Source organism: Palleronia abyssalis (assembly GCF_900302445.1).
Taxonomy (GTDB): domain Bacteria; phylum Pseudomonadota; class Alphaproteobacteria; order Rhodobacterales; family Rhodobacteraceae; genus Palleronia; species Palleronia abyssalis.
The window spans coordinates 1-55197 of sequence record NZ_ONZF01000012.1 but is presented as its reverse complement, the minus strand read 5'-3'; the positions used below and the strand labels follow the sequence as shown (position 1 = coordinate 55197).

At 64.7% G+C, this 55197-nt stretch carries 55 protein-coding genes and 5 pseudogenes; 39 read left to right on the top strand and 21 right to left on the bottom strand.

Annotated features, from left to right (window positions below; genetic code table 11):
• Positions 1 to 13: 13 nt before the first annotated feature.
• The 5 genes from PAA8504_RS18485 to PAA8504_RS18465 all read right to left on the bottom strand — a co-directional run bounded on the left by PAA8504_RS18485 (position 14) and on the right by PAA8504_RS18465 (position 6715).
• Positions 14 to 754: a squalene/phytoene synthase family protein gene (locus tag PAA8504_RS18485; protein ID WP_245897691.1), complete on the bottom strand. Its 741-nt coding sequence runs from the start codon at positions 752 to 754 to the stop codon at positions 14 to 16.
• A 133-nt stretch (positions 755 to 887) separates the two neighbouring features.
• A complete protein-coding gene (cimA, locus tag PAA8504_RS18480; RefSeq protein ID WP_108895623.1) occupies positions 888 to 2501 on the bottom strand; it encodes a citramalate synthase in 1614 nt (537 codons plus the stop codon).
• Positions 2498 to 3868: a cysteine--tRNA ligase gene (cysS, locus tag PAA8504_RS18475; RefSeq protein ID WP_108895622.1), complete on the bottom strand. Its 1371-nt coding sequence runs from the start codon at positions 3866 to 3868 to the stop codon at positions 2498 to 2500. The genes cimA and cysS overlap by 4 nt, the downstream gene beginning before the upstream one ends.
• 120 nt (positions 3869 to 3988) lie before the next feature.
• Positions 3989 to 4699 carry an outer membrane protein gene (locus PAA8504_RS18470; RefSeq protein ID WP_108895675.1) on the bottom strand — a complete coding sequence of 237 codons (711 nt, stop codon included), beginning with the start codon at positions 4697 to 4699 and terminating at the stop codon, positions 3989 to 3991.
• 204 nt (positions 4700 to 4903) lie between these two features.
• Complete coding sequence (locus PAA8504_RS18465; RefSeq protein WP_108895674.1) at positions 4904 to 6715, bottom strand: ABC-F family ATP-binding cassette domain-containing protein; 1812 nt, start codon at positions 6713 to 6715, stop codon at positions 4904 to 4906.
• Positions 6716 to 6773: 58 nt separating this feature from the next.
• Between PAA8504_RS18465 and PAA8504_RS18460 the strand changes: the two genes are divergently transcribed.
• Positions 6774 to 7076 (top strand): ATP-dependent Clp protease adaptor ClpS, encoded by a 303-nt coding sequence (locus tag PAA8504_RS18460; RefSeq protein WP_108895621.1) that lies wholly within the window; start codon positions 6774 to 6776, stop codon positions 7074 to 7076.
• A gap of 45 nt (positions 7077 to 7121) precedes the next feature.
• Here PAA8504_RS18460 and PAA8504_RS18455 read toward each other — a convergent pair whose 3' ends face one another.
• Positions 7122 to 7853, bottom strand: a complete 732-nt coding sequence (locus tag PAA8504_RS18455; protein WP_108895620.1) for a GNAT family N-acetyltransferase — start codon at positions 7851 to 7853, stop codon at positions 7122 to 7124.
• A gap of 103 nt (positions 7854 to 7956) precedes the next feature.
• Between PAA8504_RS18455 and msrB the strand changes: the two genes are divergently transcribed.
• A complete protein-coding gene (gene msrB / locus PAA8504_RS18450) occupies positions 7957 to 8349 on the top strand; it encodes a peptide-methionine (R)-S-oxide reductase MsrB (protein WP_108895619.1) in 393 nt (130 codons plus the stop codon).
• Here msrB and PAA8504_RS18445 read toward each other — a convergent pair.
• Positions 8346 to 8804 carry an outer membrane protein assembly factor BamE gene (locus PAA8504_RS18445; RefSeq protein ID WP_181375868.1) on the bottom strand — a complete coding sequence of 153 codons (459 nt, stop codon included), beginning with the start codon at positions 8802 to 8804 and terminating at the stop codon, positions 8346 to 8348. The genes msrB and PAA8504_RS18445 overlap by 4 nt on opposite strands.
• Positions 8805 to 8877: 73 nt before the next feature.
• On the opposite strand from PAA8504_RS18445, the gene PAA8504_RS18440 reads away from it, so the two are divergent.
• The 4 genes from PAA8504_RS18440 to PAA8504_RS18425 all read left to right on the top strand — a co-directional run bounded on the left by PAA8504_RS18440 (position 8878) and on the right by PAA8504_RS18425 (position 12825).
• Complete coding sequence (locus tag PAA8504_RS18440) at positions 8878 to 9411, top strand: YceD family protein (protein WP_245897690.1); 534 nt, start codon at positions 8878 to 8880, stop codon at positions 9409 to 9411.
• A 119-nt stretch (positions 9412 to 9530) separates the two neighbouring features.
• Positions 9531 to 10790: a UbiA family prenyltransferase gene (locus tag PAA8504_RS18435; protein ID WP_245897689.1), complete on the top strand. Its 1260-nt coding sequence runs from the start codon at positions 9531 to 9533 to the stop codon at positions 10788 to 10790.
• The gene (locus PAA8504_RS18430; protein WP_108895616.1) at positions 10787 to 12094 is read left to right on the top strand and encodes an FAD-binding oxidoreductase; all 1308 of its coding nucleotides are present in this window, start codon (positions 10787 to 10789) and stop codon (positions 12092 to 12094) included. Before PAA8504_RS18435 ends, PAA8504_RS18430 begins: the two co-directional genes overlap by 4 nt.
• Complete coding sequence (locus PAA8504_RS18425; protein WP_108895615.1) at positions 12091 to 12825, top strand: SDR family oxidoreductase; 735 nt, start codon at positions 12091 to 12093, stop codon at positions 12823 to 12825. The genes PAA8504_RS18430 and PAA8504_RS18425 overlap by 4 nt, the downstream gene beginning before the upstream one ends.
• A 4-nt stretch (positions 12826 to 12829) precedes the next feature.
• Here the strand turns inward: PAA8504_RS18425 and galE are convergent, their stop codons facing one another.
• Positions 12830 to 13852 carry a UDP-glucose 4-epimerase GalE gene (galE, locus tag PAA8504_RS18420; protein ID WP_306419544.1) on the bottom strand — a complete coding sequence of 341 codons (1023 nt, stop codon included), beginning with the start codon at positions 13850 to 13852 and terminating at the stop codon, positions 12830 to 12832.
• A gap of 116 nt (positions 13853 to 13968) precedes the next feature.
• Positions 13969 to 14973, bottom strand: a complete 1005-nt coding sequence (locus tag PAA8504_RS18415; RefSeq protein WP_108895613.1) for an SDR family NAD(P)-dependent oxidoreductase — start codon at positions 14971 to 14973, stop codon at positions 13969 to 13971.
• Between the two features lie 211 nt (positions 14974 to 15184).
• Between PAA8504_RS18415 and PAA8504_RS18410 the strand changes: the two genes are divergently transcribed.
• The 5 genes from PAA8504_RS18410 to PAA8504_RS18390 are packed head-to-tail and all read left to right on the top strand — an operon-like array spanning position 15185 to position 20695.
• Entirely contained in the window at positions 15185 to 16801 is a 1617-nt protein-coding gene (locus PAA8504_RS18410) for a peptide ABC transporter substrate-binding protein (protein WP_108895612.1), read from the top strand.
• A gap of 58 nt (positions 16802 to 16859) precedes the next feature.
• Positions 16860 to 17783, top strand: a complete 924-nt coding sequence (gene oppB, locus PAA8504_RS18405; RefSeq protein WP_108895611.1) for an oligopeptide ABC transporter permease OppB — start codon at positions 16860 to 16862, stop codon at positions 17781 to 17783.
• Between the two features lie 10 nt (positions 17784 to 17793).
• The gene (locus PAA8504_RS18400) at positions 17794 to 18714 is read left to right on the top strand and encodes an ABC transporter permease subunit (RefSeq protein WP_108895610.1); all 921 of its coding nucleotides are present in this window, start codon (positions 17794 to 17796) and stop codon (positions 18712 to 18714) included.
• Positions 18714 to 19694: an oligopeptide/dipeptide ABC transporter ATP-binding protein gene (locus PAA8504_RS18395; protein ID WP_108895609.1), complete on the top strand. Its 981-nt coding sequence runs from the start codon at positions 18714 to 18716 to the stop codon at positions 19692 to 19694. Before PAA8504_RS18400 ends, PAA8504_RS18395 begins: the two co-directional genes overlap by 1 nt.
• A complete protein-coding gene (locus PAA8504_RS18390) occupies positions 19691 to 20695 on the top strand; it encodes an oligopeptide/dipeptide ABC transporter ATP-binding protein (protein ID WP_108895608.1) in 1005 nt (334 codons plus the stop codon). The genes PAA8504_RS18395 and PAA8504_RS18390 overlap by 4 nt, the downstream gene beginning before the upstream one ends.
• Positions 20696 to 20785: 90 nt before the next feature.
• Here the strand turns inward: PAA8504_RS18390 and PAA8504_RS18385 are convergent, their stop codons facing one another.
• A complete protein-coding gene (locus PAA8504_RS18385; protein WP_108895607.1) occupies positions 20786 to 22669 on the bottom strand; it encodes a propionyl-CoA synthetase in 1884 nt (627 codons plus the stop codon).
• Positions 22670 to 22793: 124 nt separating this feature from the next.
• Between PAA8504_RS18385 and PAA8504_RS18380 the strand changes: the two genes are divergently transcribed.
• On the top strand, positions 22794 to 23663 hold the full coding sequence (locus tag PAA8504_RS18380) for a cation diffusion facilitator family transporter (RefSeq protein WP_108895606.1): 870 nt from the start codon (positions 22794 to 22796) through the stop codon (positions 23661 to 23663).
• 109 nt (positions 23664 to 23772) lie between these two features.
• On the opposite strand, the gene PAA8504_RS18375 is transcribed toward PAA8504_RS18380, so the two are convergent.
• The gene (locus tag PAA8504_RS18375) at positions 23773 to 24696 is read right to left on the bottom strand and encodes a manganese-dependent inorganic pyrophosphatase (RefSeq protein ID WP_108895605.1); all 924 of its coding nucleotides are present in this window, start codon (positions 24694 to 24696) and stop codon (positions 23773 to 23775) included.
• Between the two features lie 97 nt (positions 24697 to 24793).
• On the opposite strand from PAA8504_RS18375, the gene PAA8504_RS18370 reads away from it, so the two are divergent.
• The 6 genes from PAA8504_RS18370 (at position 24794) to PAA8504_RS18345 (ending at position 29643) form a co-directional block, all read left to right on the top strand.
• The gene (locus PAA8504_RS18370; RefSeq protein WP_108895604.1) at positions 24794 to 25435 is read left to right on the top strand and encodes a DUF2161 domain-containing phosphodiesterase; all 642 of its coding nucleotides are present in this window, start codon (positions 24794 to 24796) and stop codon (positions 25433 to 25435) included.
• Positions 25436 to 25554: 119 nt separating this feature from the next.
• Positions 25555 to 25842 carry a co-chaperone GroES gene (groES, locus tag PAA8504_RS18365; protein ID WP_108895603.1) on the top strand — a complete coding sequence of 96 codons (288 nt, stop codon included), beginning with the start codon at positions 25555 to 25557 and terminating at the stop codon, positions 25840 to 25842.
• Between the two features lie 51 nt (positions 25843 to 25893).
• On the top strand, positions 25894 to 27537 hold the full coding sequence (groL, locus tag PAA8504_RS18360; RefSeq protein ID WP_108895602.1) for a chaperonin GroEL: 1644 nt from the start codon (positions 25894 to 25896) through the stop codon (positions 27535 to 27537).
• A 529-nt stretch (positions 27538 to 28066) separates the two neighbouring features.
• Positions 28067 to 28378 carry a hypothetical protein gene (locus PAA8504_RS18355; protein ID WP_108895601.1) on the top strand — a complete coding sequence of 104 codons (312 nt, stop codon included), beginning with the start codon at positions 28067 to 28069 and terminating at the stop codon, positions 28376 to 28378.
• A 44-nt stretch (positions 28379 to 28422) separates the two neighbouring features.
• Positions 28423 to 28890 (top strand): GNAT family N-acetyltransferase, encoded by a 468-nt coding sequence (locus PAA8504_RS18350; protein WP_108895600.1) that lies wholly within the window; start codon positions 28423 to 28425, stop codon positions 28888 to 28890.
• Positions 28891 to 28953: 63 nt separating this feature from the next.
• Positions 28954 to 29643: an alpha/beta fold hydrolase gene (locus tag PAA8504_RS18345; RefSeq protein ID WP_108895599.1), complete on the top strand. Its 690-nt coding sequence runs from the start codon at positions 28954 to 28956 to the stop codon at positions 29641 to 29643.
• Here PAA8504_RS18345 and PAA8504_RS18340 read toward each other — a convergent pair.
• The 3 genes from PAA8504_RS18340 to PAA8504_RS18330 are packed head-to-tail and all read right to left on the bottom strand — an operon-like array spanning position 29633 to position 31427.
• Entirely contained in the window at positions 29633 to 30700 is a 1068-nt protein-coding gene (locus PAA8504_RS18340) for a 5-(carboxyamino)imidazole ribonucleotide synthase (protein ID WP_108895598.1), read from the bottom strand. The genes PAA8504_RS18345 and PAA8504_RS18340 overlap by 11 nt on opposite strands.
• Positions 30693 to 31166 (bottom strand): 5-(carboxyamino)imidazole ribonucleotide mutase, encoded by a 474-nt coding sequence (gene purE, locus PAA8504_RS18335; RefSeq protein WP_181375870.1) that lies wholly within the window; start codon positions 31164 to 31166, stop codon positions 30693 to 30695. The genes PAA8504_RS18340 and purE overlap by 8 nt, the downstream gene beginning before the upstream one ends.
• 60 nt (positions 31167 to 31226) lie before the next feature.
• Positions 31227 to 31427, bottom strand: coding sequence for a YdcH family protein (locus tag PAA8504_RS18330; protein ID WP_108895597.1), 201 nt, complete (start codon positions 31425 to 31427; stop codon positions 31227 to 31229).
• Between the two features lie 171 nt (positions 31428 to 31598).
• On the opposite strand from PAA8504_RS18330, the gene PAA8504_RS18325 reads away from it, so the two are divergent.
• The 3 genes and pseudogenes from PAA8504_RS18325 (at position 31599) to PAA8504_RS18315 (ending at position 33042) form a co-directional block, all read left to right on the top strand.
• Positions 31599 to 32024, top strand: a complete 426-nt coding sequence (locus PAA8504_RS18325) for an Hsp20 family protein (protein WP_108895596.1) — start codon at positions 31599 to 31601, stop codon at positions 32022 to 32024.
• On the top strand, positions 32021 to 32248 hold the full coding sequence (locus PAA8504_RS18320) for a DUF1150 family protein (RefSeq protein ID WP_108895595.1): 228 nt from the start codon (positions 32021 to 32023) through the stop codon (positions 32246 to 32248). The genes PAA8504_RS18325 and PAA8504_RS18320 overlap by 4 nt, the downstream gene beginning before the upstream one ends.
• A gap of 164 nt (positions 32249 to 32412) precedes the next feature.
• Positions 32413 to 33042, top strand: a pseudogene (locus PAA8504_RS18315) (LysE family translocator).
• A gap of 54 nt (positions 33043 to 33096) precedes the next feature.
• On the opposite strand, the gene PAA8504_RS18310 reads toward PAA8504_RS18315, so the two are convergent.
• Positions 33097 to 33702 (bottom strand): exopolysaccharide biosynthesis protein, encoded by a 606-nt coding sequence (locus tag PAA8504_RS18310; protein WP_108895594.1) that lies wholly within the window; start codon positions 33700 to 33702, stop codon positions 33097 to 33099.
• Between the two features lie 114 nt (positions 33703 to 33816).
• Between PAA8504_RS18310 and PAA8504_RS18305 the strand changes: the two genes are divergently transcribed.
• From PAA8504_RS18305 to PAA8504_RS18285, 5 genes are all read left to right on the top strand, one after another.
• Complete coding sequence (locus PAA8504_RS18305; protein WP_108895593.1) at positions 33817 to 34695, top strand: TIGR01459 family HAD-type hydrolase; 879 nt, start codon at positions 33817 to 33819, stop codon at positions 34693 to 34695.
• A 103-nt stretch (positions 34696 to 34798) separates the two neighbouring features.
• Positions 34799 to 35242, top strand: a complete 444-nt coding sequence (locus PAA8504_RS18300) for a MaoC family dehydratase (RefSeq protein WP_108895592.1) — start codon at positions 34799 to 34801, stop codon at positions 35240 to 35242.
• Between the two features lie 39 nt (positions 35243 to 35281).
• A complete protein-coding gene (locus PAA8504_RS18295; protein WP_108895591.1) occupies positions 35282 to 36214 on the top strand; it encodes a bifunctional riboflavin kinase/FAD synthetase in 933 nt (310 codons plus the stop codon).
• Positions 36211 to 36684 (top strand): YcgN family cysteine cluster protein, encoded by a 474-nt coding sequence (locus tag PAA8504_RS18290; RefSeq protein ID WP_108895590.1) that lies wholly within the window; start codon positions 36211 to 36213, stop codon positions 36682 to 36684. Before PAA8504_RS18295 ends, PAA8504_RS18290 begins: the two co-directional genes overlap by 4 nt.
• Positions 36684 to 37721, top strand: a complete 1038-nt coding sequence (locus PAA8504_RS18285) for a threonine aldolase family protein (protein ID WP_108895589.1) — start codon at positions 36684 to 36686, stop codon at positions 37719 to 37721. The genes PAA8504_RS18290 and PAA8504_RS18285 overlap by 1 nt, the downstream gene beginning before the upstream one ends.
• Positions 37722 to 37725: 4 nt before the next feature.
• On the opposite strand, the gene PAA8504_RS18280 is transcribed toward PAA8504_RS18285, so the two are convergent.
• A complete protein-coding gene (locus tag PAA8504_RS18280) occupies positions 37726 to 38532 on the bottom strand; it encodes an alpha/beta fold hydrolase (protein ID WP_108895588.1) in 807 nt (268 codons plus the stop codon).
• Entirely contained in the window at positions 38525 to 39127 is a 603-nt protein-coding gene (locus PAA8504_RS18275) for a 2-hydroxychromene-2-carboxylate isomerase (RefSeq protein WP_108895587.1), read from the bottom strand. Before PAA8504_RS18275 ends, PAA8504_RS18280 begins: the two co-directional genes overlap by 8 nt.
• 100 nt (positions 39128 to 39227) lie before the next feature.
• Between PAA8504_RS18275 and PAA8504_RS18270 the strand changes: the two genes are divergently transcribed.
• Positions 39228 to 40247 (top strand): ribose-phosphate pyrophosphokinase, encoded by a 1020-nt coding sequence (locus PAA8504_RS18270; RefSeq protein ID WP_108895586.1) that lies wholly within the window; start codon positions 39228 to 39230, stop codon positions 40245 to 40247.
• A 73-nt stretch (positions 40248 to 40320) separates the two neighbouring features.
• Here PAA8504_RS18270 and dctP read toward each other — a convergent pair whose 3' ends face one another.
• The 3 genes from dctP to PAA8504_RS18255 are packed head-to-tail and all read right to left on the bottom strand — an operon-like array spanning position 40321 to position 43264.
• Positions 40321 to 41412, bottom strand: a complete 1092-nt coding sequence (gene dctP / locus PAA8504_RS18265) for a TRAP transporter substrate-binding protein DctP (protein WP_108895585.1) — start codon at positions 41410 to 41412, stop codon at positions 40321 to 40323.
• Between the two features lie 29 nt (positions 41413 to 41441).
• Positions 41442 to 42737, bottom strand: a complete 1296-nt coding sequence (locus PAA8504_RS18260) for a TRAP transporter large permease (RefSeq protein WP_108895671.1) — start codon at positions 42735 to 42737, stop codon at positions 41442 to 41444.
• 32 nt (positions 42738 to 42769) lie between these two features.
• Positions 42770 to 43264, bottom strand: a complete 495-nt coding sequence (locus PAA8504_RS18255; RefSeq protein WP_108895584.1) for a TRAP transporter small permease subunit — start codon at positions 43262 to 43264, stop codon at positions 42770 to 42772.
• 429 nt (positions 43265 to 43693) lie between these two features.
• Here PAA8504_RS18255 and PAA8504_RS18250 point away from each other — a divergent pair, with 429 nt between their 5' ends.
• The 11 genes and pseudogenes from PAA8504_RS18250 to PAA8504_RS22830 all read left to right on the top strand — a co-directional run.
• The gene (locus tag PAA8504_RS18250) at positions 43694 to 44029 is read left to right on the top strand and encodes an NADH-quinone oxidoreductase subunit A (protein WP_108895670.1); all 336 of its coding nucleotides are present in this window, start codon (positions 43694 to 43696) and stop codon (positions 44027 to 44029) included.
• Positions 44020 to 44931 carry a hypothetical protein gene (locus PAA8504_RS18245; protein WP_108895583.1) on the top strand — a complete coding sequence of 304 codons (912 nt, stop codon included), beginning with the start codon at positions 44020 to 44022 and terminating at the stop codon, positions 44929 to 44931. Before PAA8504_RS18250 ends, PAA8504_RS18245 begins: the two co-directional genes overlap by 10 nt.
• Entirely contained in the window at positions 44928 to 45788 is an 861-nt protein-coding gene (locus PAA8504_RS18240; protein WP_108895582.1) for a complex I subunit 1 family protein, read from the top strand. The genes PAA8504_RS18245 and PAA8504_RS18240 overlap by 4 nt, the downstream gene beginning before the upstream one ends.
• Positions 45785 to 46390, top strand: a complete 606-nt coding sequence (locus PAA8504_RS18235; RefSeq protein WP_219928951.1) for an NADH-quinone oxidoreductase subunit J family protein — start codon at positions 45785 to 45787, stop codon at positions 46388 to 46390. Before PAA8504_RS18240 ends, PAA8504_RS18235 begins: the two co-directional genes overlap by 4 nt.
• A 1-nt stretch (position 46391) precedes the next feature.
• Positions 46392 to 46697, top strand: a complete 306-nt coding sequence (gene nuoK, locus PAA8504_RS18230) for an NADH-quinone oxidoreductase subunit NuoK (RefSeq protein WP_108895581.1) — start codon at positions 46392 to 46394, stop codon at positions 46695 to 46697.
• A gap of 8 nt (positions 46698 to 46705) precedes the next feature.
• Positions 46706 to 48625 carry an NADH-quinone oxidoreductase subunit 5 family protein gene (locus PAA8504_RS18225; RefSeq protein ID WP_219928950.1) on the top strand — a complete coding sequence of 640 codons (1920 nt, stop codon included), beginning with the start codon at positions 46706 to 46708 and terminating at the stop codon, positions 48623 to 48625.
• A gap of 4 nt (positions 48626 to 48629) precedes the next feature.
• Positions 48630 to 50102, top strand: coding sequence for a complex I subunit 4 family protein (locus tag PAA8504_RS18220; protein ID WP_108895579.1), 1473 nt, complete (start codon positions 48630 to 48632; stop codon positions 50100 to 50102).
• Between the two features lies 1 nt (position 50103).
• Positions 50104 to 51495, top strand: coding sequence for an NADH-quinone oxidoreductase subunit N (locus PAA8504_RS18215; RefSeq protein WP_108895578.1), 1392 nt, complete (start codon positions 50104 to 50106; stop codon positions 51493 to 51495).
• A gap of 1158 nt (positions 51496 to 52653) precedes the next feature.
• A pseudogene (locus PAA8504_RS18210) lies at positions 52654 to 53051 on the top strand (transposase); the annotation flags it as partial.
• Between the two features lie 42 nt (positions 53052 to 53093).
• Positions 53094 to 54063, top strand: a pseudogene (locus tag PAA8504_RS22590) (Mu transposase domain-containing protein); the annotation flags it as partial.
• Positions 54053 to 54259 (top strand): annotated as a pseudogene (locus PAA8504_RS22830) (hypothetical protein); the annotation flags it as partial. The pseudogenes PAA8504_RS22590 and PAA8504_RS22830, both read left to right, overlap by 11 nt.
• A gap of 49 nt (positions 54260 to 54308) precedes the next feature.
• On the opposite strand, the gene PAA8504_RS18195 reads toward PAA8504_RS22830, so the two are convergent.
• Complete coding sequence (locus tag PAA8504_RS18195; protein ID WP_181375867.1) at positions 54309 to 54809, bottom strand: IS110 family transposase; 501 nt, start codon at positions 54807 to 54809, stop codon at positions 54309 to 54311.
• A gap of 191 nt (positions 54810 to 55000) precedes the next feature.
• Here PAA8504_RS18195 and PAA8504_RS18190 point away from each other — a divergent pair.
• Positions 55001 to 55197 (top strand): annotated as a pseudogene (locus tag PAA8504_RS18190) (transposase); the annotation flags it as partial.

The following is a 55197-nucleotide window of genomic DNA, read 5'->3' as shown; positions in this document are numbered from 1 at the left end:
TGGCAATATAGGTTCAGCGTCCCAGCGCGGCCATGCGCATCAGGCGCAAACGGCGCAAAGCTGGGGCGCGGGTCAGGGTGCCGTCCCGAACGCGGGACGGATCCTTCAGGGCGGCCGACAGGACCGGGCGGGCCTCCCACGCGGCGAGGGCGGCGGGGTGGGCGGCACGGCTGACCCGGGACAGGCGGTCGAGGCCCATGCGGGCAAGGTCGCGGATCTCGGATTCTCCCTCGTTCATAAGGGGTTGCAGGCCGCGCGCCGTCAGGTCGGGGACCGAGGTGAACCACCCCGCAAGCCCGCCTGCGAAGCCGGTGCCGCGCACGGCATCCTCGTCCGTCGCGCCCAGGGCGCGGGCGGCGGTCCACATCAGCGCGCCGGCGATCGCCTCGATATGCGCGACAAGCTGCTCGGTCGAAGTGAAGGGTTCGCGCGAGATCTCCCACCGGCGGGCGACAACGGCGGCGTCGAGCAGGTTTGCCCCTTCGGAATCAAGGGCTTGAGCCAACGGCTCGACCACCTCGTGGCGGCGCGGGGGCATGCCTTCGGCGATCTCGGACAGGGCGTCGCGCCACCATTGCAGGCGGATCTCGGCGATCATCGGTTCGGCCGTGACCCACGGGGCCCGGGCGGCTTCGACGTTCAGCGCATAGATCGGGAACAGGACCATGCGGGCCGCGGGGGGGGCGGCCATGGCCGCAAGGAAGCGGTCCGGATCGCCCGCGCGGACGATCTCGGCACAGGCATTGACGCTCAAAACCCGTCCCGCAAACGCCGGACATCCGTCGGACCCGCGCCGGACAAGGGCCGGGCCTGCGCCGGGTGGTTGCCGGTCACGTGCCGGACAAGCGCCGGACAAACGCCGGGTAGGATGCCGGACAGCGGCACGGTCACGCCGGCACCGCGTCGCGGATCAGTTTCCAGTTCACCGCGTCGACCAGCGCCTCGAACGAGGCCTCGATTATGTTGGCCGAGACGCCGACGCTGGACCAGTTGCGGCCCTGCCCGTCGGCCGACTTCATGATGACCTTGGTGACCGCCTCGGTCCCCTGCCCCGAGATGCGGACCCGGAAATCGACAAGGTGCATGTCGGCCATGGCGTCGGCATAGGGCACCAGCGCGGCCTTCAGCGCGCGGTGCAGCGCGTCGACCGGACCGCTGTCCTTGCCGAGGATCTGGCCACCGAAGGCGTGGCTGAGTTCCACACGCTCGCCGATGCGGACCTGGAGGCTGGCCTCGGACGAGTGATCGACTCCGCCCGTACCCGCGCGGTGGGCGATGATGGCGCGATACCAGTCGACGACGAAGAACCCGGGAAGCTGGCCCAAGACGCGGCGGGCGATCAGCTCGAAGCTGGCCTGCGCCTCGTCGAACGAATAGCCGGCGTCTTCCCATTCCTTGATCTCTTGCAGGATCTGCGACAGACGGGGATCGCCCATTTCGACCTTTAGTCCCATGTCCAGAAGCCGGGCGCGCAGGTTCGACTGCCCGGCCTGATTCGACATGGGGATGACGCGGCGGTTGCCGACGGCCGAAGGGGCGATGTGTTCGTAGGTCGCCGGGTCCTTGGCTATGGCCGAGGCGTGCAGGCCCGCCTTGTGCGCGAAGGCGGAACTGCCGACGTAAGGGGCGTTCGGGCGCGGCACGCGGTTCAGCAGATCGTCCAGCCGGTTCGACACGCGGGTCAGCGATTGCAGCCCCGCTTCATCTACGCCGATGTCGAAGCGGGAGGCATAGGGCTCCTTCAGCGCAAGCGTCGGAATGATCGAGACGAGGTCGGCATTGCCGCAGCGTTCGCCCAGGCCGTTCAGGGTGCCCTGAATCTGGCGCACCCCGGCCTCGACCGCGGCCAGCGATCCGGCGACGGCCATGGAGGTGTCGTCATGGGTGTGGATGCCGAGACGGTCGCCGGGGATGCCACTGGCGATGACCTCCGAGACGATGTCGGCGATGCGGCCGGGCAGCGTGCCGCCGTTGGTGTCGCACAGCACGATCCAGCGCGCGCCCGCGTCGAATGCGGCATGCAGGCAGGACAGAGCATAGTCGCGGTCCGAGGCATAGCCGTCGAAGAAATGTTCCGCATCGAACAGCGCCTCGCGCCCCTCGGCGACGATATGGGACAGCGAGGCGTGGATGTTCTCGAGGTTCTCGTCGTTCGTGATGCCCAGCGCGGTGGCGACGTGGTAATCATGGGTCTTGCCGACGAGACAGACGGACGGGGTTCGCGCGTTCAGAACGGCGGCCAGAACGTCGTCATTCGCGGCGGAGCGACCCGCGCGCTTGGTCATGCCGAAGGCGGTCATGGTGGCACGGGTGGGGGCGACGGTGTCGAAGAACGCGCTGTCCGTGGGGTTGGCACCGGGCCAGCCGCCTTCGATGTAATCGACGCCCAGCGTGTCGAGCATGGCGGTGATGGTCTTCTTTTCTTCGACCGAGAATTGCACCCCTTGGGTCTGCTGCCCGTCGCGCAAGGTGGTGTCGTAGAGATAGAGGCGTTCGGTCACGACAGGGCCTTCAGTTTCTCCGCGTCGAACCCTGCGGCCGGGGTCAAAGCCACGGCATTGCGGGACATGCGGACCTCGACCCCTGCATCGGCCAGGGCGGCCTTCATCGCGTCCACCTGTGAGAAATCCTTGGTTTCCATCGCCTCGGCGCGCGCCTGCGCCAGGCGGGTTTCCAGCGCGGACAGGTCCACGGCAGCGGCCCAGTCGCCGATGCCTTCAGTCAGTAGGCCGGTCAGGCGGGCCGAGGCCAGAAGGTCGCCGGACGGTGCTTCGCCCGTCTCGACCATGGCGGCGATGCGATGCAGCCGCGCGATGGCCCCGGCGGTGTTGAGATCGTCGGACAGCGCATCGACAACCTGCGGATCCGGCGTGCCGGGCGTCGCATCCGCTGTTAGGGCGTGCCACTTGCGCAAGCTGACCTCGGCGGTGCGGACCTTCTCCTCGGTCCAGTCCATGGGTTTGCGATAGTGGGTCGACAGCAGGACGAAGCGCATGACCTCGCCCGGCGTGTCCTCGTCCAGGCGGTCGCGCACGGTGAAGAAATTGCCCAGCGATTTGGACATCTTGCGCCCCTCGACCTGCAACATCTCGTTATGCAGCCAATAGCGGGCCATGGGCGCGCCGTCATGGGTGCAGGCGGATTGGGCGATCTCGTTCTCGTGGTGGGGGAACATCAGGTCGCCGCCGCCGCCGTGGATGTCGAAGGTGCGGCCCAGAAGCGCCTCGGACATCGCCGAGCATTCGATGTGCCAGCCGGGGCGGCCGCGGCCCCAAGGGCTGTCCCAGCCGGGCGTGCCGGCGTCCGAGGGCTTCCACAGCACGAAATCCATCGGGTCGCGCTTGTAGGGCGCAACTTCGACCCGAGCGCCGGCGATCATGTCGTCGACGGACCGGCCCGAGAGCTTGCCGTAGTCCGTATAGGTGTCGACGGAAAACAGGACGTGGCCGTCGGCCGCATAGGCGTGACCAGCGTCGATCAGGCCCCGGATCATCGCGATCATGGGGTCGATATAAGCGGTGGCGCGGGGCTGCTGGTCGGGGGGCAAGCAGCCGAGGGCGGCCATGTCATCCTCGTACCAGCGGGTCGTCTCGGCGGTGATGTCGGTGATGGACCGGCCGCTTTCTGCGGCGCGCGCGTTGATCTTGTCGTCCACGTCCGTGATGTTTCGCACGTAGGTCACGTGGTCCGCGCCATAGGTGTGGCGCAACAGACGATAGAGCGTGTCGAAGACCACGGCCGAGCGTGCGTTCCCCATATGCGCGCGGTCGTAGACGGTGGGACCGCAGACATACATCCGCACGTTTTCCGGGTCGAGCGGAACGAAATCCTGCTTTTCGCGGGCGGCGGAGTTGGTCAGGCGGATCATCGGTCTGTTCCCGTGCGGCTGGCGACGGGGGTGTCGCAAGATCGCAGGGTCAAGGCAAGGGCGGACACGAAAAAGGGGCCGGTCGGACCGGCCCCTCATCACGTTCAGATCCGTGTGGGATCAGAACTGGTAGGCCACGCGGGCCTGAACCGTGGTCGCGTCGAAGTCGGCGCCGGTGTCGTCGAAGTCGTTCCACTCGTGGTAGAGAACTTCGCCGCCGACGGTGACGTTCGGGGCAACCTTATAGTCCACACCAGCACCCAGCACGTAGCCGGTGTCGCTGTAGTCTTCGTCGAAGATTTCGGCTTCGGCATAGGCCGCACCGACCACACCGTAGATCAGCGTGTTGCCCGCGTCGTAACCGGCGCGCAGCTTCAGGCGGTGGATCTGATCGAAGGACGCGCCGCCGTCATCGGTGTCGCCATCGTCGTCGAAGTCGACGTTCAGGTCGTCGCCGAAGAAGTCGTCGTCGTCGAAGTCGAGGTTCGCCGCGTTCAGGTCGAGTTCGCCGCCCAGAACGAAGTTGCCGAAGTCGTACTGGTAACCGGCGAACGCGCCGCCGATGACGCCGTCACCGTCGATGTCGAAGTTGATGAGATCGTCTTCATCGTCATCGTCGTCGTCGTCATCAAGGTCGGCGAAGACGTCGCCGTCGACATTCACGCCGCCATAGCCGAGCGAGAGACCGGCATAACCACCGGTCCAGTCGTTCGACATGACGACGGGCGCGGGGGTCATAACCATGGGCTCGACCGGTGCCGGGGTGACGCCGCCGGCATAGGCGGAACCGGCGAACAGGGCGCCAACTGCGGCTGTAGTGATGAACTTCATGTTCTGCTCCATTTAACTCTTACGATGTCCTTGCGCTGATGCGCATTCAACTGTCCCGGACACCTGCACGATAGACGCCCTATGACCGGTCGAGTTCCATGCACCTGTAACGGGATGACCGGCGAGTGCGATAAAAAAAACACGGTCTAGGCGGGGATTTGCCGTATTTCTGTGGGTGAAGTTCCAGTCCTCAAGAGGACGTGATCAGCTTTGCGACTTTTCCTCTAGGATCAGCCATTCGTCTTCGGCTGCGGAGAGCTTGGTCTGCCGGTCCGACAGCGCCTCGGTCGCCTTTTTGAACTTCACGGGCTCTCGGGTGAAGAGATCCGAATCAGCGAGAAGTTGTTCGAGCTTCTCGATTTCGCCTTCAAGGCGCGCGATCTCGTCCGGAAGAGTCTTCAGGCGATGCGACTCGGTAAAGCTGAGTTTTTTCGACGGCGCAGGCGCGGCGGGCGCGGCTGCCTTGGGCTTGGGGGCGGGCTTCTGCGGATCGGTCATGCCCCGGTCGTCAGGTTTCTGGTCCAGATAGTCGGACCAGCCGCCGGCATAGGCCATCGCACGGCCTTCCCCCTCGAACGCGACGGTCTGCGTCGCCACCCGGTCGAGGAAATCGCGGTCGTGGCTGACCAGAAGGACGGTGCCGTCGTAGTCAGACAAGAGGTCCTGAAGAAGGTCCAGCGTTTCGATGTCCAGATCGTTGGTTGGCTCGTCCAGGACCAGAAGGTTCGAGGGCTTGGCCATCAGTCGCGCAAGCAGCAGCCGCGCCTTTTCGCCCCCCGAAAGGGACCGGACCGGCGCGCGGGCCTGCGCTTCGGAGAAGAGGAAGTCCTTGAGGTAGCCCACGACATGGCGGGGCGTGCCGCGCACCATCACCTGGTCGGCCGCGCCGCCCACGCGCATTTCGGGCGTGCCGGTCAGGCTATCCCAAAGCGACATCTCGGGGTCAAGCTGCGCCCGGGCCTGGTCGAAGACGGCGATTTCGAGGTTGGTGCCGTGCTTCACGCGACCCTCGTCGGGCTCGATCTCGCCCGTGAGCATCTTCAGCAAAGTGGTCTTGCCGACGCCGTTGGGCCCGACGAAGGCCACACGGTCGCCGCGCCCGATCTTGATCGAGAACGGGCGCAGGATGGTACGGTCGCCGTAGGATTTCGCGATATCCTCGGCCTCGATCACCTTCTTGCCGGACTGCTGGCCGCTTTCCAGGTCCATCGCCGCCGTGCCTTGACGGCGCACCATGTTCGAGCGCGTCTCGCGCAGGTCCTGAAGCGCGCGGACCCGGCCCTGGTTGCGCTTGCGCCGGGCGCTGATGCCTTCCACGGCCCAGCGCGCCTCGGCCTTGATCTTGCGGTCGAGCTTGTGGCGGTGGATGTCCTCGTCCTCCCACACCTTGTCGCGCCAGTCCTCGAAATTCTCGAACCCCTTTTCCTGCCGGCGGACGGCGCCGCGGTCGATCCAGAGGGTCGCTTTCGTGAGATTACGCAGGAAAGCCCGGTCGTGGCTGATGAGGACGAAGCCCGAGCGGGTCGATTTCAGCTGATCCTCGAGCCAGGCGATGGCGCGGATATCGAGGTGGTTCGTCGGCTCGTCCAGCAGCATCAGTTCGGGCGCCTCGGCCAGAAGCTTGGCCAGCGCCGCGCGGCGCCGTTCGCCGCCCGAGGCCTTCGACGGCTCGGTCGCGGGGTCGAAGGTCAGGTCGTCGGCGACCATTTCAACCTTGTAGGCCTCGGCCGGGTCCAGCGTGGAGGTCGCGAAATCGCCCAATGTGGCGAAGCCTTCCATGGTCGGCTCCTGCTCCATGTAGCCGGTGGTGGTGCCGGGCGAGAGGACCCGATCGCCGCGATCAGGCTCGATCAGTCCGGCCATGACCTTCATCAGGGTGGATTTACCCGACCCGTTGCGCCCAACAAGCGCGACTCGGTCGCCTGGCTGGACCACGAGGTCGAGCTCGGAAAAGACGGGATCGCCCCCAAACGTGAGGGAAATGTCGGAAAGCTGGAGGAGGGGTGCGCGTGCCATGTGCGCGAGGTAGACGCAGCGGGCGGTCCCATCAAGGGCGCGCGCTATATCCCCGGCCATGTCCGAGACGGAAACCATCAAGCGCCCCGAGGAAAAGGCCAAGCCCAAGCGCCCGCCGCTGTACAAGGTGATCTTGCTGAACGACGACTTCACGCCGCGCGATTTCGTGACGAAGGTGCTTCAGGGGGTGTTCCGGATGAGCGAGGGCGAAGCGCTGGGCGTCATGCTGACCGCGCATCAGCTAGGTGCGTCGGTGGTGGCGGTCTTCACCCGCGAGATTGCCGAGGAGAAGAGCGCGCAGGCCAACCGGATGGGGCAGGACGAGGGTTATCCCCTGACCTTCACCACCGAGAAGGAATAAGGAGCTGTCCGTCGATCCCGGGCGGAGAGTTTCGGACCGAAAATCTCAGCCGGCGACCGCGCGCAGAAGACGTTGGCGCGCGGGCGGGATCGCCCCGATCTCGACCCCGGTGAAGACGTGCATCGTGTCCATCTCCCTATCCACCACGGCATGATCCGACACCCACCCGCCCATCGTGAGATAGGTGCGCAGAAGCGGAGGCATCGCGGCCATGGCGCGCTTTGGGTCCAGCGGGCGGCGCAGCGCGCGCGCCAGGTCGACGACCCGCGGCGCCTTGACGCGCGGCAGCCACCGGGGCGGGGCGACGTGGCGCTGGTGCAAAAGCGCGAAGGCATCGGCGTGGCGCTGGGCGTCCGTACCCTGGAACGAGGCGCAGCCGAATAGCATCTCGACCCCTTCGTCATCGACGATCCGGGTCAGCGCGCCCCAGGCGACGCGCAGGACATCGGCGTTTTTCGCATTTGGATGGATGCAGAAGCGCCCAAGCTCGACCATCGGACCCTGAAAGCCGGTCAGGTTCTCAAGCTCGTAATAGCGTGCAGAGTAGGAGCGGGCGACCTCCGACCCGTCGCGCAGTGGGAGAAGGCGGAAGGTGCAGACGGCCTCGCCCGTTGCCGCGTCCTCGACCAGCATATGGCGGCACCGGTCGTCGTATTCGTCGAAGCCATGCGTGCCGTCCGCGGGAAAGACCTGCGCGCGAAGAGACAGGCACCGGCGGAGTGCCCCCGGCGTGGCCGCCTCGACGGCCCTGTAGCGGCCCTTGGCCAGAACGGTCACGTCGCGCCCCACCCTTCCATGATGTTCACTGGTGCTTACATTCACTGCCAAAGCAATAGCGGAACCACTGCGACGGTTCCGTGACACCCCGATCGAGGTAACGATGAACAAGATTCAGAAATCTGACGAGGAATGGCGCGCCGAGCTGTCGCCCGAGGCCTACAAGGTGACCCGCAAGCACGGGACCGAGCGGGCGGGCACGCATGAGGATTTCCCCGACGGCCCCGGCACGTTCAACTGCGTGTGCTGCGGCACGCCGGTCTTCGACAAGGACCACAAGTTCGAAAGCGGCACCGGCTGGCCCTCGTTCTACGAGCCGTTCTCGGAAGAGAACGTCGAGACCAAGGAGGATCGCAGCTTCTTCATGCGGCGCACGGAAGTTCATTGCGCGAAGTGCGAGGCGCATCTGGGCCACGTCTTCCCCGACGGGCCGAAGCCCACCGGGTTGCGGTACTGCATCAACGGCGTGGCGCTGGACTTCCGGCCGAAAGATTAATCGCCCAGGAAGTCGGCCGGGTTGAAGTTACCGATGTTGCGGAAGAGCTGACGCAGGAAGCTGATGCCTTGCGTGTTCGTCGACGTCACGCGGCGGGAGATCGGAACAACCCGGCCGTCTTCCAGCCCGAAGCGTTCGATGTTCGCGATGGTGCCGGCATCGTTGTAGGTGATCGCGACGACTTCGCGGTCCACCTCTTCCTTGGCCTGGTAGCCATAGCGGCGAAACCGGCTTTGCACGTAGTACCAGGCTTCTGCGCCCATCACGCCGGTCGCTGTGGGTCGACCTACGGCGCTGGCAACTTCGGTGCGGCTGTCGACGCCGACCTGAAGCTCGTTCAGCAGATCGTCGGGGGGCACATAGCCGTGGTTTTCGTAGACGGCGGAACAGGCGGCGAGGAAAAGCGCCAAGGATAGACCCGTCGCATTCCGCAGGACTGACTTCATCGCGATCATTTCGGTCCCTTGCCCCATGTGCCTTCGGCTGACTACATCGAATATCGCCCAACGTTCAAGAATGGAGACCCGGATGCCAGACAGCGACACGAAGATCCGCCTGACCGGCGCCCGCGAGCGGACCCCGCGCAGCTTCGACCTGCGTCCCGATGCCCAGACCTGCTCCCTTCTGGCCCAGGAGTTGGACCTGACCGCCTTGCGCAAGCTGCGCCTGGCCGGGGAACTGCGCCCGACGGGCACCCGGGACTGGGAGCTGGAGGCGACGCTGGGCGCGACGATCGTTCAACCTTGCGGCGTCACGCTAGAGCCTGTGACGACCCGCGTGGACGAGTCGGTGGACCGACGGTATCTTGCCGCCTACGACGAGGAACTGGCCGCCGAGCAGGAGATGCCCGACGAGACCGCGGACGAACCCTTGCCCTCGGTGCTGGATCTGATGGCGCTTCTGACCGAAGAGTTGATCCTGGCGATCCCACCCTATCCCCGCGCTGAAGGAACCGCACCGGTGGAGGCCGAAAGCCTGCCGAAAGGGGCCGAACCCATCCGGGACGACGACCTCAAACCCTTCGCGGGGCTGAAGGATGCCCTGGACAAGGGGCAGAACTGAACGGCGCAGTCGATCTGTGCCGGATCAGGGACAATCACCTGATATTGGGCGAGTCATGTCCAAATTTTGAACACATTCCCGTGGCGTGATGGAGGGAGACAGGAAAGGACCCTTTTTCCGTGAACGTGCCGCTTCGACAGTCCGACACCCGCCAGACGCTTCTGGTCGATCTCGACACGCTGCTACGGACCGAACTGAGGTTCGAGCTGTTCTGGGCTGGCATGGCGAAGGACTGGAAAGGCACCCTGGCGGCCATGCGTCGCGGCGGGAGAGAGCCGCGTCATATCGACGTCGACACGCTTCCCTTCGACGAGGCCGTGCTCCACCGCCTGCATCGGGCCCGGGAAGACGGATGGTACGTTGTCCTCACCGGCGCAGACCGCAGGCTGGCCCTGCGCATCGCGGCGCATCTCGACCTGTTCGACGAGATTCGCGGTCCCGGCACCTTGCCCGCCACCTTCGGCACTGATGCCATCTTGCAGGAACGGACGGCGGACCCGGTTACGCCCGGGTCGTACCTCATGGCGCTGAGGCCCCATCAATGGGCAAAGAACCTTCTGTGTTTCGTGCCGCTGCTGGCAGCCCAGGATTTTTGGCCCGGCACGGTTCTGGCCGCGTGTCTGGCATTTCTGGCCTTCAGCCTGATGGCATCCGCCGTCTACTGCCTGAACGATCTTCTGGATCTGGCGGCCGACCGGGCCCATCCACGAAAGAAGTTTCGGCCCTTCGCGTCCGGCGCCGTTCCGCTGCGCCACGGAAGCTGGATGGCGGCCGGCCTGTTTGCAGGCTCGGCCGTGCTGGCCCTTCTGCTGGGACCGGGCTTTCTGGCGCTTCTTTTGGCCTATGCCGTTCTGACGACGGCCTATTCGCTGTATATCAAACGGGAGGTCGTCGTGGATATCTGCACGCTTGCCGGTCTTTACACGCTGCGGATCGTGGCGGGGGCCGTGGCGACGGGCATTCCGATGTCGGTCTGGCTTCTGGCATTCTCGATCTTCATCTTCTTCTCGCTCGCAGCTGTGAAACGCCAGGCCGAGCTGGTGGATCTTGCGAACAGGAACGGGCTGGCGACCGCGGGGCGTGGGTATCGCGCGGACGACCTGTCGATCGTGTCGATGATCGCGCTGTCCTCGGGGTTCGTGGCGGTACTGGTGCTGGCGTTGTATCTCGATAGTCCCGAGGTGCTGGAACTCTATGGCAATCCCGCGCCGCTTTGGGGGATTTGCGGGGTCCTTCTGTTCTGGGTCACCCGCATGGTGATGAAGGCGCATCGCGGCCAGATGCATGACGACCCGCTGGTCTATGCGATCCGCGACGGCGCAAGCGGGCTGTGCCTGGCGGCGGTGATCGGGTTCGCGCTGGGCGGGGTGCTGACGTGACCCTGACCGGGTGGGGACGGTACGCGCGCTATCCGGCCCCGCTGTCGCAACCGGCGCCGGGCGATCTGGCTTCCGCGCTTGCGGGGGGTCCCGTGATCGCGCGGGGGGCGGGGCGATCCTATGGAGATGCCGCGATCTCGCTCCGGCGGACAGTGGGAACCGGGCGATTGAACCGCATGATCGCGTTCGACGAGGCCGAGGGGCTTCTGGTCGCCGAATCCGGCGTCACGCTGGGCGAGATCGTCGAGGTCTTCCTTCCGCGCGGCTGGTTTCCCATGGTAACCCCCGGAACCAAGACCGTCACGCTAGGCGGGGCGATCGCATCGGACGTGCACGGCAAGAACCACCATCGCGACGGGGCCTTCCGCGCCTCGGTCGCGTGGTTCGACCTTTTGGGCCCCGACGGGACAACGCAGAGATGCTCGGGCCAGGAGAACGCGGAGCTGTTCGATTGGACGCTGGGCGGCATGGGCCTGACGGGGATCGTCACGCGCGCCGCCATCCGCCTGCGCCGGGTCGAGAGCGGGTGGATCCGCCAGACCACCCTGCCCTGCGCCGATCTGGACGCCGTCATGCGGGCCTTCGACACCCATGCCAGCGCGACGTATTCGGTGGCGTGGATCGACTGCCTTGCACGCGGGCCCCACCGGGGGCGGGCGCTGCTGATGCTGGGGGAACACGCGGGCCGCGCCGAGATCGGGGCGCGCGCGCCGTTCCCGCCAGCCCGCCGGACGCGAACCCTGCCGGTCGACCTGCCCTCAGGGCTTCTGAACGGCTGGACCGCGCGGGCCTTCAACGCGGCCTACTGGCGGCGCGGCAAGGCGGCGGCTGGGTCCCGCCTGGTGGACTGGGACGGGTTCTTCTATCCGTTGGATGCCATCCTCGGCTGGAACCGGGCCTATGGGCGCAAAGGGTTCGTGCAGTTCCAGTGCGCCCTGCCCGACGCCGGTGCGCGGGTCGGGCTGTCCGCCCTTCTGGATGCGATCGCACGCTCCGGGACCGGCAGTTTCCTGGCCGTGCTGAAGCGGATGGGCGTGGCGGAGGGCGCGTTTTCGTTTCCGATGAAGGGGTACACGCTGGCCCTGGATTTCCCGGCGACGCGGCGGGCGCTTCAGCTGATCGACCGGCTGGACCGCATCGTGCTGGACCATGGCGGGCGGTTCTACCTGGCCAAGGATGCCCGGATGACGGCAGAAACCCTGCATGCCGCCGACCCACGTGCGGCCCGCCTGCGCGAGATGCGTGCGCGCTCCGGCCTGTCCGACGCGTTCCGATCCGTCCAATCCGAAAGGCTGGCCCTATGAGCCGCTCCGTCCTGATCCTCGGCGCGCATTCGGCGATTGCCATGGCCACCGCGCGCCGCTTTGCCGCAGAAGGCTGGACCCTGCACCTGGCGTTGCGCGGGCCCTCGCGCCTTCAGGCGGACCGCGACGACATCGCGATCCGCCTCGGGGTCGAGGTGACCCTGCACGACTACAACGCGCTGGATCCCGACGCCATCGACGAGGTGATGGCGGATCTGCCCGCGCTTCCCGACGTCGTGGTGTGCGCCGTCGGCCTTCTGGGAGAGCAGGAGACCGCCCAGCGCGATGCGGACTTCGCGACGCTGATCCTGCGGTCGAACTTCGAAGGCCCCGCCCTGCATCTGGAGCGGCTGGCCGGGCGGTTCGAGGCGCGGGGTTCGGGGCGGATCGTCGGAGTCTCTTCGGTGGCAGGGGAGCGGGGTCGGGCGTCGAACTATGTCTACGGCGCCGCGAAGTCGGGGTTCACAGCGTTCCTGTCGGGCCTGCGCAACCGGCTGCACGGCACCGGGGTCGGCGTCACGACCGTCCTGCCCGGCTTCGTCGACACGCCGATGGTCGCGGGGCGCGACCTGCCGCCGGCCCTGACCGCGCAACCCGAAGATGTCGCCCGCGCGATCTTCGCCGCGGTCGAAGCGGAAAGGGACGTCATCTACGTCAAGCGACGGTGGCGGTGGATTATGGCCGTCGTGCGCGCTTTGCCCGAACCCGTGTTCAAGCGCACCCGGTTCTGAGCGGTCAGCCGTCGCGATAGCCGTTGGGATTCTCGCTCTGCCATTTCCACGTGGTGGCGCACATGTCGTCGATCCCGAACCTGGCTTCCCAGTTCAACAGGGATTTCGCGCGTTCGGTCGAGGAATAATAGCTGGCAAGGTCGCCGGGCCGACGCTCGACGATTCTGTGGGGGATCTCGCGGCCAGTGGCCGCCTCGAACGCGCGGATCAGTTCCATCACCGTCACGCCCTGCCCCGTGCCCACGTTGACCGCCTCGCACCCGGTCGAGTCGACCGAGTATTCCAGCGCCGCGAGATGGGCGCGGGCGAGGTCGGAGACATGGATATAATCGCGCTCTCCCGTACCGTCGCGGGTCGGATAGTCCCCGCCGAAGACGCGCAGCGCCTGCCGCCGTCCCACCGCCACCTGCGCGATGAACGGCATCAGGTTGTTGGGGCGGCCTGCCGGATCCTCGCCGATGCGGCCCGACTCGTCGGCGCCGACCGGATTGAAGTAGCGCAGCAACAGCCCCGATGCGCCTTCGGTCGCCCGGCACCAGTCACCGATCACCCCTTCCGCGAACGCCTTGGTTCGGCCGTAAGGATTCATCGGGGCGATCTGGTGGGCCTCGTCGAAGGGCAGGTAGACCGGTTCGCCATAGACGGTGGCCGAGGACGAGAACACGATGGTCTTGCACCCGCTGCGGTCCATCGCGCGCAGAAGGTTCACCGTCCCCTGCACGTTGACCGTGAAATAATCGAGCGGTTTCTCCTCGCTTTCGCCAACCGCCTTGAGGCCGGCGAAGTGGATTACCGCGTCGGGACGGAAGGCGGCGATGGCCGCGTTCAGCGCCTTTTGATCCAGCACGTCGCCCTCGGTCATCCCGATGGGGGCACCGGTCAGTTCGCGGACCCGACGCAGTGCCCGGGGTGAGGAGTTCGCGAAGCTGTCGAAGACGTGCACCTCGTAGCGCGCGCGCAGAAGCGCCAGCACGGTATGCGACCCGATGAACCCGGCGCCGCCCGTCACGAAAACCCGCATGCTCATCGTCCGTCTGCCCCTGTCTTCCCTGTTCTGCTCTTGTCGCATCGCAGCGTGTTCTGCCAGCCCTTACGTCACCCTATCCCGACGACGTGGGAAGCGTGCTACAGGCCGCCCGCCGGTCAGACCTCGTAATAGTCCCGATACCAGCGCACGAAACGGGCAACGCCCTCGCGGAACGGGGTGGCAGGGCGGTAGCCGGTCAAACGCTGCAACAGCGTGGCGTCCGCCCAGGTTGCGACCACGTCGCCGGTTTGCATGGGCATGTAGTTGCGCACCGCTTTCTGGCCCAGCTCGTCCTCGATCGCCTCGATGAAGTCCATCAGGCGCACCTTGTCGGAGTTGCCGATGTTCACGACCCGGAAGGGCGCGGCGGGCGACAGGCTGTCGCCATCGACGGCCGTCTCGGGGCCGCCGGGTACCGCGTCGATCAGGCCGCGAATCCCGCGTACCAGATCACCCACATAGGTGAAGTCGCGCCACATCTCGCCATTGTTGTAGATGTCGATGGGCTGCCCTTCGAGGATCGCGCGGGTGAACTTGAAATAGGCCATGTCGGGCCGCCCCCACGGTCCGTAGACGGTGAAGAACCGGAACATCGAGACCGGCAACCCGTGGATATGCGCCCAGCTGTGCCCCATCGCCTCGTTCGCCTTCTTGGTGGCGGCATAGATGGTCAAGGGCGTGTCGGCCTTGTGCGCCTCGGCGAAGGGCATTTCCTCGTTCGCGCCATAGACCGAGCTGGTCGAGGCCATCAGCAGGTGATCCACGTCCGCAGCGCGGGCAGCCTCCATCACGTTGAAAGTGCCGACGAGGTTCGAGTCGATATAGGCGCGGGGATTTTCCAGGCTGTAGCGGACGCCGGCCTGCGCGGCGAGGTGGACGATCACGTCGGGACGCGCCGCCTCGACCGCTTGGCTCAGGGCCTCGGCATCCTCGAGCATGGCGGTGGTCTGGCGGAAATGCTCGTGTTGGGAGAGGATGGCGTGACGGCCCTGTTTCAGCGCGACGTCGTAATAGTCGGTCATACCGTCGTACCCGGCGACCTCCCACCCCTCCTGCAGTAGAAGCTCGGCCAGGTGGAAGCCGATGAAGCCGCCTGTTCCGGTGATGAATGCGCGCCGCATGGCCGTCTCCTTGGTAGATGCCCCCGTCCGGCGCTATGATGTTGCACGGATCCTGTCAATCGACGCGCGTTTCGTACCCGGGTGGGACGGGATGCGTAACGACGCGACGTCGTGTTGCCCTCGCCGCTTGCGTCGCACCGCCCTAGATTGAATGCTGTTCCGATAATGAAGCGGCCGCGCGAACGCGGCCCGAAGACTGGGAGTATCCAATATGCTACGTCGCACCCTTCTTTCCATGACCAGCGTCGCCGCCCTCGGGCTGGGCGGTCCGCTTCTGGCCGCCGATGTGCCCGACGACGTCACGCTGGCCGACGAGCAGACGTTTTCGTACCGCATGCTCGACCAGTTCCCGACGCTGGACCCGCAGCTGAACGAGGAAACCGCCGGCAGCCACGTGATCCAGCAGCTGTTCGAAGGTCTGATGATCCAGGACGACGAGGGCAACCTGATCCCCGGCGTCGCCACGGGCTATGAGGCAAACGAGGATAATACTGAATTTACCTTCACCCTGCGCGAGGATGCGCGCTGGTCGAACGGCGACTCGGTCACGGCGCAGGATTTCGTCTATGCCTGGCAGCGCGCGGCCACGCCCGCGACCGCCTCTCCCTATGCCTGGTATGTCGAGCTGACGGGGATGGAGAACGCCGCCGAGATCATCGCCGGCAATGCCGAGCCCGACACGCTGGGCGTCGAGGCGGTGGACGAGCGCACTTTGCGCGTCACCCTGACCGAGCCGAAGCCCTACTTCCCGGCCATGACCTCCTACGCCACGCTGTCGCCCGTCCATCAGGCGACCGTCGAGGAGTTCGGCGACGACTGGACCGATCCCGAAAACATGGTGTCGAACGGCGCCTACGTCCTTGAAGACGTGTCGCTGAACGAGTTCTGGCGCGCCTCGAAGAACCCCGAATACTGGGACGCCGAGAACGTCGTGATCGAGGAAATCACCGGCTATATCATCAACGATTCCAGCCAGGCCCTGACCCGCTGGGAAGCGGGCGAGTTCGACCTGCTGGAGCCGATCCCCGCCGGGTCCTTTCCCCGCCTGAAGGAAGAGTATCCCGACGCGGCCTACTCGACCCCGCGCCTGTGCAGCTATTACTATCAGCTGAACCAGCGCGACGATGCCCCCGAGGCGCTGAAGGACGTGAAGGTGCGCAAGGCCCTGTCCTACGCCGTGGACCGCGAGATCATCACCGACCGCGTCCTTCAGGGCGGGCAGACTCCGGGCTATACCTTCACCCACGAAGCGACCGCAGGGTTCGAGGCGCCAACCATCGACTATTCCGGCTGGACTCAGGCCGAGCGGGACGAGGCTGCCCAGCAGCTTTGGGAAGAAGCTGGAAGCCCCGAGCTGGACCTGACGCTGATCTACAATACCGACGAGTCGCACCGGCAGATCGCAACCATCATCAGCCAGATGTGGAAGCAGAAGCTGGGCGTTGAAGTCACGCTGGAGAACATGGAGTGGTCGACATACCTCGACGTGCGCAAGGCTGGCAATTTCGACGTCGCCCGGTCCGCATGGTGCGGCGACTACAACGAGCCGTCGACCTTCCTGAACATCCTCAAGACCGATCAGGAACAGAATGACGGCAAGTGGTCGAACACCGAGTTCGACGCGCTGATGGATCAGGCCGCGACCTCGGACAATCCGCAGGCGCAGTACACCGAGGCCGAGATGATCCTGTCCAACGACATGGGCATCATCCCGATCTATCACTATGCCAACGTGTTCATGCTGGATCCGACCCTGCAGGGCTTCCCCATGCAGAACGTGGAAAACAGCTGGTACGTCAAGGACTTCTACCGCGTCGCCGAAGAGTGATGCCATGCGCCGGGCGGGGGCGTTCCCCCTGCCCGGTCCCGCCTGAAAGGGTTTCCCGGTGCTGACCTACATTGCCCGCCGCCTTCTGGTGGCAATCCCCACGCTTCTTGCCCTGATCGTCGTGTCATTCCTGTTGATGGAATTCGCGCCCGGCTCGCCCTTCGCGACTGAACGCGGCGTCCCGGCCGAGGTGTTGGCCAACCTCGAACGGGAATACGGCCTTGACAGGTCGCTGATCGAGCGGATGGGGATCTATGTCTGGAACGTGGTGACGCAGTTCGATTTCGGCCCCTCCTTCGTCTTCACGGACCGTTCTGTGAACGAGCTGATCGCGCAGGGCTTCCCGGTGACCCTGACCTATGGGGTCTGGTCCTTCATCGTCGCCGTGCTGGTCGGCGTGACCCTGGGCGCTTTTGCAGCGATCAAGCACAATTCGGCGTTGGATTACGCCGCCGTCGGCATCACCGTAGGCGCGCAGGTGCTGCCGAACTTCGTCATGGCGCCGATCCTGGTGTTGATCTTCACGCTGTGGCTGGGCTGGCTGCCCGGCGGCGGCTGGCAGGGCGGGCAGATCGAATACGTGATCCTGCCGGTTATCGCGCTGTCGACCTCCTACATGGCGTCCATCGCGCGGATCACCCGGTCCTCGATGCTGGAAACGCTGAACGCAGGCTACGTCCGCACCGCACGCGCCAAGGGACTGCCGATGCGCCGGGTCATCTTCCGCCATGCGCTGAAGCCGGCCATGCTGCCCGTGGTCAGTTATCTGGGCCCCGCCTTCGTCGGCATGATCACGGGATCCGTCGTGATCGACGTCTTCTTCTCGACCGGCGGCATCGGTCAGTTCTTCGTCAACTCGGCGCTGGCCCGTGACTATTCCGTAATCCTCGGCATCACAATCCTGTTCGGCGCGCTGACGATCTTCTTCAACCTTCTGGTCGACGTGGCGTACGCTTGGATCGACCCGAAGATCCGCTACTAGGGGGCCGAGAATGAGCGACATCACCACCGCCGAGACCCATCTCGACCCCGGCCTGACCGAGGGCAAGGGCCGGTCCCTTTGGGCCGACGCGCGGCGCCGGTTCTTCCGGAACAAGGCTGCTGTGGCCTCGCTGGCCGTACTGGCCCTTGTCATGCTGTTCGCGGTGTTCGGCCAGCTTCTGACGCCCTGGAGCAACGAGGAGATCGACTGGAACCTTCTGGGCATGATCCCGCAGGAGGGCGGCCCAAGCCTTGAGAACCGCCATTTCTTCGGCGTGGACGAGACCGGGCGCGACCTCTATGCCCGCGTCGTACAGGGCACCCGGATCAGCCTTGCCGTGGGCATCGTCGGCGCCCTGATCTCGGTCATCGTCGGCACCACCTACGGCGCGGTCGCGGGCTATGTCGGCGGCAAGACCGACAACGCCATGATGCGCTTTGTCGACCTGATGATGTCGATCCCCTACATGTTCGTGCTGATCCTGCTTCTGGTGATCTTCTCGCGGTCGATCGTGATGCTGTTCGTTGGGATCGGCATGATCTCGTGGCTGGACATGGCGCGGATCGCGCGGGGTCAGACCCTGTCGATCAAGAACACCGAATATGTCGAGGCCGCGCAGGCCATCGGCGTGTCGACCCCGACCATCATCCGCCGCCACATCGTGCCGAACCTGATCGGCGTGGTCATCGTCTATGCGACGCTTCTAGTGCCGCAGATGATCATTTTCGAATCGTTCATCTCGTTCCTCGGCCTCGGCGTGCAAGAGCCTTCGACCTCGTGGGGTGCGCTCATCAACCAGGGCGCGGCCAACCTGCGCAATGGCACGCCCTGGATGCTGGGCTTCCCCCTCGCCTTCTTCGTCGTTTCGCTGTTCGCCCTGTTTTTCCTGGGCGACGGGTTACGCGACGCGCTCGACCCCAAGGACCGCTGATGCCCCTTCTTTCCGTGGAAAACCTCGGCGTCGAATTCCAGACGCCGGACGGTACCGTCAACGCCGTCAACGGCCTCAGCTTCACCGTCGACCAGGGCGAGACGCTGGCCATCGTGGGCGAATCCGGGTCAGGCAAGTCGCAGACCGCCTTCGCCACGATGGGCCTTCTGGCCCGCAACGGGCGCGCGACCGGCAAGGTCCATTTCGACGGGCAAGAGCTTCTGGCCCTGCCCGAGCGCGATCTGAACCGGATCCGCGGCGATGCGGTGTCGATGATCTTCCAGGACCCGATGACCTCGCTGAACCCCTACCTCAAGGTCGGCCCGCAGATGATCGAGGTGCTTCAGCTTCACAAGGGCGTCGGCAAGCGCGCCGCGCGGGATGAGGCGGTGCGGATGCTGGACGCCGTGCGCATCCCGGACGCGAAGGCGCGGCTGAACCAGTATCCGCACGAGTTCTCGGGCGGGATGCGCCAGCGCATCATGATCGCGATGTCGCTGCTCTGCCGCCCCAAGCTGCTGATCGCGGATGAGCCAACCACCGCGCTGGACGTCACGGTGCAGGCCCAGATCATGAAACTGCTGGCCGAGATCCGGCAGGAGTTCGGCACCGCGATGATCCTCATCACCCACGACCTGGGCATCGTCGCCGATAGCTGCGACCGCACGCTGGTCATGTATGGCGGCCGCGTGATGGAGGAAGGGCCAACCGATGCCCTCTTCGCGAAACCCTCGCACCCCTACACCGTCGGCCTGATGAAGGCAGTCCCCCGCCTCGACGTGGACCAGGACGACCTGCAGACCATCCCGGGCGAGCCGCCCGACATGAGCCGCTTGCCAAAGGGGTGCCCGTTCTCGCCCCGCTGCGCCCATGTCCGCGACATCTGCCGGGGCACGATGCCCCCGCTCGAACCGCACGGCCCGCTTCTACGCGCCTGCCACGCGCCCCCCGCCGAAGTCGAGAAGGAGATCACCGCATGAGCCTTCTGCAAGTCCGCAACCTCGACGTCACCTTCGACATCAATCCGCGCGGCGCCTGGCCCTGGACGCCACCCTTGAAGTTGCAGGCCGTCAAGGACATGAGCTTTGACCTTGAAGCCGGCCAGACCTTGGGCGTCGTGGGCGAATCCGGGTCGGGCAAGTCCACCCTCGCCCGCGCCATCGTTGGCACGGTCCCCTCGTCGGGCGGCGAGATCCTTTGGGAGGGGCGCGACCTGCGCCAGATGTCGCCGCGCGATCGCCGGCGCCACCGCCGCGATGTGCAGATGGTGTTCCAGGATCCGTTGGCCGCCCTGAACCCCCGCATGAACGTGGGCCAAATCATCGCCGAACCGCTGTTGACACACTACCCTGACACCACGAAGGCCGAAGCCCGCCGCCGCGCTGGCGAGATGATGGAGCGTGTTGGCCTTCTGCCGAACCTTCTGAACCGCTACCCGCACGAGTTTTCCGGCGGCCAGTGCCAGAGGATCGGCATCGCCCGCGCCCTGGTGCTGGAGCCGCGCCTGCTAATCTGCGACGAACCTGTCTCGGCGCTCGACGTGTCGGTTCAGGCGCAAGTGGTAAACCTTCTGAAAAAGCTCAGCCGCGAGATGGGCTTGTCGATGATCTTCATCGCCCACGATCTCAGCGTGGTGAAGCACGTCTCGGACCGGACGCTGGTCATGTATCTGGGCCGCAAGATGGAGGAAGGCGGCGCCAAGGAGATCGTCCGCGCGCCGCGGCATCCGTACACACAGGCGCTCATCGCCTCCGTCCCGATCCCCGATCCGGAACGCGAGCGCGCGCGCGTCCGCCCGGTGATCGAGGGAGAGCTTCCGTCTCCGGTGAACCCGCCCTCGGGCTGCGTCTTCCGCACCCGATGTCCCAAGGCACGTCCCGATTGCGCCGAAGGCGTCCCGCCAATGCTGGAACCCGATCCCGGCCACCGCGTCGCCTGCCCTTACCAGGAAGTCATCTCCCCCCTCGAACGCACGGCCTGAGCTCGACGCTTCCCCTTCGTCACCCTTGCGAAATACCCCGGGGGGAGGCGCCGCAGGCAGCGGGGGGCAGCGCCCCCCAAGGACGCCGGATCACCCCTTGGGATACCCCAGGGCCTGCACCTTCCCCCCGATCTCATCCAAGATCGCCGGGTCGTCGATGGTGGCAGGGGCCTTGAAGGTGTCGCCATCCGCGATCTGCGCCATGGTCTTGCGCAGGATCTTTCCCGACCGCGTCTTGGGCAGCCGCTCCACCACGGTGGCCAGCTTGAACGCCGCCACGGGGCCGATCTTGTCGCGCACCAGCGCGACCAGTTCCTTCTGGATCTCGGCGTCCGACTTCTCAGTCCCCTTCTGCAACGTCACGAACCCCATGGGCAGTTGCCCCTTCAGCTCGTCCTTGACCCCGATCACCGCGCATTCCGCAACGTCCGGATGCGTCGCAAGCACCTCTTCCATGAGCCCCGTGGACAACCTGTGACCCGCCACGTTGATGACGTCATCCGTCCGCGCCATGATCCACAGATACCCGTCCTCGTCGATCATCCCCGCGTCGCCAGTGTTATAGTATCCCTCGAACCGCTCTAGATATGCCTTCCGGTACCGGTCCTCGGCATTCCACAAGGTCGGCAGCGTTCCCGGCGGCAACGGCAGCTTGATGGCAATGGATCCCAGCTCACCCGCCGCCTTCTGCATCCCCTCGTCATCCAACACCTGAACATCCCACCCCGGCATCGCGACGGTGGGGGATCCGATCTTCACGGGCAATGCCTCGATCCCCGCGGGGTTGGCAACGATGGGCCAGCCCGTTTCGGTCTGCCACCAGTGATCGTAGACCGGCACCCCCAAGATCTTCTGTGCCCAGAGTATGGTGTCCGGATCGGCGCGTTCCCCCGCCAGGTACAGCGCCCGAAGCCCCGAAATGTCGTAGCCCGCCAGATATTCCGCCTTGGGATCTTCCTTGCGGATCGCGCGAAAGGCAGTCGGTGCGGTGAAGAAGCTTTTCACGTCATGCTGAGCGATGACCCGCCAGAAGGTCGATGGATCGGGCGTGCCGACCGGCTTGCCTTCGAACACCACGGTCGTATTCCCGTGAAACAGCGGCGCATAGCAGATATAGCTGTGCCCTACGACCCAGCCGACATCCGAAGCGGCCCAGAACACCTCGCCCGGGTCGACGCCATAGATGTTCTTCATCGACCAGTGCAGCGCAACCAGATGCCCGCCGGACGGGCGCACCACGCCCTTCGGCTGCCCCGTGGTGCCCGAGGTATACAGGACATAGCACGGGTGATCGCCCCGCACCGGCACACACTCGGCGGGCGCGACACCGTCCTGTGCATCGAACCAGTCGACGTCGCGCCCGGGGATCAGCTCGGCCCGTCCCTGCTCGCGCTGGAAGATCACGCAGAACTCGGGCTTGTGGCTTGCCTGCTCGATCGCGGCGTCGAGAAGCGGCTTGTAGGCCACGACGCGACCCGGCTCGATCCCGCAGGACCCGGCGAGGACGGCCTTCGGCTGCGCGTCGTCGATCCGCGTCGCCAGTTCCGAGGCCGCAAAGCCCCCGAACACGACCGAATGGATCGCCCCGATCCGCGTACAGGCCAGCATGGCCACGATGGCCTCCGGCACCATCGGCATATAGATCACGACGCGGTCGCCAGCCTCGACACCGCGGGCCTTCAGAGCCCCGGCCAGCGATGCGCATTGCGCCTGCAACTCGGCATAGGTAATCGTCCGCGTCGTCCCGGTCACGGGACTATCGTAGATGATCGCCGCGCGCGTGCCATGCCCTGCATCCACGTGCCGATCGACGGCGTTATAGCAGGTGTTGGTCAGGCCATCGGGAAACCAGATCGTGCCGTCGTCGGACCGGGCCGCTTCGGGAAACCGGTCCCAATGCACCGCCTTCGCCTGCTCCATCCACCAACCTTCGGGATCGGCCTTCCAAGCATCGTAAACGTCGCGGTATCCCATCTTCGATCCTCCCTATCGTGACGTCAGGCTTGCCGCCAAATGCTTCACCACGCAAGGCGCACCCCCGGTTTAACGCCAACGGCGCCCCTGTCGGGCGACCGCCCTGCACGCTAGGTTCGACGCCATGACCGTTCCGCAGCACGACCGCGCGAATCTTCGTGTTCAGACCGCCTCGGTGGCGGTGGCGGCGACCCTCGTGATCGCCAAGGCCTGGGCACTCTACAGCACCGGGGCGCTGTCGGTCGCGGCGTCGCTGGCCGACAGCGGGCTCGATCTCATGGTCTCACTCGGCGGTCTCTGGGCGATCCGCTATGCCCAACGCCCGCCGGACGCCGACCACCATTTCGGCCATTCCTCGGCCGAGGACCTGGCCGCGCTCGCCCAATCCGCCTTCATCGGCGTGTCAGCCGTCGGCATCGCCGCCGCCGCCGTTGCCCGCGTCGGGAGCCCGCCCGAACTTCAGGCTGAAGGCGCCGGCATTGCGGTGATGATCCTGTCCATCGCGCTGACCGCGGTTCTCGTTGTCTACCAGACCCGGGTGGCGCGGATCACGGGCAACCGCGTCGTTGCGGCGGACAGGATGCACTATATCGGCGACCTCTTGCCCAATATCGGCGCCATCGCTGCGCTCTGGGCCTCGCAAGCCCTGGGCCTGGTCGCCCTCGACACGGTGATCGCGGTGGGCGCGGCCACGTGGCTTGCCATTGGGTCGGCGCGTATCGGATCGGGGGCCTGGCACGCGCTGATGGACCGGGCGGCACCTGACGACATGGTCTCTGCCATTTCGGCTCTCGCAGATGCACAGCCGGGGGTCGAAGGGCACCACGATCTGCGCACCCGGACCGCCGGCGCCCGCGTCTTCGTCAACCTCCATCTCGAGATCGACGGCGCCCTCACCCTCGATGAGGCCCACGAGATCGGCGAGGCCCTGCGGCACGACATCCTGGCCCGCTACCCCGGGACGGACGTCATTATCCACCACGATCCAGTCTGAACCCGCAAAAAAGGCGGCCGCACTGGGCGACCGCCTTCATCAATTCACCCTTGGCAAAATACCCAAACGGCCGCGTACAGACCAAGCCAGACGTCGCCCGCTCAGGGGACTAGACCGTGATGTTGGGAATGATCTGCTTCTTGCGGCTGACAATACCCGGCAGAACCACGTGATCGGTATCGCCGCAGACAGTCGCAAAGCTCTTCTCGGCCACTTTGCGCACCGCGTCGCTTTGCAGAAGCAGGGTCGCCTGCTGTTCCAGAATATCGACTATGAAGAACAGGACATGATCCACCTCGTCCTCCGCCGCGACCTTCGGCAAAGCCTCCAGAAGGCCATCCTTGCGCTTAAGCACCGTCTCGGGCGAGGTCGTTTCCAGGACCGAGACGCGGAAGCTGGTGCCCTCGACCTCGTGCTTCTTCGAATCCATGCGCAGCAACTCCTCGTCCGAGAAGGAGGAGACGTCGGACTTGGCCGCGAACATCTCCGACGCGTAGGCGGGGATCTGGATCCCCAGCTCGGAGGCCAGCTTCTCGGCCACGGCCTTGTCATGTTCCGTCGTGGTGGGTGAGCGGAATTCCAGCGTGTCGGACAGGATGCACGACAGCATGGCGCCCTTGATCGGGTCGGGCATCTTGCCCGCGTCGTCGCCCATCAGGTCGTGCATGATCGTGGCGGTGCAGGCCAGCGGCTGGATCGTGATGTCGATCGGCCCCTTGGTCTGAAGCCCGCCCACAAGGCGGTGGTGGTCGATGATCGCACGGATATCGGCATCGTTGATGTCGTCGGGCAATTCAGAGGGGTTGTTGGTGTCGACGATGACGACTTCCTGCCCGGCCTCGACGCTTTCGACGATCTGCGGCTTGTCCAGCTCCCAGCGGTCCAGCATCCAGGCGGCTTCGGTATTCGGCTCGCCCAGCAGAACGGCTTCGGCGGTGTGACCCCGCACGTCGGTCAGATACCAGGCCCAGATGATGGGCGACCCGGTCGAGTCGGTATCGGGGGATTTGTGTCCGAAGACGAGGGTAGACATGGCTGGCGCTCCTGATCCGCGATGCGTTTGTCGCGGCGGTGTATAGGTGCGTCGGTGCGACTTGTCACCACGCGCGTTCCCCGGGCAGAAGGGCGCGATGGCACATCGTGAAACCGATCTGTACGGCCCCGTGAAGCAGTTGCTTGAAGGGCAAGGATACGTGGTCAAGGGCGAGGTCGGCCCGCTGGACGTCATGGCGGTCCGCGGGGACGAGTCCCCGGTGGCGGTCGAGCTGAAGCTGAGCTTCAGCCTTTCGCTGGTCCACCAGGGAATCGCGCGGCAAGCACTGACCGACCACGTATACCTGGCCGTGCCCGCCGGAAAGCGCCGAGACGACCGACGCAACGCCACGCTTTGCCGCCGGCTTGGCCTGGGTTTGGTCCGGGTGCATCTGCCCGGCGGTCCGTGCGAGGTGCTGTGCGATCCGGCCCCCTACCGTCCGCGCCGGTTCCCTGCCCGAACCGCGCGATTGCTGCGCGAATTCCAGCGCCTGCAGGGGGATCCGAACACCGGCGGCGGCACGCGCCGCGGTCTGGTGACGGCCTACAGGCAGGACGCGCTGCGCATTGCCCATGCCTTGCGGGACGGGCCAAGGCGGGGGGCCGACATCGCACGCGAAACGGGCGTCGTGCATGCAACGCGGATGCTGCGGGATAACCACTACGGATGGTTCGAGAAGTTCGCCCGCGGGGTCTACCAGCTCGGCGAAAAGGGTCGCGCGGCGATTATCGAAAGCTGACGAAATCCTGCGCCCTTCCCCGTTGACACAAGCGTGAGCCTCGCCTATCTGCCACTCGTTAGCACTCGGCACCGTCGAGTGACAACACCAGATAAGAATGAACCAAGGAGCGTTCAGAGATGGCTTTCACCCCCCTTCACGACCGTGTCCTGGTCCGCCGCGTCGAGTCCGACGAGAAGACCAAGGGCGGTTTGATCATCCCCGACAGCGCCAAGGAAAAGCCCCAGGAAGGCGAAGTCGTGGCCGTCGGCGCAGGTGCCCGTGACGAAGACGGCGACCGCATCGCGATGGACGTCAAGCAAGGCGACCGCATCCTCTTCGGCAAATGGTCCGGAACCGAGATCACCATTGACGGCGAAGAGCTGCTGATCATGAAGGAATCGGACATCCTCGGCGTCACCGCCTGAGCCAGTCCCGTTCCCTGAAACCAGAAACACGACAGACAAGGAGCAACCAACATGGCTGCCAAGGACGTCAAGTTCCAAACCAACGCCCGCGACAAGATGCTCAAGGGCGTCAACACCCTGGCCGACGCGGTCAAGGTAACCCTCGGCCCCAAGGGTCGTAACGTCGTCATCGAGAAGTCGTTCGGTGCGCCCCGCATCACCAAGGACGGTGTGTCGGTCGCGAAAGAGATCGAGCTCGAGGACCGCTTCGAGAACATGGGCGCTCAGATGGTGAAGGAAGTCGCTTCCCGCACCAACGACGAAGCCGGCGACGGCACAACCACCGCCACCGTGCTGGCCCAGGCCATCATCAAGGAAGGCATGAAGTCGGTCGCAGCGGGCATGAACCCGATGGACCTCAAGCGCGGCATCGATCTGGCCACCACGAAGGTCGTCGAAGCCATCCGCGCCGCCTCGCGCAAGGTCGAGAACTCGGACGAAGTTGCCCAGGTCGGCACCATCTCCGCGAACGGCGAGGCCGAGATCGGCCGTCAGATCGCCGACGCGATGCAGAAGGTCGGCAACGAGGGTGTCATCACCGTCGAAGAGAACAAGGGCCTCGAGACCGAGACCGATGTCGTCGAAGGCATGCAGTTCGATCGCGGCTACCTGTCGCCCTACTTCGTGACCAACTCCGACAAGATGGTCGCCGAGCTGGAAGACTGCATCATCCTGCTGCACGAGAAGAAGCTCTCGTCGCTGCAGCCGATGGTCCCCCTGCTCGAGCAGGTGATCCAGAGCCAGAAGCCGCTTCTGATCATCTCCGAGGACGTGGAAGGCGAAGCGCTGGCCACCCTCGTGGTCAACAAGCTGCGTGGCGGCCTGAAGATCGCTGCCGTGAAAGCCCCCGGCTTCGGTGACCGCCGCAAGGCCATGCTGCAGGACATCGCGATCCTGACCGGCGGCCAGGTGATCTCGGAAGACCTCGGCATGAAGCTCGAGAATGTCACGATGGACATGCTCGGGTCGGCCAAGAAGGTCACCATCACCAAGGACGAGACCACCATCGTCGACGGTGCCGGCGACAGCGCCGAGATCGAAAGCCGCGTCACGCAGATCCGTCAGCAGATCGAGGACACCACCTCGGACTACGACCGCGAGAAGCTGCAAGAACGTGTTGCCAAGCTGGCCGGCGGTGTTGCCGTCATCCGCGTCGGCGGCATGACCGAAACCGAGGTGAAGGAGCGTAAGGACCGCGTCGACGACGCGCTGAACGCCACCCGCGCCGCGGTTCAGGAAGGTGTCGTTGTCGGCGGCGGTGTCGCCCTGATCCAAGGTGCCAAGGCGCTCGACGGTCTGACCGGCGAGAACTCCGACCAGAATGTCGGCATCTCGATCGTGCGCAAGGCCCTTGAAGCCCCGCTGCGCCAGATCGCCGAGAACTCGGGCGTCGACGGTTCGGTCGTTGCGGGCAAGATCCGCGAAAGCGACGATAAGTCGTTCGGCTTCAACGCCCAGACCGAGGAATATGGCGACATGTTCAAGTTCGGCGTGATCGACCCCGCGAAGGTCGTCCGCACCGCGCTGCAGGACGCCTCCTCGATCGCCGGTCTGCTGATCACGACCGAGGCGATGATCGCCGACAAGCCGCAAAAAGAAGGCTCCGGTGGCGGCGGCGGCATGCCCGACATGGGCGGCATGGGCGGCATGATGTAAGACGCGCGAGCGTCACAGCCTGCCTAGGCTCTTATGGGGCGTCCTCCGGGGCGCCCCAACTTTTTCCGCGACCGTACGGCTTCGGGAGCATGCTTGGAACGGCACCACCTTTGCATCAATCGAAGCCGATTTCCGTGGGTAAACAACCCTTTGTCATAGCTAAAAAGCTTGGCTTTCTGGTCGTTTATGCGGCCCATTTCTTCAGCACACTGTCGCAGCTTTCCCGAGATCGTTGTCGATGGGGGCTACCAGTGCCCATGTCAATTCCCTTCGTTCCCGCCCGTGTTATCAGTGAAATTCTGCCCCTGATCGCATGAAGGCTTTGCAGGCGCTGGATCGAGGCGATTGAATAGCGGCACACTTTGCGTCGATGTCATCTTTTCGTCGAACGTCAAAAGCGCGCTGGGCACTTCGGGCATCCAAGGCACGCGCTTCCGTCATCACGATGGAAATCATCCCGACCTGAAATCGAAGTGCAATCAAACACATCGTCGAACCACGAGGCCCGAGCGGCACGAATAAATCAGACGTGGATGCCACCTCGGCTGGAACGCAAAAGGTCACCAACGGCGAGGTATTCATGAAGATTAGCAACGCGAATCATAAGTCGGTGGTGTCGTCGCTGGGAAAGACTGAAACCGTTTCGAAGAAGATTATCGACACCAATTCGATGATGAACGTCTTCGATGATGATATCCGAAAAGCGACCGAGGGCGATTGCGGCGTATCAATCAACTTCGACGCGACACCACTGTCGCCCAAGCTGCTGGCGAATGCGACCAAACGGAAGTTCTTCGCCAACATTGTCCATGAGGCCGAGGCCGCTGTCCGGGAATCCTGACTACGGCCGCTTGCACCGTAGGTAAATCCGCGGTCAAATCAGGCATGACGGATATCCGGATCGAATATGCCCGCGCGCATGACGCTGCTGCTATCGAGGCGCTGCTACGCGCTGCGTTCGAACAGCAGGACGAGGCCGATCTCGTCGCCGCCCTGCGCCGCGACGGTGCGATCTGGGTCGAATGGGTTGCCACAACCGGGACCACCATCGTCGGCTTTGCCGCGCTTAGTCGGATGCGCGCCCCTGACGGGTGGGCCTGCCTCGCGCCTGTTGCAGTTCAGCCCGAGCACCAGAACCAAGGCATCGGCGGCGCGCTGACCCGGCGCGCCGCCGGGTTTGACCAGGCGGATGCGGTGGTCGTTCTGGGCGACCCGCAGTTCTATGGACACCATGGCTTCGACCACGCGCGCGCGCAGAAGCTGTTCTCGCCGTATCCTGTCAGTCATACGCTGATCGCCGGCGGGGCGCGCTCGCCCGAGGCGACGTTGATCTATCCCGCCGCCTTCGGCTAGCCGCCGGAAACCGTGATGGGACGGCCCTCGCCCCCCGGCGACCCTTGGGCTAGATAGCCCGCCATGAAATCCATTGCCCTGCTGATCTTGTTGAGCCTGCCGATACCGGCCGCCGCGGCGACCGAGTGCGTCGTGCTTCTGCACGGTCTTGCCCGTTCCTCCTTCTCGATGGAGCCTCTTTCCGAAGCGTTGCAGGACGCGGGATATGCGACCGCCAATGCTGGGTACGACAGCACCTCGGCCCCCATCGCCGAACTGGTCGAACGTGCCGTTCCGCCGGCCGTCGAGGCCTGCGGCGACCGAAAGGTTCATTTCGTCACGCATTCCATGGGCGGGATCCTGGTCCGGGTCTGGCTGGCCGAGAATCGCCCCGCCGACATGGGCCGGGTCGTCATGATGGCCCCACCGAACCATGGCACCGAACTGGTCGATGCATTCGGGGACCTGACCCCGTTCGAGTGGCTGAATGGCCCCGCCGGTCTGCAATTGGGAACCGGCCCCGAAAGCGTGCCGAACGCCTTGGGCCAGCCGCAGTTCGAGCTTGGGGTGATTGCGGGCAATCGGTCGCTGAACCCGGTCTATTCGGCGATCATCGATGGGCCCGACGACGGCAAGGTCGCGGTCGACAGCGCCCGGATCGAAGGCATGACCGATTTCATCGTCCTGCCAGCGTCGCACACCTTCATGATGCTGCGCCCCATGGTCATCGATCAGGTGATCGCCTTCCTGCGCGATGGTCGGTTCAGCCGCTGATCCGGTTTACGTGACCCATCTTGCGGCCCGGGCGCGCCTCGCCCTTGCCGTAAAGGTGCAGCGCCGCGCGCCCCTCGGCCGAGATGGCAGGCAGGCGGTCCATGTCGTCGCCTATCAGGTTCTCCATCACCACATCCGAATGGCGCGATCCGTCGCCCAGTGGCCAGCCCGCGACGGCGCGGATGTGCTGCTCGAACTGGTCGACCATGCACCCGTTCTGCGTCCAGTGCCCCGAATTGTGAACCCGCGGCGCGATCTCGTTCACCAGAAGGCCGCCCGGCGTCACGAAAAGCTCGACCCCTAGGACGCCGACGTAGTCCAGCGCGGTCAGGATGCGGGAGGCGATCAGCACGGCATCCGTCGCCACGCCGTGGGATACCGAGGCCGGCACCGTGGTGCGACGCAGGATGCCCCCCTCGTGCTGGTTCTCGCCGGGATCGAAGCAGGCCACCCGTCCGTCCAACCCACGCGTCCCGATGACGCTGATTTCCTTGCTGAAATCGACCATCCCTTCAAGGATCGCAGGCGCGCCGTTCATCGCCTCCAGCGCGGCCTCCGCGTCCGTATCGGCCGCGATCCGTGCCTGTCCCTTCCCGTCATAGCCAAACCGGCGGGTCTTCAGGATGGCGGGCGACCCGATCCGGTCCAGGGCCGATGTCAGGCCCTGCATGTCATCGACGGGGGCGAAGGGCGCGACCTTGAGGCCCAGCCCTTCCAGCCATTCCTTCTCTGTCAGGCGGTCCTGGCTGATGCGAAGGGCGTCGCGGCCGGGGCGGATGGGGCGATGCGCCTCGAGGACGTCGAGCGCGGCGGTCGGAATGTTCTCGAACTCGAACGTGATGGCGTCCACGCTTTCGGCGAAAGCGATCAGCGCGGCCTCGTCGTCGAAGCCCGCCTGAAGATGGAAGTTCGCCACATGGGAGGCGGGGCAATCACCCCCGGGTTCGAACACACAGGTCTTGAAGCCAAGGCGGGACGCGGCCACGGACAGCATCCGCCCAAGCTGTCCGCCACCAAGGATGCCGATCGTCGATCCGGGCTTCAAGGGGTCAGTCATCCGAAGGTTCCTCCGGGATCGACGCCGACAGTGCCGCGCGCCAGTCTTCGACCCGTCGGGCCAGGTCTTCGTCCGACACCGCAAGGATCTGTGCGGCCATCAGGCCGGCATTGGCCGCACCGCCGATGGCCATGGTCGCCACCGGAAAGCCGCGGGGCATCTGCACGATGGAATAAAGCGAATCTAACCCGGAAAGGGCCTTTGTCTGGACCGGCACGCCGATCACCGGCACCCGTGTCTTCGAGGCGACCATGCCCGGCAGATGCGCGGCGCCGCCCGCGCCGGCGATGATGACCTTCACCCGTCCCGCGGCTTCCTTGCCGTAAGTCCACAGACGGTCGGGCGTCCGGTGGGCCGACACGATCTTCGCCTCGTAGGAGACGGACAATTCGTCCAGGATATTCGCGGCCTCGCGCATCGTGGGCCAGTCAGATTGGCTACCCATGATGATCCCCACATCCGCCATGCCGATCCTTTCCGCCAAGTTTCGCGCCGGACCATAGAAGCGCGGCGGGGCGGGCACAACTCAGGCGATGATGTCTGGAAGCAGCCGATCCTCGATATCGGCGATGCGGTCCTTCAGCTGCAACTTTTTGCGCTTCAGCCGTTGGAGGGTCAGAAGATCGCCGCGCCCCGAATCGTGCAGGGCCTGAACGGCCTCGTCCAGGTCGCGATGCTCACGCTTGAGGATATCGAGCTGTACGCGCAACAGCTCGATATCGTCCATCTGGTGTGTGCCGGTCTTGCTACCATCCATGCTGCGCAGGTTTACACCGCCACCGTGGCACCGCAAGCCCCGTGCATCTTGTAGGTTATCACGTTTCTCCCCATATTTCTGACACGGGCGGTGCCCAGAATGGGGCCGCTGAACAGACTGTCGCTTAACAAGGACGTGTCGATGACGAAACTTGCGTTGGGGGCCCACCCCTTCCTTCTAGGCTTCGACGAGCTTGAACGCCTGGTCGAACGCACCGCGAAATCCGACTCCGGTGGGTATCCGCCCTACAACATCGAACAGATCGGCGAGGGGGCTTATCGCATCACGCTTGCTGTCGCCGGCTTTGCCGAGGACGATCTGGCGATAACGGTCGAGGACCGGCAACTCGTGGTGCGCGGACGTACCGCCGAAACGGACGAGGCCCGCATCTTCCTGCACCGCGGCATTGCGGCACGGCAGTTCCAAAGGACCTTCGTGCTGGCCGACGGCGTTGAGGTGAAGGGTGCCCTTATGGAGAACGGCCTTCTCCATATCGACCTGACAAAGGCGCTGCCTGAAAGCGTCGTTCGTACGATCCGGATTTCGAACAAGGGGGCTGAGGAATGAACCAGACCTATGAACATGACTTCAACACGGCCGACAATATCGTCTACGTGCGTCCCGTCGCCCTGGAAGACCTGCCCGACGAGATCCGGGAGCAAGCCGAAGGGCTGACCGAACTCTACGCGGTGCACAATGGCGAAGGCGAACGACTTGCCCTCGTGCGCGACCGTAAGCTCGCGTTCGTCGTGGCCCGCCAGAATGACATGGCGCCGGTTTCGGTGCACTGATCCCGGCGCAGCAATGCCCGTTCGACCGCGGGACTTGAGGCAAAGGATCACGAAAAAGCCCCTGAGCGAGACCGCTCGGGGGCTTTTCGCCAAAGTTACCGCAGTTTCTCCTTTACGAAGTGCGTCTCTCGTGGCTGGCAAGCCTGAACGGCAGGGAAAGGCCCATACACTTTGACGTCTGGCTTGCGTTTGTCGCCGCCTTGATAGCGTTGCTAATTATTCCGGGTCCGACGGCCCTGCTGGTTCTGTGCTATGCTGTAAGCTAGGGAAAGCGGGTTGCACTTGAGACTGTGGTCGGGGTGCTCTCGGGCGACCTTGTTGCGATGACCGCGTCGCTTGCCGGAGGAGGAGCGCTCGTTCTCGCCTCGGCAACCTTGTTCACCGTTCTGAAATGGAACGGGGGACTCTATCTCGTCTATCTAGGCGTAAAGCTCTTTCGAAGCGCGCCCGGAACACAGATTGGCAACCTTGAGGAACCGGCTCGCGCGAGCACGATGAAGGTATTCGGCCGCTCTGTCGCCGTCACCGCCCTGAATCCGAAATCCATTGTCTTCTTCATCGCGTTCGTCCCACAATTCGTCACGCCAGCGGCCCCCCTGCCCCCCCCGTTTTCTATATTGACGACCACATTCGTTGGCCTCGCCGGCCTCAACGCGGTGGTCTATGCTCTGCTTGGCGGAAGTATGCGCCGGCGAATTGCGAAGGCATATGTGCTTCCGTTGCTCGGGAGCGTGGGTGGGGCGGCGTTGGTCTGCATGGGGATCGCAGCGGCGGCCGCCGGCAGATCGACTTGATAGGCGTCGCTGATCCGCATTTTCCCGGATTTGCGATACCCCAGGGCGGCCCTGTCAGATCAGGCCGAAATCCAGAGCCAACCAAAGCGCGACGCCGGCCGCGACCCCTGCACTGATGAAGGCCAGCAACATCACGGCCCCGTCCTTGAACAGGATCGCCAAGCCGAAGAATGCGATGGCAATCATCGGGGCGGAGGTTGCGAAGGGAATCACTTCCAGAAACGGCACCATCGCCAAAAGGCAGAGGATCACGATACAGGCGGCTTGTTGCGCCTGCCGTCCGGTCAGGACCGACAGGCGTTCGTGAAGCTTGGCATCGATGCGAAGTGCGACGGGCTTCAACCATTGAAGCGAGCGCCGGACGCGATCCTCGCTCAAGCTGCGGCGCCGCAGCCAAGCCGGCGCCCACAAGTGCTCGTACCCGACAAGAAGGCGAACTGTCGTGATCGCCAACGTCAGCGCGAGGATCGTCGGGAAGCCGGGAATGGCACCGGCCGGCGACAGTTCCAGCAGGGGAAGCACGCCCAGGATTGCGCCGTATCCACGTTCATCGAGAGAATCGATGAGGTTGCCCACCGAGACGTGGTCGCCATCCGTGCGATCCGTCGCCCGTCCAAGCTCGACCACGACGTCGTTCATCGCGCCTTCTTCCTGCTTCATGCCGCAACCTCCTGCCTGTGAACGGCTTGCCGGCAAAGGCGTTCCCCATGGTGACTGGCCGTTCCGTACTGAAGCTGTCAAGGATCGCACGGACGCAGGTGCAAAGGAGACTCCATGACCCAGATCATCCGACAGTTTTCCGAAATCTCGGACCGCTATGAGGCACTTTTCTGCGATCTCTGGGGTTGCGTCCACGACGGGGTCACCGCCCTGCCAGCAGCGGTCGAAGCGCTTCAGGCCTTCAGGGCCCGAGGCGGTATGGTCGTCCTGCTGACCAACGCCCCCCGCCCCCGCGCGGAAGTCGCCGAACAGATCGCGAAGTTCGGCATTCCCGAAGACGCCTGGGACACGATCGCGACCTCGGGTGACGCCGCGCGCGTGGCGCTGTTCTCGGGGGCGGTCGGCGACACGGTCTATCACATCGGGGAGCGCCGCGATCACAGCTTCTTCGAGCCGTTGGCCATCGTCGAAAACCCGACGCCCATCTCCCGCACCGAGTCCCTGGAGCACGCGACCGGGATCGTCTGCACCGGACCGTTCGATCCGCATTCGCCCCCCGACGTGCTGCGGCCCCAACTGCTCGAGGCGAAGACCCGCGGTCTGACCCTTCTGAACGCGAATCCCGACATCGTGGTGGACCGCGGCGAAACCCGCGAATGGTGCGGCGGCGCGGTCGCCCAGCTTTACGCGGAAATGGGCGGCAGCGTTCTTGCCTTCGGCAAACCGCATCCCCCCGTCTACGACATGGCCCGCCGTCGCCTGGCCGAGGCCGGGGGCCAGAACATCTCCGACGACCGTATCCTGGCGATCGGCGACGGGATTCTCACGGATATCAAGGGCGCCGTGGGCGAAGGGATCGACGCGCTGTTCGTCACCGGCGGTCTTGCCGCACAGGATACGAAAACCACGGATCAGCCGGATCCCGGCCTTCTCGACGCCTTCATTGCGCGCGAAGGCTTCGACCCGACCTATTCGATCGGAAGGCTCCGCTAATATTCTACGGGAACTTTTCTGCGGCTGCGAAGTAATAAGATTGCGCATCAAGACCGAATTTGCTACTGAAATTACGCGCAAGAATATTTCTACGGAGGGCATCATGCTCGACACCACTCGGAACACCGGTCCGATCTTCATCGAAGACATGACGGTCGGACTGACCCGGCACCTCGACAAGACCATCACCGACCGCGACATTGAACTGTTTGCCGAGGTCTCCGAGGATCGTAATCCGGTCCACCTGAACGACGCCTATGCCGAAGCGACCATGTTCAAGGGCCGGATCGCCCACGGCATGTTGACCGCGGCCCTGATCTCGGCCGTGATCGGCGAACAGCTGCCCGGTCATGGAACCGTCTACCTGCGACAGAGCATGGCGTTCCTAGCCCCCGTGCGCCCCGGCGATACGGTTCGCGCCGAGGTCGAGGTGCTTGCAATCGACATGCGCAAGCGCCGCGTGACCCTGGATACGCGCTGCGTGGTCGGCGACACGCGGGTCCTGCATGGCGAGGCGCTGGTCCTCGCGCCATCGCGCGCCGGCTAAGGCTTGCACGCAGGCCGGCGCGGGGCTACGTCGCGCCGCATGCGCATCCTCCGCAGCTATCAGGGACTGGACGACAATGCCCGTGGCGCCTCCGCCGCGATCGGCAATTTCGACGGCGTTCATCTGGGCCACCAGGCGGTACTGGACCTTGCCCGCGGGGCTGCAACCAAAGGCGGCTCGCCCTTGGGCGTTCTCACGTTCGAGCCGCATCCGCGCGAGGTCTTCGCTCCTGACGCCCCGCCGTTCCGCCTGATGAATGCCGAGGCAAAGGCCCACCGGCTGGACCGTCTTGGGGTCGAACGCTTGTACGAGCTTCCCTTCGACACCGCGTTGTCCCGCCTCTCGCCCGAGGCGTTCGCGCAGGATGTTCTGGTTGATGGCCTTGGTTTGTCGCATGTCGTCATCGGGCGCGATTTCCACTTCGGCGCGAAACGCGCTGGCGACGCCGACGCCATGCGCGACTTCGGCGATCGCTTCGGGTTCGGCGTGACGATTGCCGACCTGATTGCCGGCGATGACGGGCAGATCAGTTCGACCCGCATTCGAGAGGCGCTCAGCAAGGGCGACCCGCGTCAGGCCGCCGAAATGTTGGGGCACCTGCACCGCATCGACGGCCCCGTGATCGGGGGGGAGCGGCGCGGGCGCGAGCTGGGCTATCCCACCGCCAACATGTCCATGGACGGGCTACATCTGCCCCGCTTCGGGGTCTATGCCGTGACTGTGGATATCCTCAGCGGGCCCCATGCCGGCACCCATCCCGGCGTCGCCTCGCTGGGGGTGCGGCCGATGTTCGGGGTGAACACGCCCAACCTCGAGACGTTCATATTCGACTTCTCCGGCGATCTTTACGGGGCGGACCTGTCCGTGGGACTGGTCGAGTTCCTGCGCGGGGAGGAGACGTTCGACAGCCTCGACGCCCTGATTGCCCAAATGGACCGCGACAGCGCACGCGCCCGCGAGATCTTGGCATGAGCGATGACCCCATCCGCCGCCAAGTCGGTCGTCCCCGCTTCTGGGAGCGATTTGCGCTCGAGGACCTATCCTCGGCCGAGTGGGAAGCGCTGTGCGACGGGTGCGGCAAGTGCTGCCTCAACAAGCTGGAAGACGAGGATACGGGCGAGATCGCGCTGACCCGCGTGGCCTGTCGCCTGTTCGACGACGGCAGTTGCCGCTGTGCGCAATACGAGATCCGCAAGCAGTTCGTCCCCGAGTGCGTCGTCCTGACGCCCGAAAAGCTGCGTGAGACGGCGTACTGGCTGCCCCAGACCTGCGCCTACCGGCTGCTGTATGAAGGGCGCCCCCTGTATCCTTGGCACCCGCTTCTGACCGGCGACCCGGAGACGGTTCACGAAGCCGGAGTCTCGGCCCGCGACCTGACGGTGCCCGAGTTCGAAGTCGACGAAGAGGATTGGGAGGATCACATCATCGAGGAACCCACCTGATGCATTTCGCTTCCGACAATTCCGGGCCCGCCCATCCCAAGGTGATGGAGGCGCTCGTCCGCGCGAACGAGGGCTATGCCATGCCCTACGGCGCCGAGGCCGCGATGGAGCGCGTGCGCGAACGTCTGCGCGACCTGTTCGAGGCCCCCGACGCCGCGATCTATCTGGTGGCCACGGGCACGGCCACGAATTCACTGCTGCTCGCGTCCATGTGCCAGCCATGGCAAGCGATCTTCTGTTCGGAGGTCGCCCATATCGAGGAAGACGAGTGCGGCGCGCCCGAGTTCTTCTCGAACGGGGCGAAACTATCGCTGGTGCCCGCGCCCGATGCGCTGATGCCGCCCGAGGCGTTGCGTGACCGCATCTCACGAACCGCGCAGGGTGTCGTCCACGGCGTGCAACGTGGCCCCGTATCGATCACAACGGTGTCGGAACGCGGCACCGTCTATTCCCTGCCTCAACTGCACAAATTGACCGGCGTCGCGGCCGAGTTCGGCCTGCCAGTCCATCTGGACGGCGCACGGTTCGCGAATGCGATGGTCTCGCTTGGTTGTCGGGCGGCAGACCTGACGCAAGGCGTCACGACGCTGAGCTTCGGGGGCACGAAGAACGGCCTTCTCGGGGTCGAGGCGGCGGTGATCTTCGACCCGGATCTGGCGTGGGAGTTCGAGCTGCGGCGCAAGCGGGCGGGGCACCTGTTCTCTAAGCACCGGTTCCTGTCGGCGCAGATGGAGGCCTATCTGACCGACGATCTGTGGATCGAAATGGCACGCGCGGCGAATGCGGCCGCATCGCGGCTTGTCGCGGGGATGAAGACGATCCCCGAGGCGACGCTGCTGCACCCGTCGCACGCCAACATCGTCTACGCGACCTTCCCGCGCGCCGCGCATCGGCGGCTGCAAGATGCCGGCGCGCAGTTCTATTCGATGGGCAGCCCTGAGGGCGATCCGGACGAGCCTGTCCGCGCCCGGCTTGTCTGCGACTGGTCGGCCACGGACGCGAACACCGACAGGTTCCTGGACATCCTGGCCGACTGAGGGGTCAATCGTTCCGCGGGCGGATCTGCCTGTCGATCAGTCGCGCGACCTCGTCAGGGTGGGTGATCGGCGCCATGTGATTGGCCCCGGCAACCACCTCGATCGCCGTATCCGGAAGGCGATCTGCAAGGGCCGACAGGATGTCGGGGATGACCGGGTGGCTTTGCTCCCCCCGGACCAAAAGGACCGGGGCATCCACCGCCTCGAGCCGACCGTCGGACAGAAGATCGTTCGAATCCCCCTCCAGCGCGGGGGCTGTCGCGGCGATCAAGGGGATGCGGTCGATCATCGCCCGGCGCATGGACTGGCGCGTGTCATCCCACGATCGCGGGGCGCCCCAGATGTCCGTGAAGGCCCGGGTGGCGGCTTCGTGATGGCCGCCCTCGATATCGTCCATGATCGGCGCATGATCGCTGATATATGTCCCGTACCCACCGCGACCGCGGGCGGCGGCGAAGAAGACCGGCTCGATGAGGGTGGCACTGCGAACCAGGTCTGGACGACGCACCATCAGCGACAGGGCGACGACGGCCCCCAGCGAATGTCCAACCAGATCGCGCGGGCCATCGCAGAACGCCTCGGCCATGTCGGTCGCGCGGGCGACATAGTCCCCCTGCCCGTCCCACGCCCCGCTTCCGCCGTGGCCCGGAAGATCGGGCGCAGTGATGGACAGGTGATCGCCCACCCGGTCCATCAGCGGCATCAGGGACCGTGATGACGCAAGGGAGCAATGCAGGAACAGCGCGTCGCGCGGGCCGTCCCCATGGCTGATCCAGTGCGTCGGGAAACCGGCGCGCGTCCCCTCAGGCACCCGGCTGACTCAGATACCAGTCCAGATGGGCCAGACGGTCTTGCCCCCAGAACCTCTGGTCATCGTCGGTGATGTAGAACGGGGTGCCGAAGACGCCCGCATTCACAGCGTCTTCCAGATTCTTCGCATAGCCTTCCGCACCTTCCAGCATCCCGGACGTGGCAAGCTTGCGGTCGAACCCAGCCGCCTCAAGGCAATCGGCGATCACGTCATCCTCGGCGATATCGCGGTCCTCTGCCCAGCACGCGCGAGTCAAACCGTGGACCAAGGCACCAAGATCACCGCTCCCCGCCTTCTGGGCTGCGATGATGGCGAAGGACGAGGGGGCCGGGTTCGTCGGCCAATGGGCGGGCTTCACGTTGATCGGCATGCCTTCCATCCGGGCGATCCGGTCCAGTTCCTGAAGGCGATAGGCTTGCCGGTTCGGATGCCGGTCCTTCGGCGGCACCCCGCCCGTGCGCCCGAACAATTGCACGACATCCAGCGGTTTGTACGCGATCTCGGCACCGTGACGTGCCGCAATCTCCTCCAGCCGGGTGCCTGCCAAATATGTGAAGGGCGAAACCGTCGCGAAATAATAGTCGATGCGGGGCATCCGGCACTCCTGTCCGAGGGTTCGTGTTCCGCCCCTGCTAGCACTGTGCTAGGCGGCGTCAAAGCGCCGAGTCGCGGTGCCCGACGAAGGATCCTCCGACATGCCCATTCCTCAAGAACCCAAGATCATCTCAGGGAACTCGAACCCGACTCTGGCGAAAGCCATCGCCCGACGGATGTCGATGCATCGCGGACGCACGCTTAATCTGGTGGATGCGCGGGTGGAACGGTTCGCCGACGCCGAGATCTTCGTCGAGGTCTTCGAGAATGTTCGCGGCGAGGACATGTTCGTCATCCAGCCGACGTCGAACCCCGCCAATGACAACCTGATGGAGCTTCTGATCATGTCCGACGCGCTGCGTCGGTCCTCGGCATCGCGCATCACCGCCGTGATCCCGTATTTCGGCTATGCCCGCCAGGATCGCCGTACGAAGGCCCGGACGCCGATCACGGCCAAGCTGGTGGCCAACATGCTGACCGAAGCCGGGATTGAGCGCATCCTGACGATGGACCTGCACGCCGCGCAGATACAGGGTTTCTTCGATATTCCGGTCGACAACCTCTATGCCTCGCCCGTCTTCGCGCTGGACATCCGCGACGCGTTCAAAGGCCAGCGCGAGAACCTGATGGTCGTGTCCCCGGACGTGGGCGGCGTGGCGCGCGCGCGCGAGCTGGCCAAGCGGATCAACGCGCCGTTGTCCATCGTGGACAAGCGCCGCGAGAAGGCCGGCGAAGTGGCCGAGATGATCGTGATCGGCGACGTGACGGACAAGACCTGCATCATCGTCGACGACATCTGCGACACCGCCGGAACGCTGTGCAAGGCGGCCGAGACCCTGATGGAACAGGGCGCGGCCGAGGTGCACGCCTATATCTCGCACGGCGTCCTGTCGGGACCGGCAGTCGAGCGGATCTCGAACTCGGTCATGAAAAGCCTCGTCATCACCGACTCGATCGAGCCGAACGAAGCCGTCCGCAATTGCGAGAATATCCGGATCGTACCCACCGCCCCGATGTTCGCCCAGGCGATCCTGAACATCTGGAACGGCACCTCGGTCAGCTCTCTGTTCGAGCACGACACGCTGAGCCCGATCTACGAGGGTCTCTACTCCGACGGTTGAACGAGAGACGCCGCGGATAAGAAAAAAGGCTGCCCCTCAGGGCAGCCTTTCTATTTTGCACTCAGCTGTGGGTTCAACCGTCCACGCAAGCCTGAAGTTCGTCCACCGAGGGACCGTTCGGCGTGCGACCCAGGTTGTAGGGGGCCGAAGCATCGCGCCACTGGGCGTAGTTCTCCAGATACTGGGCCATTGACAGGTAGACCGCGCCGGCGGACGGGCTTTCGCAAGACACCTCTACGATCACTTCGTTTGCGATCTGTTGAACCTGGTCGAGGGCCTCGTCGGTATAGCGTTCGACGGTGACTTCCTCGTCCCACTTCTCGTAGGCCTCCGTCGCGCGCTTCTCGGTGAAGGCCAGCGACCACAGCATCGTCGCATCGGCAGCGATGCGCAGCTTTTCCTGCGTGTCCTCGTCCAAGGCATCCCACGCGGATTGGTTGATCATCACGCCGAAGACCGAGGCTGACTGGTGCCAACCGGGGGTGGACCAGTGAGAGGTGACCTGCTGGAAACCCGCCGACCAGTCGACGTTCGGGGTCGAGAACTCGCCGCCGTCGATCACGCCGCGCTCCAGCGCCTGATAGACCTCGCCACCGGCCATCGAGACTTGGCTGCCGCCGAGGCGTTCGAGAATACGGCCCTGCTCGTTGCCAGAGACGCGCAAACGCATGCCTTCGAGGTCTTCGAGCGTGGTCATCGACTTGTTCGTGTGGAAACCGGATTCGTTGTTGGTGATCCCGTAGGGCAGATAGACCATGCCGTATTCGCCATAGGTCTGGTCATAGAAATCGCGACCGCCCCATTGCTGGATCCAGTTGACGTAATCGACCGCGTTGAACAGTGCCGGCGTGGTGGCCAGAGGGGTGAAGGCGGCGTCGCGGCCGGCCCAGTAGCCCGGCCAGTCGGCGCCTGCCTGCACGGTTCCCGATTGCACGGCGCCGAACACCTCGCCGGCGGGGACGAGGCTGCCGCCCTCGAAGAACTCGATTGTGAGGGCGTCGCCGGTCAACTGGTTGGCCAGGTCGACGAAGTGGCGGTCGAACTCGATCAGTTCCAGCGAGGACGGCCAAGTCGACGTCATCGTCCAGCTGTCCTGCGCCATGGCCGGTGCGCCGAACGCGACGGACAGCGCGGTGGCCGCCAGCATCTTGGAATGGAATGTCATGTTACTCTCTCCCTTAGGTTTACTGGTCGTTATCGATAGAGGGTGTCCGGCAGCCAGGTCACCAGACCGGGCACCAGAGCCACTGCCACGCACATCAACAGGATCAACCCGATGAAAGGCAGAACGCCCTTGATGATATCCGTGGTCTTCACTTCTTTCGGCGCAATGGCCCTGAGGTAGAACAGCGCATAGCCGAAAGGCGGTGTCAAAAAGCTCGTCTGAAGCACGATCGACATCAGCACGACGAACCACAGAAGGTCGATCGACTCCATCTCCTGCACGATGGGCAGGAAGATCGGGAACGACAGCAGGACGATCCCCGTCCAATCCAGGAACGCCCCCAGGATGAAGACGATGAACATCATCACCGTCAGCAGCATCCACGGCGCCATGTCGAGGCCGCGGATGATCTCCTGCGTGGCGCGCAGGCCGCCGGTAATGTTGAACACACCGGTGAAGGCCGTGGCGCCGACCACGATGAACAGGATCATCGCGCTGGTCTTTCCCGTTTCTTTCAGGGCGTCGTAGAAGCTGCCCAGGGTAAACCGTCCGCGCGCCAGAACGATGCCCAGCGCCAGCGCCGCACCGATGGCCGATGCTTCGGTCGCGGTTGCGATGCCCGCCAGAAGCGAGCCCAGGATCCCGAAGATGAGAAGAAGCGGCGGCACCGCCTCCTTCAGAAGCATGGTCACCAGCTCGCGGCGGGGCGGCATGTCGTCGGGCAAGACCGAGGGCGCCATGTCAGGCCGCAAGGCCGCCAGAACAGCGACCCATCCCGCGTAAAGAAGCCCCAGGATCACGCCGGGGATCATCGCGCCGGCAAACAGCTCTCCCACCGACAGGGGCGAGTAGGAGGCCATGAGGATCAGCATGATCGAGGGCGGGATCAGGATCCCGAGGCATCCGCTGGCCGCGATGACGCCGGTCGTCAGCGTCGGTGCGTAACCGTACTGAAGCATGGGCCGCAGGGCCATCACGCCCATCACCGTGATCGATGCGCCGATGATGCCAGTGGTAGCGGCCAGCAGGATCGAGATGAATACGACCGCAAGCGCCAGACCGCCCCGTACGTTCGACATCAGCAGACGCAGAGACTCGAACATCTTGTCCGTCACGCCCGAATTACTGAGGAACTGTGCCATCAGAACGAAAAGCGGAATGGCGATCAGCGTGTAGTTGTCCAGCACGTCGCCGAAGATGCGGTTGATCACAATGCCCAGCACCATCGGCTTGCCCGCGATGAACGCGCCCAGAACCGCCGTGCCGCCCAGCACGAACGCCAGCGGGTGACCCATCATCAGGCCCAGCACCAGCAGGCCGAACATCACGACGGCGATGGTTTCCCCACCAAGTCCGGTCATTGATCGACCTCCCGACGGCCAAGCACGATTTTCAACACTTCGCTGACCCCCTGGATCAACAGCAGACCGGCAGCGACGCACAGCGCTGCTTTCAGAGGGTAAATCGGCAAGGCTACCGCGCCGTAGGTCGTCTCGCCCTGCGCCCAGGAGGTCGCTGCGAAATCGTAGGATCGGGTCAGGAAGATCCACGTGAACGGAAAGAAGAATAGGGCATAACCCGCAAGTTCGACGATCCGCTGGACGCCAGGCGGGAACCGTTCCAGCAACAGATCGACCCTCACGTGGGACTGATGCTTTAGGGCATAGCCGCCAAGCAGAACGAAGTAGAACCCGTAAAGCTGCTTTGACAGATCGAACGCCCATCTCGTCGGGGCGTTAAAGGCATACCGCATGACCACGTCATAGATGATGATCCCCGCGAAGATCACGGCGAGGACCACGACGATCCGTCCCACGACTTCATTGATCACGTCGATAGCTCGAATGATCAAGCCCGATACCCCCCCTACGTTTCGAACTGCCACCGCCGGGCATTTTCGTCCTTGAACGAACACTCCCACGCCAGATTGGCAAGTGCAACTTGTCGGCGGACGGTTCGGGGGGCGCGATTCCGGCTCGACACCGGCCCCCCTTCATCCGGATGGGACCCGACAGGTGATTGCACCTTCGACCCGGCCAGACAGGTTCGGCAAACACGCGGGTTCACTGCATTCCGCGCTGAAAGCAGGGCTGAAACCGAATTGCCCGGCCTGCTCGCAACACCGCCAGGAACCGGCCTTTAGGTGCCGGTCAGGGCGTCCGAAGGCGCCCAACCTTCCAGCGCGGGAAAGTTTTCAACATTGTTTTCTGGGCCTTAAGGGGGGAACCTTCATGGGATCGCGGGATTTTCCAAAGGACAGGTAAGGAGGGTGGGCCGCATCATGCAGGCCGTCATTGTCATACTCGGCTGGACCGCGTTCGCCGTGGTTCTGGCCCGCGCGTTGCAGCCGGCAGCCAACAGCACCGCCCCGCAAGCGGCGCCGTTCCTTGGCGGCGGCACGCCCGACATGCACGCCTGGCAACGCTTTCATTTCCGGCCCTACTCCATGTCGCTGCTCTTCATCGCGTTCGAGATGGAGATGATGTTCATGTATCCATGGGCGGTCGTCTTCGTCTCCGAAGGGATCAAGGCACTGGCCGAGATGGGCATGTTCCTTGCCATCCTTTCGGTCGGCATCCTGTATGGCTGGAGGGAGGGGATCTTTCGATGGCAATGACCCACCTCGTCCGCTGGGCCGCCCGCGCCCCCGCCCCGGTCTACGCCGCGATCGGCCCCGGCCGACAGGCCGAAGTCGAGCGTCTTTTGACCCGGCCCGGGCTGAACCGGGCAAAGACGCCGCGCGACGCGGCCATCCTTCTGGTCGCCGGTGACCTGCCCTCGTCTTCTCTCGACGCTCTGAACCGGCTGCACGATCAGCTTCCGCGCCCCCGCACCACCCTGCGTTGGCTGGACGGGGACCAAGAGGCCATCGCGCACCGGATCACCACAGCCTTGCGCGCGCTTTGCGACGGTGCCGCGGGCGAGGACGACCGTCTGCCCGATACGCCCGCGAACGAATGGAAGGGGATCGGCCCCCACGGGCAAGGCGGGAAAGGCATGATGGGGGGCACGCCCTACGGGCGCCCCATGGCGATGACCGGCAAAGACGTCCGCGACGGACTGCAGCTGGACCGTTATACAACGCGCGTCGGGCCCTTCGCGCCGATGCTGCCACCGGGCCTGGTGCTTGAGGTGACACTGCAGGGCGACGTGATCTGCGAGGCATCCGTTCAGGCCGCCCCCTTTGCCCAGCCGGCCGAGGCCGACGCGCCCGCCCTTTGTGCTGCCCGTATGCTGCGCCTGCTTGGCCTTGACGCTGCCGCCGACCGGGTGATCCGGGGGCGCCCCCTGCGCGCGGCTTGGGTCACCGGGGCCGTGCCCAGGGGGCTAGCCCGGATCAACGACACCGATGCCCGGGACCGGCTTTCGGCCTGGCTAAGATCCCGGACCGTGACCGTCGCACCGCCCGACCTTGCCGCGCTGCTGCCCGGATCGGAATGGTCCGAGGCGATGCTGATCCTCGCCTCGCTGCCCCCCTCGGCCCTGATCCGCGCGGCCCGCGCGACGGAGGCGGCATGACGGCCCTTCTTGTGCTTGCGGTCCTTGCGACCCTGCTTGGGGGGACGGTGCTGGCCGCCCTGATGGACCGCGCGGCGCTGCCCCTTGCGGCCCTTCTAACACGCCAGAGGGTCGAGACCGAGGCGCCCGACCGGATGAACCGCGACCTTTCGTCCGCATGGTACCTGGCGTTGGCTGCCATCGGCCTGTCCGTCGTGCCCTTCGCGCCGGGTCTGGCGCTGATCGACAGCCCCGTGGGCATCGTGATCTGGGGCAGTTGCGAGGCGCTTGTCGTCGTGACCGTGTTCCTGCACGGCTGGTCGCCCAACGCGCCCTTCCCGCTGATCGGGGCCTACCGCTATGCCGCGATCGGTCTGCCAATAATGCTGCCGTCGATGTTCGTCCTTATCGCCGCCGCGTTGCCGGCGGAAAGCCTGTCGCTGATCGACATCGTCGAAAGTCAGCGCGAGATTTGGAACGTCCTCCGCCAGCCGTTGGGCTTGCCCCTGTTCCTCGTCGTGGCCCTGGCGATGACCCTGCGCGGGCCGATGGACTACGCCGACGCGGCGGATATCGCGACCGGCACCTCTGCCGAGGAAAGCGGCGCGGCCCGCGCGCTGTGGCAGGTCGCGCGTTTGGCCATGCTGGTCTCGATCTCGGCCATTGCGGCGACGGTCTTCCTTGGCGGACCGCTGGGTCCGGTGCTGCCGGGGCCGGTCTGGCTGTGGCTGAAGACTGCGGCCCTGATGGCCCTGACGGTGTGGATCGGCAACCGGGTCGCGCGAACCACACCGGACCGGATGCTGACGATCCTTTGGGTGGTGCTGCTGCCCCTGTCGTTCCTGGGGCTGATCATCGCGGGGGTGATGGCGCTGTGACCGATGTGATGATCGCCCTTCTTGCGCTGTTCGCCGTCTGGACCGGGTGGCGGGTGTTCCGCGTCGACAGCATGGTGCGGGCGTCCTTCGCGCTGATGCTGTCCTTCGTGTCGGTGGGGGCCATCGGCGTGCTGCTGTCGGCCCCGTATATCGGCGTTGCGACGGTGTTCATGATGGCCGTCGAGATGATGGTCATGGCAATCTTCATGGTCATGTTCATGATGAACCCGGCGGGGCTGAACCCTATGGTCATGGTCCACCAGCACCGCCTGTCGATCGCCGCGGGCGTGCTGGCCTTCGTCGGGCTGTCGGCGGCCATCCTGCTGTCCCCCCTGCCCTCAGACCCGGTCCCCGAAGGCTCCGACGTGGTGGCGCAACTCGGGCACGAGCTTCTGGGTCCGTCCATGCTGGTCTTCGAGACGGCCGGCGTCACGCTTCTGGCCACGATGGTCGGCGCGGTGATCCTGTCCTCGCGGCAGGGCTGGTTCGGGGCCGCCGACCACGGCTCACGTCCCCCAGATCTAACTGCGGGCGGTGATCCCGCAGGCCGCCAGCCCGGGGACGGCGGGGGACACGGCCATCACCACCACGGGGGGCATTGAGATGACGCTGACGATCGTGCTTCTCGCGGCCGCCGCGCTTATCGGCATCGGCCTGTACGGCGCACTCAGCCAGCAAAGCTTCGTCATGCTTATGATGGGGCTCGAACTGATGCTGAACGGTGCCCTTCTTGCTGTCGTCGGCTTCTGGTCGCAATCGCTCGGCGGGATGCCGGAGGGGCAGCTGATGGCGATCATTGTCATGGCGGTGATGGCCGTCGAAATGGCCATCGGCTTCGCGTTGATCGTGGCCGTGTATCGCAAGCGGCAGGCGGACATGACCGAAAGTATCGGGACCTTGAAGCAGTGATCTGGGCATTGGCATATTTGCCCGTTCTGGCGGGTCTGGCGATCTGGTCCATCGGGGGCACGCGGGTGCGGCTGGCCATCATGGCCGTCGCCGTCGCCGCAACGACGCTGACAATGGCGCTGATCGCGGGTGGCCAGGCCCGACGGTTCGCATGGTCTGAGACGCTGGTGCTTCAGGCCGGCTTGCCGCCGCTGGCGCAGGCGGTGGCGATCCTGATCCCCGCCATCCTCGTGGCGATCATCTTCTATGCTGCTGCGCACGAGGACGAGCGCGGGCTGCCGCGCCTTTTGGGTCTGATGCTTGTCTTCACCGGCGGGATGGAACTCATCGTGATTGCAGCGGACCTGGTAACCCTGCTGATCGGGTGGGAGATCGTCGGCGCCTGTTCTTGGGCGCTGATCGGCCACAAGTGGCGTCAGCAGGCACCGGGCCTGTCGGCTAATTTCGCCTTCGTGCTGACCCGCGCGGGCGATCTTGGGTTGTTCCTTGCCGTTATGGCGACCTTCGCAGGTACGGGCGACATCGGCTACGACTCCCTCGGAACGCTCGAGGGCTGGCCACTGGCGCTGGCGGCCTTCGGGCTGCTGCTAGCCGCCATATCGAAGGCCGGTCAGCTGCCTTTCGCGCCTTGGCTCTTCCGGGCGATGGACGGTCCGACCTCGGTTTCGGCCCTGCTGCACTCGGCGACCATGGTGGCGGCGGGGGCCTATATCCTGGCGCGGCTTCAACCGCAGCTTTCCGCCGCGCCGGGCTTCGGGGCAGCCGCGATGGTTCTTGGCCTCGCGACCGCGATCCTGGGCGGCTGGGCCGCCCTGCGCCAGACCCACGCCAAGAAGCTGCTGGCGGGATCGACATCGGCCCAGATGGGACTGATGATCGCCACCGTGGGTGCGGGCTATCCCGGCATCGCGGTACTGCACCTTATCGTCCATGCAGCGACCAAGGCTGCGTTGTTTTGCGCTGCCGGAATGGCCCATCGCGTGAGCGGCAGCTTCGACCTGCGCCGGATGGGCCTCGGGCGAACGATGCCCGCGACCGCCTTGCTCGTTGCGATCGGGGCCCTGTCGCTGGCCGCCGCTCCACCGCTCTCGGGCGGGTGGAGCAAGGAGGAGATGGTCAAGGCGCTGGAACACGCGGGTCCGTTCTGGGCGGCGGCAATCATCCTTGCAGGCGGGTTGAGCGCGGCCTACGCGACGCGCTTTGCCGTCTCCGCCTTTGGATTTGGCTTTGGCGATGACAGGAAGGCCCGCGCCCTGCCCGGCGAACTGGCCGGGCTGGCCCTTCTGTCCGGCGCGACGCTGGTGCTGTCGGCGCTTTGGTGGCCGCCGGTGCATGAAGCCGCCGCCCGGTGGATTGGGGCGGACCTGCCGAACGGATCGCGCCTCGGACTGATTGCGTCGCTGTCCTCCGTGGCGCTGGGTATCCTTGCGGGGGTGCGTGTCGCGCGATCGGACTCGGCAGCGCCGGCGCAGGACTGGCTGGGCCTGCCCATCCTGTACGAGCACGGCGTGATCCGGCCCTTCCACGCATTCGCCCACAATGCCGCGCAAGTCGACGACCGAGTGATCGACCTAATCCCGCGCGGCGTCGCATCTTTGACGACTGGACTGTCGGGCCGCTTGGCGCGCGCCGACGACGACACCATCGATGGCCTCGCGCCCGGCGCGGCGGATCGCGCGAAAGGCGGAAGCATCCAAGCCTGGCAGGGTGCCGTTGGGATCGCCGTGCGCGCCAGTACCGCGCTCGCTGCCCTTGGGGCCAGTACGGGCGAACGTATTAGCGACCTGATGCCCTCGGGCGGCGGCCGCATCGCCGGCATGGCCGGGGCCGATCTGCGGCGGCTTCAGACGGGGTTCGCGCATCACTACTACACCATCCTCATGGTCGGCTTCGGGCTGGCCGTGGGGATGCTGATTCTGGGAGGTTGACTCCATGCTGACACTTGCCGTTCTCGCCCCTCTGCTGGCGTCACTGTTGCTTGCGATGGTGCCGTTGGGCGAACGCACATCACGCTGGACCGCGGTAAGCGCCTCCGCGCTGGCCCTGGTCGCGCTGATCGCGGTCTGGTTTAACGGCGGCGATGGCTTCCGCGCAGTGGCGGAAGTGCCGTGGATCCCGTCCCTCGGGATTGCATGGCGCGTGGGCGTCGACGGAATGTCGCTGGCACTGGCCTTGATGAGCGCGCTCCTTTTCGTCGCCGCCACCGCGTGGCCGATGCAGCTGCATTCGGCACGCGCATATTACGCGTGGATGGCCTTCCTCGCAGGGGTGTCCATCGGCCTGTTCGTCACGCTTGATCTCATCGTTTTCTACGTTTTCTTCGACCTCAGCCTTGTCGGAATGTATTTCCTCATCGGCCGCTGGGGCCACGGAGAGGCACAGCACGCCGCCCTCAAGTTCTTCGTCTATACGCTCGCGGGATCGCTGCTGATCCTGATCGGCCTCATCGTGCTGGCGTTGAACATGCCGCAGCTGACCTTCGACATGCGGGCTATCATCGACAGCCCGCCCCTCGCGGCCGCGGGTGTTGGGCCGGGTCTTGTCTTCCTGGCCTTTGTCATCGGTTTCGGAATCAAGACCCCCGTGTTCCCCGTCCATACATGGTTGCCGCCCGCCCACGTGAACGCGCCGGGACCGGCGTCGGCGATCCTGGCCGGCGTGCTGCTGAAAATGGGTACCTACGGCTTGATCCGCATCCCGCTTCAGATGATGCCCGAGACGTTCGCCCGCTGGGCCTTGCCGCTGGCCATCCTGGGCGTGGTCTCGATCCTGTGGGGCAGCATCGTTGCCTTCGCGCAGGACAACCTCAAACGCCGCATCGCCTACACCTCGGTCAACCACATGGGATATACGGTTCTCGGCATCGCGGTGGCGGGCTCGGCCCTCGGCACCGAGACGGCGCGCCAGCTTGCGCTGACCGGTGCGGTGCTCGAGATGATCGCACACGGCCTTATCACCGGTGCGCTGTTCCTGATCGCGGGCGCCGTCTGGCAGCGGACCGAGGATTACCATCTGCCCAATTTCGGCGGTCTCGCCGGCCCGGCGCCGCGCTTGACCGGCGCCGCAACGCTGGCGGCCTTCGCCTCGTTGGGGCTGCCTGGCCTGGCGGGGTTCGTGTCCGAGTTGCACATCTTCCTCGGGGCCTTCGGCGTCTATCCATGGCTAGCGGCCATCGGGCTGCTTGGCATCCTGATCACGGCGGCCCTGTTCTTGCGAATGCTTCGGCAGATGTTCTTTGGCGACCTGCCCAGAGAGCGTGCGGGCTTCACCGACCTCGACCGAACCGAGACCGCGCTACTGGCCGGTATGCTGATCCTGGTCCTTTTGATCGGTATCTGGCCGACTTGGCTACTGTCCCTGATCGATGCCGCCGCCCTGCTTCCGGCAATCGGCACGGGGGGCTGACATGCCCATCGGCGATCTCGCCCCGGAGCTTGCGGTATTGTTTACGGCGGTGGCCATATTGCTTCTGGCGATGGTCCTGCCGCAAGACCGCCATGGCTGGTGCGCGGCCCTTGCCGCGGCTGGGCTGGGCGTGGCCATGGTGCTCGCCTGGGGGCAGGCTGGGGCCGAACGATTGACGTTCTCGGGGACGTTCGCGATCGACGGGGCGACCACGTGGGCACGGCTGGCGATACCCGGCCTGACAATCTGCTGTGTCGGCATGGCGCCACGCTGGTTCGCCACCGACCGCCGCCATGGCGAGTTCTACGCCATCCTCCTGTTCTCCGCGCTTGGGGCCATGGCCATTGCCGGGGCGGCGGACCTGATGCAACTGACAGTCGCGATGCTGTTGTCTTCGGTGACGGGCTACGTGCTTGCCGCCTATCACCGGGACTGGGCGATCTCACTCGAAGCCGGCATGAAGTATTTCCTGATCGGTGCTCTGGCGAACGCCCTGATGGTCATCGGGGTCGTGCTGGTCATGGGCATGGCGGGCAGCTCGGACTACGGTGAACTGGCCGGATCAATTCCGAGCGACCCCGTAACTGTCACCGGTCTTGTGCTTGTTCTGATGGCGCTGTTCTTCAAGCTGGGCGCGGTGCCCGGGCATACCTGGGTCCCGGACGTGGCCGAGGGAGCGCCCGTTCCGGCGGCGGCCTTTCTGACAGTGATCCCCAAGCTCGCCGGGGCGGTGGCGCTCTACCGGGTGATCTCGCTCGTGCCGGGGCTCCAGACGCTGCCTCTCCTCGTCGCTGTGGTGGCGGCAATAACCATGACGGTCGGCAACCTCTCGGCGCTCTGGCAGGATGACGTGCGACGCCTTCTGGGATGGTCTTCGGTCAGCCAGACAGGCTACGCCCTGATGGCGGTGGCAGTGGCCGGCGCGGTCCCACAGGCGCTGCCGGCGCTGCTGGCCTTCATGACAGTCTACGGCATCGCCAACGTCCTGGCTTTCGCCGCGATTGCCGAACTGCGCGGGCGCACGGCCTTGGCGGATTTCAGCGGGCTGTTCCGCACACAACCTTACGCCATGGGGGCGGTGACGCTGGCCTTCCTGTCGTTCGTCGGCATCCCGCCCCTTGCGGGGTTCCTGGGCAAGTTCGCGCTTTTTGCGGCCACGCTCGAGGGCGGGCTAGCTTGGCTTGCCACCATCGCAGTCGCGAACACGGTGCTATCGCTTTTCTACTACCTGCGCGTCATCGGCCCCGCGGCCTTTGACAGGGGGGAAGGCCAAGCCGGAACCCTAGGCGGAACCGCACGCGGCACCCTCTGGGCAGCCTTCGCGCTACTGCTGATTGCCAGCTTGGCATGGTCGCCATTCTGGTCATGGATGCCCGCGTCTCTGATTCCCTAGGCGCGAATGACGCAGCCAGCGGACAACCATCTCGATCAATATTGAGCCAAACCAAGTACGCAAAGAGCCCGGTTGACGATCATCAGCAACCGCCAGGCGTGTCCGGCACCGAACGACGAACGTGCCAATGGGCTGAGGCCCGAAGAAAGTAGTTGCCCTATCGTAACCTTTGTTTACCCTAGGTTGAACAAATACAACCTTCGGGTGATTCGCTGGGGAAACTATCATGTATCTTCATGAATTTTCGACACCTTTCGCCAATAGGAAGGAATGGCCCGAACACGTCCCGCGCGACCTCGAACTCAGACTGATCGACGCTCTGAGTTACAATAGTTGCACCCAAGCTGACATCTGGGACGAGGTCAAAGACTGGCTTGAGGAACACAGGGTGAATTGCGCCGTCACCGTCGACGGCCGGGAAACTTCTCCCACCGTATCAAGCGTAGTGGTACGATGAAATTTCGAAGGGTCAATCTGTTCATGGCAAACGATAAAATCCACACCTCGGCTTGGAACCACGCCCTTCGGGGAGCCCGTGCCAATCCTGACTTGATGGTGAAGATAATCAGCGAAAGAGATGGCCGATCCGGAAACCTTCACGCCCGAACGGACACTTGGTCGCCTGTACCCTCCTCTTCTTTCGGAAGTTGGATAAACCGAATAGACGGTTTGGTCAGATCGTCCCGTGCATCTCTGTTGAAGCGGATTTCCGCGACTTAAAAGCCAGCATACCAGGCCCATGTGCCACCGCCATCGCCAGATCGGCAGCATACAAGTCGGGCCGAACTTAAAGGCGGTAGATGACGGTGTCCGTGACGGTGATTGCGGGGGGGTAAGACTTTGGAGCAGCAATCGCAGCGGGCCGCAGTTGTGTAGAGCCCGCTTGGCCCGGCGTGACGGGATAGCTTTCGCCCGGACTTGGCGCCGCATGCGTTTTTCTGGTTTGATGTTCTCGCGAACGCCTCTCTGTCAGACCGTCATAGCCCTCATCGGCCCTGGGATACCGACCACGGCTGGCATTATCCTGATGTTGTAGGCGAGGGCATAACGCGCCATTCCCGTTCGCACGTTCTTAGACCGTCGCATCTTATAGTGGGTGGTCCCCATTCAGGCTTTGATCGTCCCGAACGGGTGCTCATCCGAAAGGTCCTGGCTTAGCGGATCTCGAACACGCTGGAGGCCGACTTCTGTGTCGACGCGCTGAACGAAGCCATCCACAAGTTCGGCCCATGAATACCGATCAGGGTTGCCAGTTCACGTCCTTCGCCTGGACAGACCGTCTGCACCGAACCGGCATACGCATATCGATGGATGGAAAGGGGCGATTCCTCGACAACATCTTCATCGAGCGCCTTTGGCGGACCCTGAAATACGAGTGTGTCTACCTACACGCGTGGGAAACCGGCTCGGAGGCGAAGGCAGGCATCCGGAAATGGATGACCTTCTACAACCGGCAACGCCCACACTCCGCCCTTGGCGACAGGCCGCCGGCGGTGGTCTACTGGCAAAGAGATGATATCAACCAACCCGATCAGCAGGTGCAGAAAGTAGCTTAAACTTCGACGGTTCCTGTCCAAAGGATGGGGAGTAGCTCAGGGGATCGTGTCGGCCGCGGCAAGGAGCGGCAGGTCAACATGCGCTTCCTCGCCATGACGAACCACTACGTCTTTGAGCCCGAGTTCTGCAATCCCGCCGCCGGTTGGGAGAAAGGCCGGGTCGAGAAGAATGTCCGCGACTCCCGCGACCAGATCTTGCAAGGGTTGCCGACCTTCCCTGGGCTTGTAGCGCTGAATGACTGGCTGGAGCAAAGTTGCCTGGAGCTGTGGCGCCAGACCGCACATGGCACGCTGCCCGACATGATCGCCGATGTCTGGGCCGAGGAGCAGGCCGCGCTGATGCCGTTGCCGCCAGCCTTTGACGGCTTCATCGAGTTGAGCAAGCGCGTCTCGCCCACATGTTTGATCAGCTTCGAGCATGAGGAGGATCAGGAAACGATCCGGGGGGATCGTTTCCCCGACGCAAAGGCTACAGCGTTCCGGCGTCATTCGCCAACCGTCCCGTCAGCCTGCGGATCTATCCAGACCGGCTGGTTGTCGCGGCCGAAGGCAGTATCCTGTGCGAACATACCCGCGTGATCCAGCGTAGCCACCATCTGCCGCCGCGGATGATCTACGACTGGCGACATTATCTGGCGATCGTTCAACGCAAGCCCGGGGCCCTTCGGAATGGCGCCCCCTTCCTGGAACTGCCGCCTTCCTTCAGGCAGTTGCAGGATCACATGTTGCGCAAGCCCGGCGGTGACCGCGAGATGGTCGACATCCTCGCCCTGGTATTGCAGCGCGACGAACAGGCCGTGCTCACCGCCATGGAACTGGCCTTGGCCGAAGGCGTCGCGACCAAGACCCATGTGTTGAACATGCCTCACACCGATTGGTCGACAGCAAGGTGGTTGGCGGACCGCTACTGGATACCCCCCAGGCACTGACCCTGCGCCGCGAGCCAAAGGCGAATGTCGACCGCTATGATGGCCTGCGCAATCGGACCGAAGGAGGCCACCATGCGTCATGATCCTGCCAGCGGCGCCATCGTCATCATGGCTCGCGCAGCTTGAAGATGCACGGCATGGCGTCGTGCCGAAGGCACGCCTCTGGCGTGACCCGTCACCGACCTGATCGAGCAAGGTGCCCCGGCTTTCGAAGCAGCCATCCCGACCCTGTCGCAACTGCTGAAGGCCGAACGCCCCGAACGCGAGGTCCGCTCCATCCATCGCCCGGCAGGCGATTGCGCAGCATGCTGCCGAGTATCCGTGATGATCAAGTAGGTTCGGGAACCCATTTTCGTCCATCTCTCAGGAGCGCATTTGCCAAAACTTGCCTTGCCATCTTGAGCCGCGTTCTCGCGGCGGTGCGATCCTTGATCAGGCCTCGGCGGAACACCAGTAAATCGCGTAGATCTGCAACGACTTCAGGCTGTGCCACCGTCGGTTCGAGCTGCAGGGCAGCCCCCATCCTGGCCAGCATCTCGGCGTCGAGTCGGTCTGTCTTGGCAACACGCCCGATCGCTTCCGCGAACCGTCGTGCCTGTCGGGGATCGACCTTCGCGAAGGTCAATCCCCGGCGCGACAAATGACGCTCGAGTTCCCGATGATATGCGCCGGACGCTTCGAAGACGATGACCGCAACATCATCCGACGCCCACTGCACAAGCGCGGCCAATCCAGCGGCATCATTCGGAAACTGCCGGTACTCATTTATCAATGAGCAATACGCAACGAGCACGGCCTTGGAAACGTCGTCGCCGATTGCATCCTGCATGGAGTATCTCCCACCTCGTCTTGTCATGCGGGCCCGAAGCCCAGGTATCCGTTCAGGTTCGAAGACAAAGCGGGGGCAACCATACTCGGCAACGGTCCCTGACGACCAAGAGGGGTACGATCCATCCCCCGCCACCACGCCGATTTGCGCGATCTGCGTGGTGGCTCCCATCATGCAACAAGAGCTGAGACATCAATAAGACAAGAGGGGGCATCCTGGGCGAGCACGAGGCAGGCGTAAAATGCGCTGACCTGTGCCGCGGTTCAAGCGTCAAGCAAACGGTCCGGGGGACCGTTTGTAGCGCCGAACGGGATGTCCGAAGGCACCTTTTACAACTGGAAAGCCAAGTTCGGCGGCATGACGGCGGCGGAGGCCAAGCGGCTGAAGG

Excerpts from the sequence above, each read along its gene's own strand:
- cysS (WP_108895622.1), bottom strand. The coding sequence starts at position 3,868 with ATGATCCGCCTGACCAACTCCGCCGCCCGCGAAAAGCAGGATTTCGTT.
- PAA8504_RS18470 (WP_108895675.1), bottom strand. The coding sequence starts at position 4,699 with ATGAAGTTCATCACTACAGCCGCAGTTGGCGCCCTGTTCGCCGGTTCC.
- PAA8504_RS18465 (WP_108895674.1), bottom strand. The coding sequence starts at position 6,715 with ATGGCACGCGCACCCCTCCTCCAGCTTTCCGACATTTCCCTCACGTTT.
- PAA8504_RS18460 (WP_108895621.1), top strand. The coding sequence starts at position 6,774 with ATGTCCGAGACGGAAACCATCAAGCGCCCCGAGGAAAAGGCCAAGCCC.
- msrB (WP_108895619.1), top strand. The coding sequence starts at position 7,957 with ATGAACAAGATTCAGAAATCTGACGAGGAATGGCGCGCCGAGCTGTCG.
- PAA8504_RS18445 (WP_181375868.1), bottom strand. The coding sequence starts at position 8,804 with ATGATCGCGATGAAGTCAGTCCTGCGGAATGCGACGGGTCTATCCTTG.
- PAA8504_RS18440 (WP_245897690.1), top strand. The coding sequence starts at position 8,878 with ATGCCAGACAGCGACACGAAGATCCGCCTGACCGGCGCCCGCGAGCGG.
- PAA8504_RS18425 (WP_108895615.1), top strand. The coding sequence starts at position 12,091 with ATGAGCCGCTCCGTCCTGATCCTCGGCGCGCATTCGGCGATTGCCATG.
- galE (WP_306419544.1), bottom strand. The coding sequence starts at position 13,852 with ATGAGCATGCGGGTTTTCGTGACGGGCGGCGCCGGGTTCATCGGGTCG.
- PAA8504_RS18415 (WP_108895613.1), bottom strand. The coding sequence starts at position 14,973 with ATGCGGCGCGCATTCATCACCGGAACAGGCGGCTTCATCGGCTTCCAC.
- PAA8504_RS18410 (WP_108895612.1), top strand. The coding sequence starts at position 15,185 with ATGCTACGTCGCACCCTTCTTTCCATGACCAGCGTCGCCGCCCTCGGG.
- PAA8504_RS18400 (WP_108895610.1), top strand. The coding sequence starts at position 17,794 with ATGAGCGACATCACCACCGCCGAGACCCATCTCGACCCCGGCCTGACC.
- PAA8504_RS18395 (WP_108895609.1), top strand. The coding sequence starts at position 18,714 with ATGCCCCTTCTTTCCGTGGAAAACCTCGGCGTCGAATTCCAGACGCCG.
- PAA8504_RS18390 (WP_108895608.1), top strand. The coding sequence starts at position 19,691 with ATGAGCCTTCTGCAAGTCCGCAACCTCGACGTCACCTTCGACATCAAT.
- PAA8504_RS18385 (WP_108895607.1), bottom strand. The coding sequence starts at position 22,669 with ATGGGATACCGCGACGTTTACGATGCTTGGAAGGCCGATCCCGAAGGT.
- PAA8504_RS18380 (WP_108895606.1), top strand. The coding sequence starts at position 22,794 with ATGACCGTTCCGCAGCACGACCGCGCGAATCTTCGTGTTCAGACCGCC.
- PAA8504_RS18375 (WP_108895605.1), bottom strand. The coding sequence starts at position 24,696 with ATGTCTACCCTCGTCTTCGGACACAAATCCCCCGATACCGACTCGACC.
- PAA8504_RS18370 (WP_108895604.1), top strand. The coding sequence starts at position 24,794 with ATGGCACATCGTGAAACCGATCTGTACGGCCCCGTGAAGCAGTTGCTT.
- groES (WP_108895603.1), top strand. The coding sequence starts at position 25,555 with ATGGCTTTCACCCCCCTTCACGACCGTGTCCTGGTCCGCCGCGTCGAG.
- groL (WP_108895602.1), top strand. The coding sequence starts at position 25,894 with ATGGCTGCCAAGGACGTCAAGTTCCAAACCAACGCCCGCGACAAGATG.
- PAA8504_RS18350 (WP_108895600.1), top strand. The coding sequence starts at position 28,423 with ATGACGGATATCCGGATCGAATATGCCCGCGCGCATGACGCTGCTGCT.
- PAA8504_RS18345 (WP_108895599.1), top strand. The coding sequence starts at position 28,954 with ATGAAATCCATTGCCCTGCTGATCTTGTTGAGCCTGCCGATACCGGCC.
- PAA8504_RS18340 (WP_108895598.1), bottom strand. The coding sequence starts at position 30,700 with ATGACTGACCCCTTGAAGCCCGGATCGACGATCGGCATCCTTGGTGGC.
- purE (WP_181375870.1), bottom strand. The coding sequence starts at position 31,166 with ATGGCGGATGTGGGGATCATCATGGGTAGCCAATCTGACTGGCCCACG.
- PAA8504_RS18330 (WP_108895597.1), bottom strand. The coding sequence starts at position 31,427 with ATGGACGATATCGAGCTGTTGCGCGTACAGCTCGATATCCTCAAGCGT.
- PAA8504_RS18325 (WP_108895596.1), top strand. The coding sequence starts at position 31,599 with ATGACGAAACTTGCGTTGGGGGCCCACCCCTTCCTTCTAGGCTTCGAC.
- PAA8504_RS18320 (WP_108895595.1), top strand. The coding sequence starts at position 32,021 with ATGAACCAGACCTATGAACATGACTTCAACACGGCCGACAATATCGTC.
- PAA8504_RS18310 (WP_108895594.1), bottom strand. The coding sequence starts at position 33,702 with ATGAAGCAGGAAGAAGGCGCGATGAACGACGTCGTGGTCGAGCTTGGA.
- PAA8504_RS18305 (WP_108895593.1), top strand. The coding sequence starts at position 33,817 with ATGACCCAGATCATCCGACAGTTTTCCGAAATCTCGGACCGCTATGAG.
- PAA8504_RS18300 (WP_108895592.1), top strand. The coding sequence starts at position 34,799 with ATGCTCGACACCACTCGGAACACCGGTCCGATCTTCATCGAAGACATG.
- PAA8504_RS18295 (WP_108895591.1), top strand. The coding sequence starts at position 35,282 with ATGCGCATCCTCCGCAGCTATCAGGGACTGGACGACAATGCCCGTGGC.
- PAA8504_RS18290 (WP_108895590.1), top strand. The coding sequence starts at position 36,211 with ATGAGCGATGACCCCATCCGCCGCCAAGTCGGTCGTCCCCGCTTCTGG.
- PAA8504_RS18285 (WP_108895589.1), top strand. The coding sequence starts at position 36,684 with ATGCATTTCGCTTCCGACAATTCCGGGCCCGCCCATCCCAAGGTGATG.
- PAA8504_RS18275 (WP_108895587.1), bottom strand. The coding sequence starts at position 39,127 with ATGCCCCGCATCGACTATTATTTCGCGACGGTTTCGCCCTTCACATAT.
- PAA8504_RS18270 (WP_108895586.1), top strand. The coding sequence starts at position 39,228 with ATGCCCATTCCTCAAGAACCCAAGATCATCTCAGGGAACTCGAACCCG.
- dctP (WP_108895585.1), bottom strand. The coding sequence starts at position 41,412 with ATGACATTCCATTCCAAGATGCTGGCGGCCACCGCGCTGTCCGTCGCG.
- PAA8504_RS18260 (WP_108895671.1), bottom strand. The coding sequence starts at position 42,737 with ATGTTCGGCCTGCTGGTGCTGGGCCTGATGATGGGTCACCCGCTGGCG.
- PAA8504_RS18250 (WP_108895670.1), top strand. The coding sequence starts at position 43,694 with ATGCAGGCCGTCATTGTCATACTCGGCTGGACCGCGTTCGCCGTGGTT.
- PAA8504_RS18245 (WP_108895583.1), top strand. The coding sequence starts at position 44,020 with ATGGCAATGACCCACCTCGTCCGCTGGGCCGCCCGCGCCCCCGCCCCG.
- PAA8504_RS18240 (WP_108895582.1), top strand. The coding sequence starts at position 44,928 with ATGACGGCCCTTCTTGTGCTTGCGGTCCTTGCGACCCTGCTTGGGGGG.
- nuoK (WP_108895581.1), top strand. The coding sequence starts at position 46,392 with ATGACGCTGACGATCGTGCTTCTCGCGGCCGCCGCGCTTATCGGCATC.
- PAA8504_RS18220 (WP_108895579.1), top strand. The coding sequence starts at position 48,630 with ATGCTGACACTTGCCGTTCTCGCCCCTCTGCTGGCGTCACTGTTGCTT.
- PAA8504_RS18215 (WP_108895578.1), top strand. The coding sequence starts at position 50,104 with ATGCCCATCGGCGATCTCGCCCCGGAGCTTGCGGTATTGTTTACGGCG.
- PAA8504_RS18195 (WP_181375867.1), bottom strand. The coding sequence starts at position 54,809 with ATGCAGGATGCAATCGGCGACGACGTTTCCAAGGCCGTGCTCGTTGCG.